The sequence below is a fragment of the Streptomyces sp. NPDC016562 genome (genome assembly GCF_043076955.1).
In the GTDB taxonomy this organism is placed as follows: domain Bacteria; phylum Actinomycetota; class Actinomycetes; order Streptomycetales; family Streptomycetaceae; genus Streptomyces.
On record NZ_JBIBRZ010000007.1, the window covers coordinates 307,399 to 362,255 of the forward strand.

The window sequence follows — 54,857 nt, forward strand, 5'->3', positions numbered from 1 at the left end:
GGAGCCCCGGACTCGATCAGCCGAAGCAGCGCACGCGTATCGGCGTGCTCCTCGATCAGGTCGCCGAGCAGATCCAGCTGCTCCTCCCGCAGCGCGGCGAACGAGGTGTCCGGCGCGGGGACGAAGCGGCGGCCCGCCGCCGCGGCCACCTCCCGCAGGAACGCCCGGCGGAAGCCGTCCGACTCCAGCGAGCCGTGCCAGTGCGTGCCCCACACCGACCCGACGCGGCACCCGTCCAGGAACGGCTCACCGCCCAGGACCTCGGCCACCCCGTGGTGGATCTCGTAGCCGCAGACCTCCTCGCCCAGCGCCGAACCCTCCGGCCGCGCCAGGGTCTTCTCCACGGCGAACCGCACCCGTACGGGCAGGAGCCCCAGGCCCTCCACCTCGCCCGCCCGCGATTCGACGTCGTCGCGGATCCGCTCGCCGAGCACCTGGAAGCCGCCGCAGATGCCGAGGACCGGGCGGCCCTGCGCGGCCCGGCGCAGCAGCGCGTCCGCGAGGCCGCGCTCCCGCAGCCACGCCAGGGCGTTCACCGTGCCGCGCGTGCCCGGTACGACGACCAGGTCCGCGTCGGCCAGTTCCTCGGCCCGGTCCACGAACCGCACCACGACCCCCGGCTCCGCCGCGAGCGCGTCGACGTCCGTGAAGTTCGACATCAGCGGCACCGCGCACACGGCGACCCGCAGCACGTCCTCGCCCACCGGCGGCGCCACCACGGACTCCCGTACGGCGCCCCGCAGGGAGACCCTCAGGCCGTCCTCCTCGTCGATGCCCAGGCCGTGCCGGAAGGGCAGCACGCCGTACGTGGCCCGTCCCGTCAGGCCGCGCAGCATCTCCATGCCCGGCTCCAGCAGCGACACGTCGCCGCGGAACTTGTTGACGAGGTACCCCGCGATCAGCGACTGGTCCTCGGCCGACAGCAGTGCCGTCGTACCGAAGAACGACGCGAAGACCCCGCCCCGGTCGATGTCGCCGACCACGACCACCGGGAACCGCGCGGCCCGCGCGATCCCCATGTTCACGATGTCGGTCCGGCGCAGGTTGATCTCGGCCGGACTGCCCGCCCCCTCGCAGATCACGGCGTCATACGTGCCCCGCAGCTGCTCCAGGCAGTCCGTGACGACGCCGAGCAACTGCTCCTGCCGGCCCCCGTGGTAGCCGCGCGCGCTCATCTCGCCCACCGGCTTGCCCAGCAGCACCACCTGGCTGCTGCGGTCGCTGCCGGGCTTGAGCAGCACCGGGTTCATCAGCGCGGTCGGCTCCACGCGGGCCGCCTGGGCCTGCATGGCCTGGGCGCGCCCGATCTCGGCGCCCTCGCGCGTGACGAACGAGTTCAGCGACATGTTCTGCGCCTTGAAGGGCGCCACCTTCACGCCCTGGCGGGCCAGCCAGCGGCAGATGCCCGCCGTGACCACGCTCTTGCCGGCGTCCGAGGTGGTGCCCGCGACCAGCAGTCCGCCGCCGCGCTTCGATCCGCCGCTCATGGACGTCCCTTCCTTGTCCTACGGGAGCTACGGGAGTTGAGGGAGCTACGAGAGTCACGGGAGCTGCCGGCGCCCCGGGAGAGCAGCGTCCGGGCCGCCACGCACGCGCCCAGCGCCAGCCAGGTCACCTGCCGCGACAGCCGGACGGCCCGTTCGATGTCCGCGACCTCCACGGGCCGCCCGGCCCCGCCGTTCAGCACGGCCCGGTGTTCGACCCGGCCGCCGTACGCCAGCGTCCCGCCCAGCCGGACGCCGAGCGCCCCGGCGAAGGCGGCCTCGACGGGACCGGCGTTGGGGCTCGGGTGCGCCGCGGCGTCCGCGCGCCAGGCCCGTACGGCTCCCCGCCGGTCGGGGCCGGCCAGTACGGCGGCGATCGCCGTCAGCCGGGCCCCCGGCCAGCCGGCCAGGTCGTCGAGCCGGGCGGAGGCCCAGCCGTAGCGCAGGTAGCGGGGGGACTTGTGGCCGACCATCGCGTCCAGGGTGTTGACGGCGCGGAAGGCCAGCAGCCCCGGAACCCCGGCGACCGCCCCCCACACCAGGGCCCCGACCACCGCGTCGGAGGTGTTCTCGGCGACCGACTCCACGACGGCGCGGGCCATCTGCTGGCCGTCCAGGGCCTGCGGGTCGCGCCCGCACAGGTGCGGCAGCCGCTCCCGGGCCACCTCGGTGTCCCCGACGGCGAGCGCACCGCCGATGGCGCGGGCCTCCCGGCCCAGCGAGGTGCCGCCGACGACGGCCCAGGTGGCGGCGGCGGTCAGGGCGATGCGGGCGGCGACGGGCCGCGAGCGCACGGCGCGGGCTCCCAGAACGCCGAGGGCGGCGGCGCCCCCGGCGCACACCAGGGTGTGCAGGAGGCCCCGGGCGCGGTCGTCGCGCCACAGGGCGCGCTCGACGGCGGCGGCGGTTCGTCCGAAGGCGGCCACGGGGTGCCCACGGCGGGGATCCCCGAGGATCCGGTCGCCGATCAGGCCCGCCGTGGCGCCGTACGCGAAGACGCGATCGGCACGCATGGTGGCAGGTATGTCCTCACTCAGGGTCCGCGCCCTGGTTCGACGTGTCCGGCGGCGAGAGTTCCTGGCTCCCGGGGCGCACGCGCGGCGTGCGCTCCCCGATGACAGTGGCGGGACCGCGCCGGATTCGCACCGGACTTCCTCTCCATGCCGCCGTATTGGCTCGGGCAGTCCACCACGCCCCGCGAAGGCCCGTCAACTCGCCGTTGACCTGCGACTCCGTGCGGGCGGGGACATGCGAAAAAACTCCCCCCGGGCGAACCCGGGGGGAGTCTTCACACGCGCTGGCGCCGCCTCAGGAGACGATCAGGTAGATCCCGTACGTCACGGCCGCCGCGACGAGCGCGAAGCAGACGTACGCGCCGCTGCGGGCGAGGGTGGCGGTGCCGCCCTGCTCGGTGGCGGTCTCGTGCTTGGACAGGCCCACCAGACCCAGGGTGAACAGGGCCACGAGGGCGACGGTGGCGGAGAGGCTGACCCCGAAGACGGAGCCGAGGGCTTCCCAGTCGATCTTCATACTGCCGTTTCCTCTGTCGTTCTCGAAGGTCAGACCGCGGCGGCGGGAGCGGCCGGGGTCGTCGCTGCGGGGGTCGTCGCCGCCGGGATGGTGGCCTTGAGGGCGTCGTCCGTCATCGCGGCGGTCATGGCGGCGGCCACGGTCGGCGGGACGGTGACGGCCGCCATCGCCGTGGTGACGACACCCGGCTCCTCGGCGGCGGCCGGCTCGACGTCGTTGACGTTGTGGTGGTCGACGACCTGGCGGCGGGAGATGGCCCAGATGGCGACGCAGGAGGCGACGAGGAAGACCGCGACGGCGGCGACGCCGACGTCACCGGTGCGCATGACCAGCTCGGCACCGGAGGCGACCAGGGCCGCGGCCGGCAGGGTCAGGCCCCACGCGATGAACATGCGGGTGGCGGTCGACCAGCGGACCACGCCGCCCTTGCGTCCCAGACCCGCGCCCATGACCGCGCCGGAGCAGGCGTGGGTGGTGGAGAGGGAGAAGCCGAGGGAGGAGGAGGCCAGGATGACGCTGGCGGCCGAGGTCTGGGCGGCGAAGCCCTGCTGCGGCTGCAGGTCGGTCAGGCCCTTGCCCATGGTGCGGATGATGCGCCAGCCGCCCAGGTAGGTGCCCATCGCGATGGCCATACCGGCGGAGACGATGACCCAGACCGGCGGGTTGGCGCCGGCCGGCAGGGCGTTCCCGGCGATGAGCGCCAGGGTGATGATGCCCATCGTCTTCTGCGCGTCGTTGGTGCCGTGCGCCAGGGAGACGAGACCGGCCGAGGCGATCTGCCCGGCGCGGTAGCCCTTGGTGGAGGTCTTCTCGCCGACCTTGCCGCCCAGCTTGTACGTGACCTTGGCGGCCAGCATCGCGGCCACACCGGCCACGAGCGGCGCGGCGATCGCGGGGATGAGCACCTTGGTGACGACGACGCTGCCGTTGACCGCGTCGAGGCCGGCGGAGGCGACCGCGGCACCGATCAGGCCGCCCATCAGGGCGTGGGAGGAGCTGGAGGGCAGTCCGACGAGCCAGGTGACGAGGTTCCACAGGATCGCGCCGACGAGCGCGGCGAAGATCACTTCTGGCTGGATGCCCTCTTCGTTGACGAGGCCCTTGGAGATCGTCTTGGCGACCTCCACGGACATGAACGCGCCGACGAGGTTGAGCACGGCGGACATGGCCACCGCCGTCTTGGGCTTGAGGGCGCCGGTCGAGATGGTGGTGGCCATCGCGTTGGCTGTGTCGTGGAAACCGTTCGTGAAGTCGAACACGAGAGCGGTAATGATCACGATCCCGAGGAGAAGCGTTATGTGCTCCATTTACCCAGGCTTCTGTTTGACGTCAGTGGCTCGGCGACCGTAAGCAACCTGGGTGAACGGAAGATGAACTGGCGCGGGCGGAGCGGTGTACTGACCCGGGGCGCGATCGAGCCGTTCGTCCCGATTCTGGCGCAGATATATCGATTAATGCACGTCAAAGCCGGGTGAATGAACCCGTCCGGGCCGCCTCCGCCCTGCATACGATCCTCACTCCGGGGCCCTGAATGAGATCCAGATCACCCCGCCGAGTGGGCCGCGGAGCGATGGCCTCCGGTGGCCCGCCGGAGCCCGCAGCTCGACACTGGAGCGGTGCGTACCGCCACAGCGACGGCAGCGGCCGTCACCACGACCCTCCTGGGCGCCGGTGCGGCCGCCGTCGCGGCCGGCCGGTACGCCGCCGACGCGGCCCTGCGGCCCCACCCGGGCCGCCCCCTGCCCGGCGGACCGCGGCTCAGCGTCCACTCCGCCGCCGCCGGCCGGGTGGCGCTCACCCGCTCCCTGGCCTCCCTGATGCCGGGCACCTACGGCCTGACCGCGCCCGGTGTGCACGCCGTCGTCGGGCCCGTCCTCCCCGACGCCGCCCACGGCCCGGACACCGTCGTACGCCGGCTCCTCGCCGTCACGCACGGCACCCTCGACCCCGGCACGCGCGTCACCCTCACCCCGCAGGTCCACGCCGGCAACCCGCGCACCGCCCTCGGCCTGGACCACGCCGACGTCGACGTACCGGGGGAGCTCGGCGCCCTGCCCGCCTGGTTCCTGCCCGGAGCCCGGGACACCTGGGTCATCACCGTGCACGGGCTCGGCGCCGGCCGTGAGCACCCGATGGTGGTCATGCCCTTCCTGCACCGGCAGCGGTTGCCCGTCCTCGACCTGGCCTACCGCGGCGACCTCGGCGCCCCCTCCTCACCCGACGGCCTCGGCCACCTCGGGGAATCGGAGTGGCGCGACCTGGACGCCGCCATCCGCTACGCCCTGCGCTACGGCGCCCGGCGCGTGGTCCTGCACGGCTGGTCCACCGGCGCCACCATGGCCCTGCACGCCGCCGAGCGCTCGGCGCTCGCCGACCGGATCTCCGGACTGGTGCTGGACTCGCCGGTGCTCGACTGGCACACCACCCTGCGCCGGCTCGCCGCGGCGCGCCGCACCCCGGCCGCCGTGCTGCCGCTGGCGGTAAGGGCCGCCGAGGGCCGCGCGGGGCTGCGCGCCGACCGCCGGCCGCCGGGCGCGGACCCCGGCGCGCTGCGCGTGCCCGTCCTCGTCTTCCACGGCCCGGACGACACCCTCGCCCCCTGGGAGCCCTCCCGCAGGCTCGCCGCCGCCCGCCCCGACCTCGTCACCCTGCACACCGTGCGCGGGGCCGGACACGGGGCGATGTGGAACGCCGACCCGGGCCGCTACGAGGAGGCTTTGCGCCGTTTCCTCGTGCCCCTCATGTGAAGGCCGTGTGACGGAGGGGGCCCTGCGGGCGTCTTGCCCCGGTCTGCACCGCCGGCCCGTGTGGTAACGGCTGGTTCCGTTTGGGCTTTCGGCCAGTGACGGGCGAGACTGCTTCCGTGACGTCCCGAAAGCCTGATGAGCAGTTGGCTCGCGACTCCAGACTCCGACTCGTCTCCCCGCGGTCGGTCGCCGCGGCCCGCAAGGCGGTGACCGACCGACGCCCCCGGCCCGCCCAGCGGCCCCCGGCGGGCACGCCCGCCACGGCGGACCTCGCCAACCGGGCCCGGGCCTCGCTCGCCGACGCCGTACGCCTGACCCGCTGGGCCGAGCGCAACCTCGGCGCCGCGGACGGCGGCCGGCCCGCCCCCACGGGCGCCCTGGCGGCCTCCGACGTCGAACGCGCCGCCGAGGAACTGAGCCTGACGCACGGCCAGATCCAGGTGGGCTGGGACCGCGCCCGCCTCGCCGGCCTCGTCGAGGTGCACGGCGGCCACGCCCGGCCCGGCTGGCGCCTGCGCGCCTGGGACCGGGACGACAGCGCCGTACTGCGCGGCTGGGTCGCGCTCTTCGACGCCTGGTCACTGGTCCACCCCGCCCCCGCCGACATCGCCCCCGCGGCGGTCGCCGAGGTCGTCGAGGCCATGCCCCAACTCCTCTCCCTGCTCCAGCTGTCCGCCGGGCCCGTGAGCGTCCCCGACCTGCTCGACCTGCTGGGACAGCGCGTCACCGAACTGCGCGACGAGCGGTGCGAGATCCCGTACGACGCCGAGCCCGTGACGGCCCTGACGGCGGCCCGCGCCACCGCGGAGAGCCGCCCCGTCCCGCTCGCACGGCTGCTGCGCTGGGCGCTCGGCGGACTGGCCGCCGTGGACGCCGTCACCCTCGGCCCCGCCCGGGCCGCCCTCACCCCGCTCGGCAGCTGGGCCGTCTGGGTCAAGCTGGAGCAGATCTGCGTCGCCGCGCAGAGCCCCGCCGGGAACATCGAGCAGTCGGCCGCCGCCATGCTGCACGGCTGCGCCCGGCTCACCCCGGGACCGGCCCGCGCGGAGTACCAGGCCTGGCTCGCCGCCCGCCCCGTCGGCCACGCCGTGACCGAGCTCCTGCAGGCCGCCCGCGGCGAGGACGCCCTGCTGCGCGGCCTCGCCTTCGAGGCGCTGCGCGTCGTCGGCGCCCCCGCCGAGCCCGAGGTCCGCGCCGCGGTCCGCGAGCCCGCCCTGCGTCCCTACGCCCTGCTCTGGCTCGCCGAGCACGACGGGATCGACCCCGACGAGGCGCAGGACGTGCTCACCGCCGAGGAGTCGACCTGGCTCTGGGTGGACACCGCGGCCGCCATCGCCGACCACGGCGAAGCCGACCTGCTGGCCCGCCACTTGGACTCGGCCGTCCGCACCACCGTGCCCCGGCTGCTGGACGAGGTCCGCGCGGTCGGCCATCCCCGCACCGTGCAGGTCCTGGTCGCGCTGGCCGCGGCCCACCCCGACCCGGCCCTGGCCAAGGCGGTGCGCCGCGCGGCCTTCGAGGTGCACACGGGCGGCGCGTAACGCGCGTAGCGCCGGCCCGCGGCGGTGCCTCCCGTACGCGCCGCGGTGCCTCCCGTACGGGCCGCGGGGCGACGGACGCGCCGCGGGCTCAGACCTGCGGCGCGTACGTCCCGAAGCTCCAGATGTTGCCCTCGGCGTCCCGGGCCATGTAGTCGCGGGAGCCGTAGTCCTGGTCGGTGGGTTCCATCAGGATCTCCGCCCCGTACTCGGCGGCCCGCCGGTGGTGGGCGTCCACGTCGTCGACCACGACGTACACCCCGCAGGGGCCGGCGCCCTCCATGGCCTGGGCGAAGACCCCGCCGGTGCCCTTGCTGCCCAGCATGACGATGCCGTTGCCGTACGCCAGCTCCGCGTGCACCACCGAGCCCTCCTCGCCCTCGTACACCGCGACCTGGCTGAATCCGAAGGCCTCGGTGAGCAGCCTGATGGCCGCCTTGGCGTCGCGGTAGACCAGCGTGGGACAGATGGATGAAGCGCCTGCCATGACGATCACTCCCTCTCGTGACGGTGATCCGCGTCACACAGCATGGCAGGCGCCGCCGACGCTCAGCGGAAGGTGTCGCACTGGGCCATGTCGCCGCTGCGGTAGCCCTGGTAGAACCACTGCTGGCGCTGCTCGGCCGAACCGTGCGTCCAGGACTCGGGGGTCACCCGGCCCTGGAACTTCTCCTGGATCCGGTCGTCGCCGACCGCGGCCGCCGCGTCCAGCCCGTCCCGGATGTCCTGGTCGGTCAGGGTGGTGATCAGCGGCCGCCCGGTGGACGCGTCCGGAGTCCTCGTCGCGTTGTGCGCCCACACCCCGGCGTAGCAGTCGGCCTGGAGCTCCACCTTGACCGCGTTGCTGTTCGCGCCCTGCCGTCCGTCCTGGGCCCGCTGGAGCGTCCCGGTCAGGTTCTGGACGTGGTGGCCGTACTCGTGGGCGACGACGTAGGCCTGGGCGAAGGGGCCGCCGCTCGCACCGAACTTCGTGCGCAGCTCGTCGAAGAAGCCCAGGTCCAGGTAGACCTGGCGGTCCCCGGGACAGTAGAAGGGGCCGACGGCCGAGGTGGCCGTCCCGCAGGCGGTGTTCACCCGGCCGGTGAAGAAGACCGTGGACGCGGGGCTGTACTGCCCGCCTCGTTCGGTGAACTCCTGCTTCCAGAAGGCCTGGGTGCTGCGGACCACGGCCACCTGCCGGCAGTCCTCCCGCGCGTTGGCGTCCCGGCCCGTCTTGCAGGCCCGTTCCACCTCGCTGAGGCCCGACGAGGCGGGGGCGGGCGCGGTGTCCCCCGTCGACAGCCCCAGCTCATCGGGACCGACCCCGAAGAGCAGCCCCACGACCAGCGCGATGAGGCCGACGATCCCGCCGCCGACGGTGGCCCGGCCACCCGGGATGCGACTGCCCCGCACGTCCTTGACCTCGGAGGAGTCCAGCTGGGCGTCATCGTCGAACTGCATCCCGCACCGCCTTCGCTGCCTGAACCGGCCCTGCGGTGAGTATCAACCCATTCGCCGCGGTACGCGCCCCGGCCCACCGGAGCGGTCGCTGAGCCGGACGGGGGACGCGGGACACGGCCGCGCGGGCCGGTCCGCCCGGCCCGCGCGGCCGGAAAGTAGTTGCGCACCCCCGGTAGAATGTCTCCCATGGCAAATCTCCTCGCGGATTAGCGGCGTCGAAGCATCGCGTCCTGCCCCCCTTCCGCCGTCCCGACCCGCCCTGGAGTATTTCCGTGATCACCGCCACCGGCATCGAGCTGCGCGCCGGCGCCCGCATCCTCATCGAGTCCGCCTCCTTCCGCGTCGCCAAGGGCGACCGCATCGGCCTGGTGGGCCGCAACGGAGCGGGCAAGACCACCCTCACCAAGTGCCTCGCGGGCGAGGGCCAGCCCGCCGCCGGATCCATCACCCGCTCGGGCGAGGTCGGCTACCTGCCGCAGGACCCCCGCACCGGCGACCTCGACGTCCTGGCCCGCGACCGGATCCTGTCCGCGCGCGGCCTCGACGTGCTCATCAAGAAGATGCGGGCCAACGAGGAGCGCATCGCCACCGGCTCCGGGGGCACCCGCGACAAGGCGATGAAGCAGTACGAGCGCCAGGAGACCGAGTTCCTGACCAAGGGCGGGTACGCCGCCGAGGCGGAGGCCGCGACGATCTCGGCCGCCCTCGGCCTGCCCGACCGGGTCCTCGGACAGCCGCTGCACACCCTCTCCGGTGGTCAGCGCCGCCGCGTCGAGCTCGCGCGGATCCTCTTCTCGGACGCCGACACCCTGCTCCTCGACGAGCCCACCAACCACCTCGACGCCGACTCGATCGTCTGGCTGCGCGACTACCTGAAGACCTACCGCGGCGGCTTCATCGTCATCTCCCACGACGTCGACCTGGTCGAGACCGTCGTCAACAAGGTCTTCTACCTGGACGCGAACCGCTCCCAGATCGACGTCTACAACATGGGCTGGAAGCTCTACCAGCAGCAGCGCGAGGCCGACGAGAAGCGACGCAAGCGCGAGCGCCAGAACGCCGAGAAGAAGGCCGCGGCCCTGAACTCGCAGGCCGACAAGATGCGCGCCAAGGCCACCAAGACCGTCGCCGCGCAGAACATGGCCAAGCGCGCCGAGCGGCTGCTGTCCGGCCTGGAGGCGGTCCGCGTCTCCGACAAGGTCGCCAAGCTGCGCTTCCCGGACCCGGCGCCCTGCGGCAAGACCCCCCTGACCGCCGAGGGCCTTTCGAAGTCGTACGGCTCGCTGGAGATCTTCACCGACGTCGACCTGGCCATCGACAAGGGCTCCCGCGTCGTCATCCTGGGCCTCAACGGCGCCGGCAAGACCACCCTGCTCCGCCTGCTGTCGGGCACCGAGAAGCCGGACACCGGCACGGTCGTCGCCGGTCACGGCCTCAAGCTCGGCTACTACGCCCAGGAGCACGAGACCCTGGACCCCGAGCGCACGGTCCTGGAGAACATGCGCTCCTCCGCGCCCGACCTGGACCTGGTCGCGGTGCGCAAGACGCTCGGCTCCTTCCTGTTCTCCGGCGACGACGTGGACAAGCCGGCCGGGGTGCTCTCCGGCGGTGAGAAGACCCGCCTGGCCCTGGCCACGCTGGTCGTCTCCTCGGCGAACGTGCTGCTGCTCGACGAGCCCACGAACAACCTCGACCCGGCCAGCCGCGAGGAGATCCTGGGCGCGCTGCGCACCTACAAGGGCGCCGTCATCCTCGTCACGCACGACGAGGGCGCGGTGGAGGCCCTGGAGCCGGAGCGGATCATCCTGCTCCCGGACGGCGTCGAGGACCTGTGGGGACCGGACTACCGGGACCTCGTGGCCCTGGCCTGATCCCCGGCGGACCGCCCCCGGGCCCCCGCCCGGGCCGCTCTGCGGCACTGATCCAGTTCCTTATGGATCATTCGGCTCAGGGGTGATCCATCATCTGAGTGAGACGGTCTCGTACCGCTGCGGCGGCGTACTACGGCCCCGGCCGCACCTGTGAGGGTGCGCGACCGGGGCCGCTGTCATGCCGCGCCCTGCCTCTGACCTGGTGATTCCTGCCGAAGGCGGTGAAGTGTGACGGAAGTCATGCAGCGGAAGAGGAGATTCCGTTCTGCTGGAGCGTCCACCCCCTGAGAAATGCCGCCGTACCGACCTTGCGGAATGGGTGGCCAGGAAGCGTGGGAGGGGTGATCATGAGAAGTCCAGAGCGCACTTCCCATGAGGAGGCACGGGTGGCCGAGACTCTGAAGAAGGGCAGCCGGGTAACCGGCGCCGCGCGCGACAAGCTCGCGGCAGACCTGAAGAAGAAGTACGACTCCGGTGCGAGTATCCGGGCGCTGGCCGAGGAGACCGGCCGGTCCTACGGATTCGTCCATCGGATGCTCAGTGAGTCCGGGGTTTCGCTGCGTGGCCGCGGTGGCGCGACGCGCGGCAAGAAGGCGGCCACTACGGCCTGACCCCGGGCCCATCGGTTCCAACGCGTCAAAGGGCTCCAACGGCTCAACGCTCGCATGATCCGACGGTTCCTTCGGTGACCCCCGGTCGGCTCTCCGGCCGACCGGGTGGTTACTGTGCAGTCACTTAGGCCGAGCTTGCGGCCGACTGCACACCGGAGGCACAGAGATGGCTCTGCTCGACAAGGACGGCGTACGACTCACCGTCGACGACACGGTCGCCACGGTGACACTGACCAATCCGGCCAAGCGAAACGCCCAATCCCCCGCGCTCTGGCGGGCTTTGGCCGAGGCCGGGAGGTCGTTGCCGGGCACCGTCCGGGTCGTCGTGCTGCGCGGTGAGGGCCAGTCCTTCTCCGCCGGTCTCGACCGGCAGGCGTTCACCCCCGAAGGTTTCGAGGGCGAGCCGTCCTTCATCGATCTGGCACGCGGTTCCGACGAACTGCTCGACGCCACGATCGCCGAGTACCAGGAGGCGTTCACCTGGTGGAGGCGTAACGACATCATCTCCGTCGCCGCCGTACAGGGACACGCGATCGGCGCCGGCTTCCAGCTCGCGCTCGCGTGTGACCTGCGCGTCGTCGCGGACGACGTCCAGTTCGCCATGCGCGAGACCAGCCTGGGCCTGGTCCCCGACCTGGCCGGCACCCAGCCCCTGACCTCCCTGGTCGGCTACGCCCGCGCGCTGGAGATCTGCGCCACGGGCCGCTTCGTGCATGCCGAGGAGGCGGAGCGGGTCGGCCTCGCCAACCTCGTGGTCCCCGCGGACGAGCTCGACGCCGCCGTCCAGGACCTCACCACCGCCCTGCTGGCACCGCCTCGGGACGCCGTCACCGAGACCAAGGCGTTGCTGCGCGGCGCCCAGTCCCGCCCGTACGACGACCAGCGCACGGCCGAGCGCGCCGCCCAGGCCCGTCGCCTGCGCGACCTGGCGGGCCTCTCCGACTGACCCGCGGGACCCGGCCCCGGTCCGCGCGCACGGGCAACCGCGTCGCGGACCGGGGCGCGGGCCGGAGCGCCGGCACGCCGGTCCGGCCGAGCGGCGTAGTCCCGGGGCGCCGTGCGGGCCGCGCGCTTACGGTGGTGGGCAGTGAGTCCGTACGCACGGAAGGACACGCCATGACCGAATCCAGCGCAGGCGGCGGTTCCGCCAGGGAGCCCGGGGAGCGGGGACGCACGAGCATCGCCGACGGGGTGGTCGAGAAGATCGCAGGCCTGGCCGCGCGTGAAGTGGTCGGTGTACACGCCATGGGCAGCGGCAGCGGTCTGTCCCGGACCTTCGGCGCCGTGCGCGAGCGTGTCCCCGGCGGGGCCAAGGCCGCCGTCAGCCGCGGCGTCAAGGCGGAGGTGGGCGAGGTCCAGACCGCCCTCGACCTGGAGATCGTCGTCGACTACGGCGTGTCGATCCGCGACGTGGCGCGGGCGGTCCGCGAGAACGTCATCTCGGCCGTCGAGCGGATGACCGGCCTGGAGGTCGTCGAGGTCAACATCGCCGTCAGCGACGTCAAGCTGCCGGACGAGCCCGACGAGGAGCCGGAAACCCGTCTTCAGTAGCCGAGAGGAGCCTGCAATGAGCATGGCGATCGCCGGCCTCTTCGCCGGTATGGCCCTGGCGTTCGCCGGTTACTTCGGCGGTTTCGGAGCCTTCCTGCTGGTGGCCGCCCTCGGCGCCGTCGGCTTCGTCGCCGGGCGCTTCCTGGACGGGGACCTGGAGCCCGGGGACCTGTTCCGCCGCCGCGACGACCGGCGCGGGTGAGGCGCCGATGAGCACCCCGCCCCGGCCCGCCCCGTCGAAGGTCCCTCCCGGCGAGCGCGGCGCCACCCGTATCGCCGACCGGGTCGTCGCCAAGATCGCGGCCCAGGCCGCCCGGGAGGTCTCCGCCCCGGCCGTCGGCGCGCCCCCGCACGCCACCGTCACGGTGCACCACGACATCGCACGGGTACGGGTGAGCCTGGAGCTCGGCTACCCCGCCGACCTCGCCGCCCAGTGCGCGGCCGTACGCCGGCAGGTCGCCGAGCGCATCGAGGACTGCGCGCAGATGTCCGTCCCCGAGGTGGACATCGACATCGAGCACCTGCACTCCACCCACACCCGGACCGCCGCCGGGCGCGACCGGCGGCTGCGGTGAAGGGCCCCGGCGCCGGGGGCGCCGCCCGGTTCCGCTCCGCCCGGCGCGTCCCCGCCGCGCTGACCGCCCTCGCGGTGCTGGGCGTGGCGGCCCTCTTCCTGTACGACCTGGCCGCCGTACGGGCCCACCGCCCCGGCATGGCCTGGCGCCGCGAGCTCGCCCATCAGCTGGAGCGGCACACCCCCGCCGACCTCCCGGTACAGCTGACCGGCGGAGCCCTCGCCGTGGTGGGGGCGCTGCTCCTGCTGCTGGCCCTCACCCCCGGGCTCCGCGGGATCCTGTCGATGCGCACGCCCGACCCGGACGGCGGGGTGCGGGCCGGGATCGGGCGCAAGGACGCCGCTCAGGTCCTGCGGGACCGGGCCATGGAGGTGTCCGGGGTGCGGTCGGTCCGGGTCAGGGTGGGCCGCTCCCGCATCGGCGTGCGGGCCACCTCGCACTTCCGTGAACTGGACGACGTACGGGCCGACCTGGACGCGGTCCTCGCCGTCGGCATCGAGGAACTGGGCCTGGCGCACCCGCCGCAGCCGCGCGTACGGGTCAGGAGGTGAGCGGGATGCTCGGGGTGGTGAACCGGATCCTGCTGGCGCTGCTCGGACTGGTCCTGCTGGCGGCCGGGCTCTCGGCGCTGACGGGATGGTGGCCGCTGCACGGCCGGCACGAGCCGCTGCTGAGCGCCGTCACCCGGCGCCGGTACTGGCACGCCGAAGGCTGGTGGTGGTGGGCGGTGCTCGCCGGGCTCGGCCTGTGCGTGCTGCTGGCCCTGTGGTGGCTGCTGTCCCAGCTCAGGCGCGCGCGGCTGCGGGCGGTGGCCGTGGACACCGGGGACGGGGCGTTCGCCCTGCTGCGCGGGCATGCGCTGGAGGAGGCGGTGGCCGCCGAGGCCGGCGCCCTGGACGGGGTCGCCGGCTGCCGGGTCGCGCTGCACGGCCGGCGCGGGTCACCCGCGCTGCGGATCGCGCTGGAACTGCAACCCCACGCGGTCCCCGCCGACGTCCTGGCCGCCGTCGCGGGTCCGGTCCTGAGCCACGCCCGCGCCTCGGCGGGCCTCGCCGACCTCCCGACGCAGGCCCGCCTCACGGTGACGTCCCACCGCGCGCGGCGCGTGACGTAGTGCGGTGACCCCGCCCCGGGTGCGGCGGTCAGAAGCCGTGCCGGGAGCCGCCGTCGACCGGGAGCATGACGCCCGTCAGGTACGAGGCCGCCGGGGAGAGCAGGAAGGCCGCCGTGCGGCCGAACTCCTCCGGGGTGCCGTAACGCCGCAGCGGGATCCGGGACTCGTTCCCGGCCCGGGCCGCCGCCGCGTCCCCCGACAGCGCGTCCAGTTCGCGCACGCGGTCGGTGTCGATGCGGGCCGGGAGCAGGCCGACGACCCGGATCCCGCGCGGGCCGAGCTCCACCGAGAGGGACTTCGCGAAGCCCGCCAGGCCGGGCCGCAGACCGTTGGAGATGGTCAGGCCGGGGATCGGCTCGTGGACCGAACCCGACAGGACGAAGGCGATGACCCCGCCCTCGCCCAGCTCGGCGGCCGCCTCCCGCGCCAGGCGCACGGCGCCCAGGAAGACCGACTCGAAGGCCTGCGACCACTGGTCGTCGCTGTTGTCGGCCGCGGTACCCGGGGGCGGGCCGCCGACGCTGATGAGGATGCCGTCGAAGCGGCCGAAGCGCTCGCGTGCGGTGGCGATGAGCCGCCCGGCCGCCGCCGGGTCGGAGTTGTCGGCCGCCACACCGGCCGCGTTCGGGCCGAGCGCGGCCGCGGCGTCGGCCGCCCGCTTCTCGTCCCGGCCGCTCAGGAGCACCTTGGCGCCGTCGGCGGTCAGTTCGCGGGCGGAGGCGAAGCCCAGGCCGCGGGTGGCCCCGGTGACGATGTAGACACGGTCTTTCAGTCCAAGATCCATGCCGACACGCTACGCCGTCGCGGGCTCCTGTTCGAGGGCGTCGGCCGCGGCCGCCGCCTCCTCGCGGTCGTGCTTCTCCCGCCGTACGAGGATCACCCAGCCGACCGGTACCGCGGCGGCGAACAGCCACCACTGGACGGCGTACGCCATGTGCGGGCCGATCGAGTCGTGGTCGGGTTCGGCGACGGGCTCGGGGCCGCCCTCCGGCGGGGCCGGCTGGTCCAGTTCCAGGTATCCGCCGAGGACGGGCCGGCCCAGGTACTGCGCCTGCTGCTCGCTGTTGATCAGCATCACCTGGCGGTCCGGCAGGCCCTTGCGGTCCTTGATGCCGCTGCCGCCGCTCGTCTCGTCGGCCTTGAGCCGGCCGGTGACGGTGACCTCGCCCGCGGGCGGGGCCGGCACCGGCGGGTAGGCGCGGGGGTCGTCGCCGCCCGGGACCCAGCCGCGGTTCACGAGTGCCACCCGGCCGTCGCTTAGGACGAGCGGGGTCAGCACGTGGAAGCCGACCTTGTCGTCGTTGTCGGTCCGCATCCGGACGACCACCTCGTGCGCGGCGTCGTACGTGCCGGTCGCGGTGATGGTCCGCCAGAAGTCCGCGCGGGGGACCCGGTGCCCGGGGGAGGTGACCTCGGTCATGGGGACCGGCTGCGCCCGCAGGTTCGTCTCGATCAGCTGGTTCTGCGCGATCCGGTGCTCGTGGCGGTGGTACTGCCAGAACCCCAGCCTGATCATCGCGGGGATCAGGGCGAGGGTGACGAGGGTGAGGCACACCCACTGCCGGGTCAGCACAAAGCGGTACACGCCCACGACGGTACCCCCAGCGCGGCGGACCCCGGCGACCGGGTGGCCGTCCGGGGTCGTGGCGTACGGGCTCGGGCAGGGTTCGGGGGAGGGGGAGGGGCGGGGCCGCAGGGGAGGGCGGGGGAGTCAGACGCGGTCGACGATGCCCACCTTCCCCTCCGCGCGGGCGCAGTGGGCCCCGCAGTACCAGTGGCCCTCGACCTCGACGCCCTGGCCGATGATCGAGACCCGGCAGTGCTCGCAAACGGGCGCCATGCGGTGGATGGCGCAGGAGAAGCAGTCGAAGACGTGCACGGCGCCCTGCGCGTGCACTTCGAAGGACATGCCGTAATCGTTTCCGCAGACCTCACAACGTGCCATGCGCCGATGCTGCGCACGGGCCGGGACCGGAACAAGATCCAGCGGGGTGAGTCGCCGCGCCGGCACCCACCCGGCGCAACGCCCGGGCTCAGGACTCCGCGTCCGCCACGTCCCGCAGCAGCTGCGTGAAGGCCGCCTCGTCGACGACGGGCGTGCCGAAGGACTTCGCCTTGACCGTCTTCGAGGTCGCCGAGTCGGGATCGTTCGTCACCAGGAGGCTGGTGAGGCGCGACACACTCGTCGCGACGTGCAGGCCCGCCTCGACCGCGCGGTCCTCCAGCAGCTCGCGCTCCACCGAGGTGTCACCGGAGAAGGCGATCCGCATGCCCTGCTTCAGCGGCTTGCCGTCCTCGTAGCGCCCCGGGTTGGGGTGCGGGCACGGCGGCCGCTTGCGCGAGGGCCGCCAGCTGCTGTTCCCGTACGAGGACTGGTAGCCCACCCGGGGAGCGGCGGCGGAGTCCGACCACTCCGTCAGCGGCCGGCATTCCAGCAGCGGCAGCCGTACGCCGTCGCGCGCGGCCGCGTGCAGCGACGGACGGAACGCCTCCGCCAGCACCCGCGCGTCGTCGAGGGCGTGGTGGGCGCGCTGCTGGACCACGCCGAAGTGCGCGGCGAGCGACTCCAGCTTGTGGTTGGGCAGCGGCAGGTTCAGTTCCTTCGACAGGGCGATGGTGCACAGCCGCTGACGGACCGGCGCGGTCGCGGCGGCCCGGGCGTACTCACGGGCGATCATCTGCCAGTCGAAGATGGCGTTGTGCGCGACCAGCACCCGGTCCGCGAGACGGCCGGCGAACTCCTCGGCGACGTCGCCGAAGAGCGGAGCGTCGGCGAGCATCGCGCTCGTCAGACCGTGGATCCACACCGGTCCGGGATCGCGCTGCGGGTTGACGAGGGTGTACCAGTGGTCCTCCACGTTGCCCTGCGCGTCGAGCCGGTAGACGGCCGCGGAGATGATCCGGTCGTCGCGAGCGAGCCCGGTGGTCTCCACGTCGACGACCGCGTACCCCTGGGGGTACGCGGTCGGCCATGTCGTCTCTGCGGTCGTACGGTCGTCGAGCATGGTCACAGAGGATATCGGCACCGACTGACAGCCCCGGCCGCGATGCCGTTCAGCGCGGACCCGCGAGCAGGGCCGTGACGAGCGCCCGTACGGACAGCAGGAACAGCCGCTCCGGATCCGCGGGGCGGGCCAGTGCGCGGGCGAGGGCGGGGTCGTGGGGGGCGGCGGCCGGGTCCCAGAGGTCGCTCTCGGCAGGGGACTGCGCGGGGGCGCGTTCGCGGTTGCGCTCGACGAGCAGGAAGCCGACGATCTGGAACTGGATCGCGCGCACCGCGTCGGCCGCCCGGGCGCCGCGCAGCCCCGCGCGGTGCACCTCGTGCACCAGGGCCTGCTGCGCGGGCAGGAACATCCGCTCGGTGAGCCCGCGTTCGTGGACCATCGCGATCAGGTGCGGGCGCTCGCGCAGCTCGCGGCGCAGGGTCCGGGCCACCGAGAGGATCCGCTCGGCGGGGGTGCGGCCGGACGGGCGGATCGCGCCCATCTCCTCCACGGTCCGCCGCACGAGGGCGTCGAGCAGCGATTCGCGGTTGCCGACGTGCCAGTAGATGGACGTCACCGCGGTGCCCAGCTCGGCGGCCAGCCCCCGCATGGTGAGGGCCGCCGGGCCGTGCCGCTTGACCAGGGAGGCCGCGACGTCCAGCACCTCGTCGCGGGTCAGCGTGCTTCTGGCCATGGATCCGGTCCACCCGTCTGTCGTTGCTCTGAAACTGACTCTTCGTCAATTCTGCTGGGTGCAGGGGTCTTTACCCTTCATCGGTCGCGGTGTAACTGTGTTACAGACCCGAACCGAGAGGTGGTGCGAGACATGGCACGCGTACGGTACGGAGCGCGGACCGAGGCCGAGATCGCGGCGTCGCGCGAGAAGAGTTCCCGGCTCCCCGACATCTGGTCCACCGGTGTGGTGGCCGTCTGGGAGAGCGATCCCGACGTGGTGGCGGCGGTCCTGCCGCCCCCGCTCAAGCCCGCCGAGCGCCCCCTCGTACGGGCCAACATCAGCAAGGTCGACCTGCCCGGCTATCCGCTCGGCGCCGGCTCGGTGGCCGTCGCGGCCCGGCACGGCGGGATCGAGGGCTGGTACCCGCTGGTCATGCCGATGACCCACGAGCGGGCCCTGATCGGCGGCCGGGAGGTCTTCGGCGAGCCGAAGAAACTGGGCGAGGTCACCGTCGAGCGCGACGGGCTCGTGGTACGGGCCGGCCTGGCCCGGCACGGGATCGCCTTCGTGGAGGTGCGCGGGGCGGTGGACCGCGAGCTGCCGCTGCCCGCGCCCACCCTGAAGACCGACTTCTACTTCAAGTTCCTGCCCGCCGTGGACGGTTCGGGCTTCGACGCCGACCCGGTCCTCGTCCACTGCACGCGCAACGAAAAGGTCCGCAAGCTGGAGCACGTCACCGGGGACGTCGTCCTGCGCGAGTCCATGTTCGACCCGGTCGCCGACCTCCCCGTCCGCCGGATCGTGGAGATCACCATCGGCGAGAAGACCACCGACCAGAAGGGCAGGGTGGTCGAACGGGTGAGCGCCGAGGCCCTGCTCCCCTACCTCCACCAGCGCTACGACGACCCGATGCAGATCCTCGACGCACCCCCGGCGGGCGCGGCGCAGGGGAGGGACTGACGTGCGGCTCGAACCGGGACAGGTGGCCGTGGTCACCGGCGCCGCCAGCGGCATCGGCCTCGCGATGGCCCGCCGCTTCGCCGCCGAAGGGCTGAAGGTCGTCCTCGCCGACGTGGAGGAGGGCGCCCTGCGCAAGGCCGCCGACGCACTGGACGCGGAAGGGGCCCGCGTCCTCGCCAAGACGGTCGACGTCAGCGACCGCGACTCCGTGACCGCCCTGGCCGACGCCGCCTACGAGGCCTTCGGCGCCGTGCACGTCCTGTGCAACAACGCGGGCGTCGGCTCGGGCGCCGAGGGCCGGATGTGGGAGCACGAGCCCAACGACTGGAAGTGGGCCTTCTCCGTCAACGTGTGGGGCGTCTTCCACGGCATCCAGGCCTTCGTCCCCCGCATGCTCGCGGGCGGCGCCCCCGGACACGTGGTCAACACCTCCTCCGGCGACGGCGGCATCGCCCCGCTGCCCACCGCCTCCGTGTACGCGGTCACCAAGGCGGCCGTGGTCACCATGACCGAGTCGCTCTACGCCCACCTCCGGGCCGAGGGCGCGGCCGTGGGGGCCTCCGTCCTCTTCCCCGGACCCCACATGCTGCGCACCGGGCTGTGGGAGTCGCACCGCAACCGCCCCGCCCGGTACGCGAAGGAGCGGCCGCGCAGGTCCCCGTACCGCAGCCTCGACCAGTACGAGGCGGCGATGAAGCAGGCCGGCCACCCGGTGGAGTTCACCCCGGTCGAGGAGGTCGCCGGGCACGTGGTCGACGGGATCCGCGCCGACCGCTTCTGGATGCTCCCGGCCAGCGAGCACAGCGACCGGCAGATCCGGGCCCGCTCGCAGTCGATGCTCGACCGGGCCAACCCCGCCTACCTGGAACGTTTCATCCTCGACTGACCCGACTGAGGGGCGCTCCCGTGAGTGACGCACCGTACGAAGACCCGTACCTGATCATCTCCTCCGACTGCCACGCGGGCCTGCCGACCGAGCGGTACCGGCCGTACCTGGACCGCAGGTTCCACCCCCAGTTCGACGAGTTCCTCGGCGAGCGCGACGCCCGCCGCGCCGAGGCCACCCGCCTGGGCGTCCGCAACGAGGCCTTCGCCGAGAAGTGGTTCCACGACCACGAGGAAGGCCTGAAGGGCGGCTGGGACACCGGCCGGCGGCTGAAGGAACTCGACGGCGACGGCGTGGCCGCCGAGGTCGTCTTCCCCGACGCGGACGCCGTCGACAGCCAGACCGCGGCCCCCTTCGGGGTCGGCCTCGGCCTCTCCGGCGACCAGGACCCCGAGCTGGGCATGGCGGGCGCGCAGGCGCACAACCGCTGGCTGGCGGAGTTCGTCTCCGAGCACCCCGAACGGCACTGCGGGGTCGCCCTGCTGCCCATCACCGGCGATCCGGACAAGGTCGTCGCGGAGGTCCACCGGGCCAAGGAGTCCGGGCTGGGCGCGCTGATGATCCCCGCCATGTGGGTGGACAAGGCGCCCTACCACGACCGCCGCTACGACCCCGTCTGGGCGGCGGCGGCCGAGACGCGGATGCCGATCGTCACCCACTCCGGGTCCTCGCCGCGCCACGAGTACGGCGACCACCTCGGCATCTTCGTCTCCGAGGTCACCTGGTGGCCCTCGCGCCCGCTCTGGTTCCTGCTCTGGTCCGGCGTCTTCGAGCGCCACCCGGAGCTGAGGTTCGGCATCGCCGAGTCGGGCTGCTGGTGGCTCCCGAACCAGCTGTGGTTCATGGACCGGCTCTACCTCGGCGCGCACGGCGGAAAGAAGCTCTCCCCGTTCGAGGAGCTGAAGCGCCCGCCGAGCGAGTACCTCGACCGCCAGGTGTTCATCTGCGCCACGAACACCAAGCGCCGGGAGCTGGCGCAGCGCTACGAGATCGGCGTGGACAACATCCTGTGGGGCTCGGACTTCCCGCACCCCGAGGGCACCTGGCCGAACACGCGCAGCTGGCTGAAGAAGACCTTCCACGACATCCCCGTCGCCGAGACCCGCCGGATGCTGGGCCTGGCGGCGGCCGAGGTCTTCGGCTTCGACACCGCGAAGCTGGCCCCCGTCGCCCGCCGGATCGGCCCCACCCCGGCCGAGCTCGGCCAGTCCCCGGACCAGGCGGCGGTGGAGGCCTCCTGGGCCCGCTCCCGCGAGATGGGCCGCCACTGGCTGACCGGCCACGAGTTCCCGGTGCTGGGGGTGTCCTGATGGAGGACCGCTACACGGTCATCTCGGCGGACTGCCACGCGGGCGCCGACCTGCTGGACTACAAGCCGTACCTGGAGAAGCGCCACCACGACGAGTTCGACGCCTGGGCCGCCTCGTACGTGAACCCGTACGAGGACCTCCTCGCGGACACCGCCGACCGGAACTGGAACTCCCGGCGCCGGCTCGCGGAGCTCGAAGCGGACGGCATCGTCGCCGAGGTGCTCTTCCCGAACACGATCCCGCCCTTCTTCCCCTCCGCCTCCCTGATGGCTCCGGCCCCCACGGCGGCGGAGTTCGAGCTCCGCTGGGCGGGCCTGCGGGCCCACAACCGCTGGCTGGCCGACTTCTGCGCGGACGCCCCGGGCCGGCGCGCGGGAGTGGTCCAGATCTTGCTGGGCGACGTCGACGAGGCGGTGAAGGAGATCCGCCGCACCAAGGAGGCGGGCCTCACGGGCGGCATCCTGCTGCCGGGCGCGCCACCCGGATCGGGCGTTCCCGAGCTGTACTCCGCCGCCTACGACCCCCTGTGGGCGGTGTGCGACGAGCTGGACGTCCCGGTCAACCACCACGGCGGCTCGGCCTCGCCCCCGCTCGGGGAGGAACCCGCCGCCCGCGCCGTCTTCATGGTGGAGACCACGTGGTTCTCGCACCGCGCCCTGTGGCACCTGATCTTCGGCGGGGCCTTCCGCCGCCACCCGGGTCTCAAGCTGGTCCTCACCGAGCAGGGCTCGGGCTGGATCCCCGGGGTGCTGGAGATGCTGGACTACTACCACGGCCGCCTGGTCGCCGCCTCGGCCACGGCCGAGTCCAAGTTCGGGGCGGGCCTCGCCGATTCCATGGGCAAGGGCCCGAGCGAGGTCTGGCGGGACAACTGCTTCGTGGGAGCCAGCTTCATGCGCCCCCACGAGGTCCCCCTGCGGGAGCGGATCGGCCTCGAAAAGATCATGTGGGGCAGCGACTACCCGCACGACGAGGGCACCACGCCCTACTCCCGCGAGGGCCTGCGCATCGCCTACGCGGGGCTGCCGCGCGCGGAGGTCGCCGCGATGGTCGGCGGCAACGCGGCCCGGGTCTACGGCTTCGACCTGTCCCTGCTGGACGCCGTCGCCGCCGAGCACGGCCCGCTGGTCCGCGAGATCGCCGAGCCGCTCACCGAGATCCCGCCCGCGGCCACCAGCCCGGCCTTCGCCCGCGGCGGCTCGGTCCGCGTCTGGTGACACCCGGCCGGGCCGGATGGCCGGCCCGGCCGATACCCCCGGTAACCCCGTTGGATACCGATCGGTAACAACCTCTAGCGGCACCCCGGAACGCGCCTCTATGGTGCGGACATGCCGAACCTGCCCGATGTCGTGCTGTGGTCCATACCAGCCTTCGTGCTGCTCACCGTCGTGGAGATGGTGAGCTACCGGATACATCCCGACGAGGACGCCGCCGGGTACGAGACCAAGGACGCCGTCACCAGCATCGGCATGGGCCTCGGCAGCATCGGCTTCGACCTGCTCTGGAAGATCCCCGTCGTCGCGATCTACACGGCGGTCTACGAGCTGACGCCCCTGCGCGTGCCCGTGCTGTGGTGGACCCTCCTGCTGATGCTGCTCGTGCAGGACTTCCTCTACTACTTCCAGCACCGCGGGCACCACGTCATCCGCATCCTCTGGGCCTGCCACGTGGTGCACCACAGCAGCCGCAAGTTCAACCTCACCACCGCCCTGCGCCAGCCGTGGACCAGCGCCACCTCGTGGCCGTTCTACCTGCCGATGGTCGCCCTCGGCGTGCACCCGGCCGTGATCCCGTTCTGCTACTCGGTCAACCTCGTCTACCAGTTCTGGGTCCACACCGAGCGCATCGGCAAGCTGCCGCGCCCCATCGAGTACGTCTTCAACACCCCCTCCCACCACCGCGTCCACCACGCCTCCCAGGGCGGGTACCTCGACCGCAACTTCGGCGGGATCCTGATCATCTGGGACCGGATCTTCGGCTCCTGGGTGGGCGAGGGCGAGAAGCCCGTCTTCGGACTGACGAAGAACATCAACACCTACAACCCGCTGCGCGTGGCCACCCACGAGTACGTCGCCATCGCCCGGGACGTGCGGGCCGCCGGCTCCTGGCGGGAGCGCGCCGGACGGGTGTTCCGCGGTCCCGGCTGGCAGCCGGCGGCCCGCCCGGCCGAGGCCGCGGCGCCGGTTCCGGCGCAGGCTCCCGCTCCGGCGCCGGCGCAGGCTTCCGTACAAGCCCCCGTACAAGCCCCCGCGCAGGCCTCCGCTCCGGCTCCCGCCCGGGAGACCAGCGCGTGAGCGCCGCCGAGTCCACCGGCCGCCGCACGCCCTCCTGGGTCACCGCGGCCGCGCCGGCCGGGCGGGCCCGCCTCGGCAGGGCCGCCCTCGTCGCCTTCGCCCTGGCCACCGCCCTCGACCTCGGCTCGCTGCTCGCCGGCTGGCACCTCGGGCACGTCATCGCCAAACCGCTGCTGATGCCCCTGCTCGTCGTCCACGTCTGCACGGGCGGACGCGGGGGCACGCGCGGCGTACCCCGCCTGCTCGTGGCGGCCCTGCTGCTGGGCTGGGGCGGGGACCTGGCGCTGCTCTTCGACGCCGAGGCCGCCTTCCTGATCGGCATGGGCTGCTTCTCCGCCGGGCACGTCTGCTATCTCGTCCTCTTCGGCAGGAGGACCACGAACCCGCTCCTCGGGGGCGCCTACGCGCTGGCGCTCGTCGGGACCGTCGGGCTGATGTGGAGCGACCTCCCCGCCGACCTGCGGATCCCCGTGGCCGGCTACAGCCTGCTGCTCACGACCATGGCCTACCGCTCCAGCGCGATGGGCCTGCGGGCCGGGGTCGGCGGGGCGCTGTTCCTGGTCTCCGACATGATCATCGCCACCGGCGTCGCCGCATGGCCCCAGCCGCCCCGGCCGGACTTCTGGATCATGGCGACCTACCTCGCCGCCCAGTACCTGCTGGCCACGGGCAGCCTCGCCGCGCGGGAGGCGTACCGTGGGGAGGCCCCACAAGGGCACCACCCACGAGGGCAGCACCCACGGGGCTGACCCATCCCCCCACCCGGAGGACTGCACCACCATGCGCGCCACCGTCATCCACGCCCCCCACGACATCCGCGTGGAGGAGGTGCCCGACGCCGCCGTCCAGCGCCCCGAGGACGCCGTCGTCCGCGTCCTGCGCGCCTGCATCTGCGGCAGCGACCTCTGGGCCTACCGCGGCGCGGCCGCGCGCCAGCCCGGCCAGCGCATCGGCCACGAGTTCCTCGGCATCGTCGAGGAGACCGGCTCCGCCGTGTCGGGCCTGCGCGCCGGCGACCTCGTCGTCGCCCCCTTCATGTGGTCCGACGGGACCTGCGACTACTGCGCCGAGGGCCTGTTCACCTCCTGCGAGCACGGTGGCTTCTGGGGCTCGGTCGGCCACGACGGCGGCCAGGGCGAGGCCGTACGCGTCCCGCACGCCGACGGCACCCTGGTGAAGCTGCCCGCCGAGGCGGTCGGCGACGACCACCTCCTGACGGGCCTGCTCGCGCTCTCCGACGTCATGGGCACCGGCCACCACGCGGCGCTCGGCGCGGGCGTGCGCGAGGGCTCCACGGTCGCGGTCGTCGGTGACGGCGCGGTCGGCCTGTGCGGCGTCCTCGCCGCCAAGCGCCTCGGCGCCGAGCGGATCATCGCACTGGGCCGCCACGCGGCCCGTACGGACATCGCCAAGTTCTTCGGGGCCACCGATGTCGTCGCCGAGCGCGGGGAGGCCGCCGAGGCGGCCGTCCGCGAGCTCACCGGCGGCCGGGGCGCGCACGCGGTCATCGAGGCGGTCGGCACCGAGCAGTCCATGCGCACCGCCGTGAACATCACCCGCGACGGCGGGGCCGTCGGCTACGTCGGCGTCCCGCACGGCAGCGGCACCGGCCTCGACCTCGGCGTCATGTTCGACCGCAACATCACCCTGCGCGGTGGCGTGGCCCCCGTCCGGGCCTACATCCCGGAGCTGCTGGAGGACGTGCTCAGCGGCGCGATCGACCCGTCGCCCGTCTTCGACCGGACCGTGTCCCTGGCCGAGGTCCCCGAGGGCTACCGCGCGATGGACGACCGCAGTGCGCTCAAGGTCATGATCACGCTCTGAACGGGAAAGAGGGCCGGACGGGGGTCACCCCGCCCGGCCCTCCGCCGTATCAGCCGGTTACTTGACGGCCTTGAGCGCGTCGACCACGCCGTAGCCGTAGTAGCCCGTCTGGCCCCACTTGCTCTGGCAGGTGGTGGCGTCGATCAGGGTGCCTGCGCTGTTGTAGATCTGGCTCGGGCAGGTGGCCTTGGTGGCCTGGCCCTTGAGCATCGCCTGGATCTGCGAGGGCGCGGCCGAGGGGTGGGCGCTCTTGAGCAGCGCCGCGACGCCCGCCACGTGCGGCGCGGCCATCGAGGTGCCCTGCTTGTAGCCGTAACCCCCGCCCGGGATGGTCGACAGCACGCGGCCGTTGGCGTCCGGGGTGGCCGGGACCTGCCACTTGTCGCCGCCCGGGGCGGCGACGTCCACGACCCCGAGGCCGTAGCTGGAGTAGTACGAGCGCAGGCCCTTGTCACCGGTCGCCGAGACCGTGACGACACCCGGCAGCTGCGTGGGCAGGTCCAGGCAGACCTTGGGGTCGATGGTGCGCGGCCCCGGGGTCGTGTCGTTCGGGCTGGAGTCGTCCAGGATCGAGTCCCCGGCCAGGTCGTGGTTGGAGTTGCCGGCCGAGGCCACGTGGAGCGTGCCCTTGCGCTCGGCGTACTTGGTGGCCCGGCCGATGGCCTCCACCAGCGCCTTCTGGTCGTCGTCCGCCTTGCAGTTGTAGAGCCACGGGTCGACGTAGTAGCTGTTGTTGGTCACCTCGATCCCCTTCTCGGCGGCGAACATGAAGCCGCAGACGACCGCCTCGGTGTAGAAGAGGCTGGTGCCGGGCTCGCTCACCTTGATCGCGGCGATCTTCACGCCGGGCGCGACACCGCTGATGCCTATGCCGTTGCGCGGGGCCGCTATGGTGCCCGCCACGTGCGTGCCGTGGTCGCTGCCGTCGGCGTACGGGCGCCAGGCGCCCTCGGTGGTGTCCGCGACGCCGCCGACGCAGTTGGCCGACTGCTCCTTGGAGAAGTTCGGGGCGAGATCGGGGTGGGTGTCGTCGACACCCGTGTCGATGACGCCGACGGTGACGTCCTGGCTGCCATCGTTGATCTTGTGAGCCTCGTCGGCCTTGATCGTCCGCAGGTCCCACTGGTTGGACTCGAGCGGCTCCTGACCCTCCTGGGCCTGCGCCGCCGCCTTGGCGGCGTCCGCCTCGCTCAGCCGCTGAGTGGCGCCCTCCTCGGTGGTCTGCACGGCCTGCATCGGGGCCGTCCGGGTGGCACCGACCGACACGAACAGGCCGCGCTGGGCCCGCAGCTGCTTGGCGAAGTCCGGGTTCTGGGAATGTGCGACGACGACCCCGATCTCCTCATAGGCCGTCACCACCGTTCCACCGGCGCGCTCGATGGCCTTCTTGGCGGCCGTCACCGTGGCGTAGGAGTTCAGGTTCGCCACGTAGGACAGCTTGGGGCCGGTGGTGTCGGCCTTCGAAGCCGTCGCCGCGTCCGCCGTGTTGCCCAGCGGGGCGGCGGAGGCCGCGACCGAGGGCAGGAAGGCGAGCGAGGCGGTGAGCGCCAGGCCGACCGGAACGGCGAGGGCGCGCCGGCGGCCGGATCCCAGATGAGCCATGGGTTCTCCACATCATCTTCGAGAAAGCCGTCCGTACGCGGTCGCGTCGGACGGGTTCATGACACGCGAACCTAGCGTCGTCGTTCCCCTTTGCGCCATCAGTTCGAGAAATCAGTTTTCGAAGAATCCGCGGGTGTTGAACCGTCCCGACGCGCCGGCCGTGCCGTTGACAGGGGGGCTCGGCACCACCGTCCCCCCACACGGAGGTTGTTTTGTCCGTCGTCCCCACCGCACCCGCGTCACAAGGAGATCCCCCCGTGACCACCGAAGCAGCGCCGCCGCCGGGCGGCACGGGAACGCCACCGGCGGGTCCCACGGCCGATGATTTCGCGAGCGTCCAGCAGAGCGCCGAGTTCGCCGAACTGCGCAGCTCCTACCGCTCCTTCGCCTTCCCGCTCACCGTGGCCTTCATCGCCTGGTACCTGCTCTACGTCCTGCTGTCCAACTACGCGGGCGGCTTCATGGGGACCAAGCTCTTCGGCAACGTCAACGTCGCCCTCGTGCTCGGTCTCGCCCAGTTCGCGACGACCTTCCTCATCGCCTGGCTGTACTCGCGGCACGCCGCCACGAAGCTCGACCCCAAGGCGCAGGCCATCAAGGCGCGGATGGAGGCCGGCGAATGAGCGGCACGCTGACCGGTCTGACGGACCTCACGCATCCGAACGGCCTCACGACGGTCGCCGCGGGCGCCTCCGAGCACCGGCCGCTGATCATCACCCTGTTCGGGCTGTTCGTCGTCGCCACCCTGGTCATCACCGTCTGGGCCGGCCGCCAGACCAAGGACGCCGCCGACTTCTACGCGGGCGGCCGCCAGTTCACCGGCTTCCAGAACGGCCTCGCCATCTCCGGCGACTACATGTCCGCCGCGTCCTTCCTCGGCATTGCCGGGGCCATCGCCCTCTTCGGCTACGACGGCTTCCTCTACTCCATCGGCTTCCTGGTGGCCTGGCTGGTCGCCCTGCTGCTCGTCGCCGAGCCGCTGCGCAACTCCGGCCGCTACACGATGGGCGACGTCCTCGCGTACCGGATGCGCCAGCGGCCCGTGCGCACCGCCGCCGGCACCTCCACCATCGTGGTCTCGATCTTCTACCTGCTCGCCCAGATGGCCGGCGCCGGCGTGCTCGTCTCGCTGCTCCTCGGCATCACCAGCGACGGCGGCAAGGTGGCCGTGGTCGCGCTCGTCGGCGTCCTGATGATCGTCTACGTGACCATCGGCGGCATGAAGGGCACCACCTGGGTCCAGATGATCAAGGCCGTCCTGCTGATCGCGGGCGCCCTGCTGATCACCTTCCTGGTGCTGCTGAAGTTCGACTTCAACATCTCCGCCCTGCTGGGCCAGGCCGCCGAGAACAGCGGCCAGGGCACGAAGTTCCTGGAGCCCGGCCTCAAGTACGGCAAGGACTCGCTGACCAAGCTGGACTTCATCTCCCTCGGCCTCGCCCTGGTCCTCGGCACCGCGGGCCTGCCGCACATCCTGATCCGCTTCTACACCGTGCCCACGGCCCAGGCCGCCCGCAAGTCCGTGAACTGGGCCATCGGCATCATCGGCGCCTTCTATCTGATGACCATCGCCCTCGGCTTCGGCGCCGCGGCCCTCCTCAAGCGGGCCGACATCCTCGCCTCCAACAAGGCCGGCAACACCGCCGCCCCGCTGCTCGCCCAGGAGATCGGCGGCGGCCCCGACTCCACCGGCGGCGCCATCCTGCTCGCCGTGATCTCGGCGGTCGCCTTCGCCACCATCCTCGCCGTGGTCGCGGGCCTCACCCTGGCCTCCTCCTCTTCCTTCGCGCACGACCTGTACGTCAACGTCATCCGCAAGGGCAAGGCCACCGAGAAGGAGGAGATGAGCGCGGCCCGCTGGTCCACCGTCGTGATCGGCGCCGTCGCCATCGGCCTGGGGGCGCTGGCCCGCGACCTGAACGTGGCCGGGCTGGTGGCGCTCGCCTTCGCGGTGGCCGCCTCCGCCAACCTGCCGACGATCCTCTACAGCCTCTTCTGGAAGCGCTTCACCACCCAGGGGGCCCTGTGGTCCATCTACGGCGGACTGGTCTCGGCGGTCGGCCTGGTGCTGTTCTCCCCGGTCGTGTCCGGCAAGCCCACCTCGATGTTCAAGGACGCCGACTTCTACTGGTTCCCGCTGGAGAACCCGGGCATCATCTCGATCCCGCTCGGCTTCCTGCTGGGATGGCTGGGGACGGTCCTGTCCAAGGAGAAGGCCGACCCGCAGAAGTTCGCCGAGCTGGAGGTGCGCTCCCTGACCGGCACCGGGGCGCACTGAGCAGGCCCACCGAGCGGGCCCGGGAGCGGGCTCTATGAGTTCGGCCGAACACCCAACGTGGCCGCGTCGTAGGTCTCTACGACGCGGCCGTGTTACGTCTCGTTCATTCGGGCACCTCTGGCTGTCACACGGGTCGCGTAGTCTCGAAAGAGAACGCGTGAAGAAGATCCCACAGGTCGCGCGTACCTCTACATCCGGACAGGGGAGGGGGCCCACAGTGCTTCTCGACACGTACGGCCGCGTGGCCACTGACCTGCGCGTCTCGCTCACCGACCGGTGCAATCTGCGCTGTACCTACTGCATGCCCGAAGAGGGCCTGCAGTGGCTCGGCAAGTCGGACCTGCTCAGCGACGACGAGATCGTCCGGCTGATCCGCATCGCCGTCACGCAGCTCGGCATCACCGAGGTCCGCTTCACCGGCGGCGAGCCGTTGCTGCGCCCCGGCCTGGTCGGGATCGTCGAGCGGTGCGCGGCCCTCGAACCGCGCCCCAAGATGTCCCTGACCACCAACGGCATCGGTCTCAAGCGCACCGCCCAGGCCCTGAAGGCCGCCGGCCTGGACCGGGTGAACGTCTCCCTGGACACCCTGCGGCCCGAGGTCTTCAAGACCCTCACCCGCCGCGACCGGCACCGGGACGTCATCGACGGGATGGCCGCCGCCCGTGACGCGGGGCTGACCCCCGTCAAGGTCAATGCCGTGCTCATGCCGGGGCTCAACGACGACGAGGCCCCCGACCTCCTCGCCTGGGCCGTGGAGAACGAGTACGAGCTCCGCTTCATCGAGCAGATGCCGCTCGACGCCCAGCACGGCTGGAAGCGCGACGGCATGATCACCGCCGGGGACATCCTGGAGTCCCTGCGCACCCGCTTCACGCTCACCGAGGAGGGGGCCGACGAGCGCGGCTCCGCCCCGGCCGAGCGCTGGGTGGTCGACGGCGGCCCGGCCACCGTCGGCGTCATCGCCTCGGTCACCCGCCCGTTCTGCGGCGCCTGCGACCGCACCCGGCTCACGGCCGACGGCCAGATCCGTACGTGCCTGTTCGCAACCGAGGAGTCGGACCTGCGCGCCGCCCTGCGCTCGGGCGCCCCGGACGAGGAGATCGCCCGCCTGTGGAAGGTGGCGATGTGGGGCAAGAAGGCCGGCTCCGGCCTCGACGACCCGTCCTTCCTCCAGCCCGACCGCCCGATGTCGGCCATCGGCGGCTGAACTCCCCGGTCCAGCACGGGAGTTCAGCGCAGGCGTTCCGAGCCCTCCGGCTGCACCCACTCGTCGATCTTCACGACGTCCTTGAGGAAACCGCGGACCCCCAGGAACTGGGAGAGCTGTTCGCGGTGCTCCTCGCACGCCAGCCAGGTCTTGCGCCGCTCCGGCGTGTGCAGCTTGGGGTTGTTCCACGCGAGGACCCACACGGCCGCTTCGCGGCAGCCCTTGGCGGAGCACACGGGGGTCTCGTCGGGGCCGGAGATGTCAGAGGAAGTCACGGCCCAACCCTAGAACGGAAAGGCGACGCCGAGCAGCCACGGGGGGAGCTGCCCGGCGTCGGTCCGTCGCTCCGACGGGGGATGCGGAGCGCGTAGGCAGTATGTCACGCAGGACCCCGTCGAGTGCACCGGAACTTCATGATTGATCTGAGCTTTTCTTGAGCTTTCCGGCGTCCAGCTCCAGCCGTACGGGAGCCGGCAGGAAGTGCGAGGGCAGCGACGGCGTCGACTCGCGCCCCGCGTTGGCGATCACCACGGCCACGTAGGGCAGCAGGGCGCCGGCGACGAGGGTCACGATCGCCACGGGGCGCTGCACGTTCCACAACAGCACGGTCGCGATGACCGACAGGGTTCTGACGGCCATCGAGATCACATATCGGCGCTGGCGGCCCCGCACGTCCTCGGCGAGGCTCATCCGTGCCCCGGTGATCCTGAAGACCTCGGCCCCGTTCCGCTTCTGCCGCTTCGTCCGCTCCATGCTCCACCACCCGATCGCCCGCCGGGCGGTCCCGGCCCGGACCTCCCACGGTACGCCGCCCCCGTGCACGCGAGGAGAGGGGGCCACCCCTGGCGGACGCTCGGACGGAGTCGTCCGACATGCGCGGTATGTCCCACGGGTCGAGACTGGGCCCACGTGCGCCACCGGGCGCCAGGAGGAGGCTCGACATGCATTGGTTGTGGGCGATCATCGTCGGTTTCGTGCTGGGGCTGATAGCCCGGGCCATCCTGCCGGGCAAGCAGCACCAGCCCCTCTGGCTGACCACCGTGTTCGGCATCATCGGTGGCGTCCTCGGCAACGCGGTGGCCACCTGGATCGGCGTGGAGGAGACCAAGGGCATCGACTGGGTCCGGCACCTGCTCCAGCTCGCCGGAGCCGTGCTCATCGTCGGCGTCGGCGACATGATCTACGTGTCCATGCGGGGCCGCAGACGCCAGCGCGTGTGAGGCGCTCCGCGTGCGTGGCGCTCCCCGTGCGAGGCGCTCCGCGCATGACGCAGGGGCCGGCCGGACGGTGCGTCCGAACCGGCCCCTGTGCCGTGTTCCGTGCCGCGGGACGTCGGTGACGTCCCGCGATCAGGCGCCGACGACCTCGACCGCCGCCAGGTTCTTCTTGCCCCGGCGCAGCACCAGCCAGCGACCGTGCAGCAGGTCCTCCGCGGCCGGAACCGCGTCCTCGGCGGTGACCTTCACGTTGTTCACGTAGGCGCCGCCCTCCTTCACGGTCCGGCGGCCCGCCGACTTGCTCGCGACCAGACCGGTCTCCGCGAGCAGGTCGACCACCGTGCCGAGCTCCGCCACCCGGGCGTGCGGCAGCTCGGACAGGGCCGCGGCCAGCGTGGCCTCGTCCAGCTCCGCCAGCTCGCCCTGGCCGAACAGCGCCTTCGACGCGGCGATCACGGCGGCGCACTGGTCGGCGCCGTGCACCAGCGTGGTCAGCTCCTCCGCCAGCGCCCGCTGGGCGGCACGCGCCTGCGGCCGCTCGGCGGTCTGCGCCTCCAGCTCCTCCAGCTCCTCGCGGGACTTGAAGGACAGGATCCGCATGTAGGTCGAGATGTCCCGGTCGTCCACGTTCAGCCAGAACTGGTAGAACGCGTACGGCGTGGTCATCTCCGGGTCGAGCCAGACGGCCCCGCTCTCGGACTTGCCGAACTTGGTGCCGTCCGCCTTGACCATCAGCGGGGTCGCCAGCGCGTGCACGACCGCGCCCGGCTCGACCCGGTGGATCAGGTCGAGCCCGGCCGTCAGGTTGCCCCACTGGTCGGAGCCGCCCTGCTGGAGCACGCAGCCGTAGCGACGGTACAGCTCCAGGAAGTCCATGCCCTGGAGCAGCTGGTAGCTGAACTCGGTGTAGCTGATGCCCTGGTCGGACTCCAGCCGCTTGGCGACCGAGTCCTTCGTCAGCATCTTGTTGACGCGGAAGTGCTTGCCGATGTCCCGCAGGAACTCGATGGCGGACATGCCCGCCGTCCAGTCCAGGTTGTTCACCATGAGCGCCGCGTTCTCGCCCTCGAAGGACAGGAACGGCTCGATCTGGGTGCGCAGCCGGGTGACCCAGTTCGCGATGGTCTCCGGGTCGTTCAGGGTCCGCTCGGCGGTCGGCCGCGGGTCACCGATCTGCCCGGTGGCCCCGCCCACCAGCGCCAGCGGCCGGTGACCGGCCAGCTGGAGCCGGCGCACGGTGAGCACCTGGACCAGGTGCCCCACGTGCAGCGAGGCGGCCGTCGGGTCGAAACCGCAATAGAACGTGACCGGACCGTCCGCGAAGGCCTTGCGCAGCGCTTCTTCGTCAGTGGACTGGGCGAAGAGCCCACGCCACTTCAGTTCGTCGACGATGTCCGTCACGGTCTCTCGACTCCTTCGGATGATCGGAATTGCAACACTTCGTTGCAACGATCAGTCTAGGTGGGTCAGACGCCCTTGCTGACCGAACTCATGTTGAAGTCCGGGATGCGCAGCGCCGGCATCGCGGCCCGGGTGAACCAGTCGCTCCACTCGCGCGGCAGGGTCTTCTCGGTCCGCCCGGCCTCCGAGGCCCGCGACAGCAGGTCCACCGGGGACTCGTTGAACCGGAAGTTGTTGACCTCGCCGACGACCTGCCCGTTCTCCACCAGGTAGACGCCGTCCCGGGTCAGGCCCGTGAGCAGCAGCGTGGCCGGGTCCACCTCGCGGATGTACCAGAGGCAGGTCAGCAGCAGACCCCGCTCGGTCCCCGCCACCATCTCCTCCAGCGACTTGTCGCCGCCGCCGTCCAGGATCAGGTTCCCGAAGCCGGGGGAGAGGGGCAGCCCGGTCAGCCCGGCGGTGTGCCGGGTCGTGGTCAGCCTGGCCAGCTCGCCGTCGCGGATCCAGTCGGTCGCCGGGACCGGCAGACCGTTGTCGAACACCGAGGCGTCGTCGCCGGAGCTGTGCGCGATCACGAACGGCGCGGACTCCAGGCCCGGCGCGTTCGGGTCGCTGCGCAGGGTCAGCGGCAGCTCGGACAGCTTCTCGCCGAGCCGGGTGCCGCCCCCGGGCTTGGAGAAGACCGTACGGCCCTCCACCGCGTCCCGGGCCGCCGCGGACCACATCTGGTAGATCAGCAGGTCCGCCACCGCCGTCGGCGGCAGCAGCGTCTCGTACCGCCCGGCGGGCAGCTCGATCCTCCGCTCCGCCCAGCCCAGGCGCACGGCGAGCTCCGCGTCCAGCGCGGTCGGGTCCACGTCCTTGAAGTCCCTGGTCGAGCGGCCCGCCCAGGCCGAGCGCTGCCGGTCGGGGGACTTGGCGTTGAGCTCCAGGGTGCCCTTGGGCTGGTCGTGGCGCAGCCGCAGACCCGTCGAGGTGCCGACGTACGTGGAGACCAGCTCGTGGTTGGCGAAGCCGTACAGCTCCCGGCCGCCCGCGCGGGCCCGGGCGAAGGCCTCGCCGAGGGCCGGGGCGAAGTCCGCGAACACCGCCGACGTGGTCTCCGCGGGGGCGTCGGTGAAGTCCGGGGACTGGGGCGTACCGGTGACCAGCGGCTGGGCGTCCTCCGCCGGGCCCGCCCCGCGGGCGGCCGCCTCGGCGGCCCGTACCAGCGGCTCCAGGTCGGCGGCGGTGACGGCGGAGCGCGAGACGACCCCCGAGGCCGTCCCCTCCTTGCCGTCCACCGTGGCGATGACCGTGAGGGTGCGGCCGCGGGTGACGCCGTTGGTGGTGAGCGCGTTGCCCGCCCAGCGCAGGTTCGCGGTCGACTCCTCGTCGGCGATGACGACGCAGCCGTCGGCGGTGGACAGCTCCAGCGCCCGCTCGACGATCTCGTGGGGCTTGGTGGTGCGCATCGACGAGCTCATCGCCCGGCCTCCTGCGTGGTGTTCAGGATGTTCACATCGCGAAACAGCGCGGACGGGCAGCCGTGCGAGACCGCCGCGACCTGGCCCGGCTGGGCCTTGCCGCAGTTGAAGGCGCCGCCCAGGACGTAGGTCTGCGGGCCGCCGACCTTCTCCATCGAGCCCCAGAACTCGGTCGTCGTGGCCTGGTACGCGACATCGCGCAGCTGCCCGGCCAGCCTGCCGTTCTCGATCCGGAAGAACCGCTGGCCGGTGAACTGGAAGTTGTAGCGCTGCATGTCGATCGACCAGGAGCGGTCGCCGACCACGTAGATCCCGCGCTCCACACCGCCGATCAGGTCCTCGGTGGACAGCCCGCCCGGATCCGGCTGGAGCGAGACGTTCGCCATCCGCTGGACGGGCACGTGCGCCGGGGAGTCGGCGAACGCGCAGCCGTTGGAGCGGCCGAGGCCGGTCAGCTTCGCGATCCGCCGGTCCAGCTGGTAGCCGACCAGGGTGCCGTCCTTGACCAGGTCCCAGCTCTGCGCCTCGACGCCCTCGTCGTCGAAGCCGACCGTGGCCAGCCCGTGCTCGGCGGTGCGGTCACCCGTCACGTTCATGATCGGGGAGCCGTACTTGAGCTTGCCCAGCTGGTCGAAGGTGGCGAAGGAGGTCCCCGCGTACGCCGCCTCGTAGCCCAGGGCCCGGTCGAGCTCGGTGGCGTGGCCGATGGACTCGTGGATGGTGAGCCACAGGTTGGACGGGTCCACCACCAGGTCGTAGCGCCCGGCCTGCACGCTCGGCGCCCGCATCTTCTCCGCGAGCAGCCCCGGGATCTGCTCCAGTTCGGAGTCCCAGTCCCAGCCGGTGCCCGTCAGGTACTCCCAGCCGCGGCCCGCCGGCGGTGCGATGGTGCGCATCGAGTCGAACTCGCCGGTGGTGGCGTTCACGGCCACGGCGGTGAGCTGCGGGTGGATCCGGACCCGCTGCTGCGTGGTCACGGTGCCCGCGGTGTCGGCGTAGAACTTGTTCTCGTGGACGGCGAGCAGCGAGGCGTCCACGTGCGCGACCCCGTCGGCCGCCAGCAGCCGCGAGCTCCAGTCGGCCAGCAGCGCCGCCTTCTCCGCGTCCGGTACCTCGAAGGGGTTCACGTCATAGGCGGAGATCCAGGTCTTCTCCGCGTGCACCGGCTCCTCGGCGAGCTCCACGCGCTCGTCGGAACCGGCGGCCCTGATCACCTGGGCGGACAGCTTCGCCATGGCCACGGCCTGCGAGGCCACCTTCGCGGCGGCGTCCATGGTCAGGTCCACACCGGAGGCGAACCCCCAGCTGCCCCCGTGCACCACCCGGACCGCGTATCCGAGGTCGGTGGTGTCGGACCCTCCTGAGGGCTTGGCGTCCCGCAGGCGCCAGGAGGCGCTGCGGATCCGCTCCAGCCGGAAGTCGGCATGCTCGGCGCCCAGCGCGCGGGCCCGGGCGAGCGCCGCGTCGGCGAGCGCCCGCAGGGGCAGCGCGGTGAAGGCCGCGTCGATGGTATGGGGCACGGAAGTCCTCCCGGGGTCGGGGCCGGTCGCCCCGATCATGTCGCGATCGGGGCGCTTGTGCCTACATCTTTCTGTAGGGACTCGACAGACCCCGCAGCGAGGCCCTGTCGGGGACCGATTCTCCGAACGGGCGATCCGACCGATAGGTTTTTGGTATTCAGACCGCTACTCGAAAGGGTGATCCGTTGAGCCGCTCGGTTCTCGTCACCGGAGGAAACCGGGGCATCGGCCTCGCCATCGCCCGAGCTTTCGCAGAGGCCGGCGACAAGGTCGCGATCACGTACCGCTCGGGTGAGCCGCCGCAGGCGCTCACCTCGCTCGGCGTCCTGGCGGTGCGGTGCGACATCACCGACTCCGAGCAGGTGGAGCAGGCCTACAAGCAGATCGAGGACGCGCACGGCGCGGTCGAGGTGCTGGTCGCCAACGCCGGCATCACCAAGGACACGCTGCTGATGCGGATGTCCGAGGAGGACTTCACCGCGGTCGTCGACACCAACCTCACCGGCGCCTTCCGGGTGGTCAAGCGCGCGAACCGCGGCATGCTCCGCGCCAAGAAGGGCCGCGTCGTCCTGATCTCCTCGGTGGTCGGACTCCTCGGCTCGGCGGGACAGGCCAACTACGCCGCCTCCAAGGCCGCGCTGGTCGGCTTCGCCCGCTCGCTCGCCCGCGAACTGGGCTCCCGCAACATCACTTTCAACGTCGTCGCCCCCGGCTTCGTGGACACCGACATGACGAAGGTGCTCACCGACGAGCAGCGCGCCGGCATCGTCGGCCAGGTGCCGCTCGGCCGTTACGCGCAGCCCGAGGAGATCGCGGCCGCCGTCTGCTTCCTGGCGTCCGACAACGCCGCGTACATCACCGGAGCCGTCATTCCCGTTGACGGCGGATTGGGCATGGGTCACTGATCACCATGAGCGGAATCCTTGAGGGCAAGCGCATCCTCGTCACCGGAGTGCTGATGGAGTCCTCCATCGCGTTCCACACCGCCAAGCTGGCCCAGGAGCAGGGCGCCGAGGTCATCCTCACCGCCTGGCCGCGCCCGTCGCTGACCGAGCGCATCGCCAAGAAGCTGCCCAAGCCGGTCAAGGTGATCGAGCTCGACGTCACCAACCAGGAGCACCTGGACCGCCTGGAGGGCCTCGTCCGCGACGAGCTCGGCGGCCTGGACGGTGTCGTGCACTCCATCGGCTTCGCGCCGCAGGACGCGCTCGGCGGAAACTTCCTGAACACCCCGTTCGAGTCGGTCGCCACCGCCATGCACGTCTCGGCGTTCTCGCTGAAGTCGCTGACGATGGCCTGCAAGCCGCTGTTCCCGCAGGAGGGCGCGGCCGTCGTCGGCCTCACCTTCGACGCGCAGTTCGCCTGGCCGCAGTACGACTGGATGGGCCCGGCCAAGGCCGCTCTGGAGGCCACCAGCCGTTACCTCGCCCGTGACCTGGGCAAGGAGAACATCCGCTGCAACCTGATCTCGGCCGGTCCGATCGGTTCCATGGCCGCCAAGTCCATCCCGGGCTTCGGCGAGCTGGCCGAGGTCTGGAACTCCCGCTCGATGCTGGACTGGGACATGAGCGACCCGGAGCCGACCGGCAAGGGCGTCGTCGCCCTGCTGTCGGACTGGTTCCCGAAGACCACCGGCGAGATCATCCACGTCGACGGCGGTCTGCACGCGATGGGTGCCTGACCCCAGGTCAGACCGGCGGTTCCATACGGCGGCGGCCGCGCTCCCTCCAGGGGGCGCGGCCGTCGCCGTTCGCGTGTGCTCGATCGGATGTTCAGCGGCCGATCGGAACTTCCCGAGTCGAAAACCGTGACAGATGCCTGCAAACTGGCCAGGCCGGGATCTTCCCGGCTCCTGCGGGGAGGAGGTACGGGAGTGCGCGCGAGGCCGAGCGGAGCAGTATCGCTGCTGGTCACCTCGGTGATCCTGACCGGACTCCTGATGCCCGGCGCGGCCGCGCAGCCGGCCGCCGACGATCCCGCATCGGGCCCCGAGGCGGTGCCCCCGGCCGTGGTGGAGCTCGCCGAGATCCCCGCCGAGCCCCCCGCACCACCCGCGCGGCCCGCCGCCCGGGACCTCTTCGGAGCGGACTGCGACACCGAGATCCTGGGCTCACAGGTGACGGCGTCCTGCCACAACGCCTACCCCGAGACCGACCTGGTCCGGCTGCACGTCGAATGCGACCGCTGGTGGGACGTGGACGGCGACGGCGCCGCCGTGGCCGTCCGCCCGGCCGGCCGCGTCGAGCTCGTCGGCCGCTGCTGGAAGGAAGTCCGCGCGGCGTGGGTCACCCACCAGCGCCCGTGAGGGCCCCGTCCCCCGCCGTGTCCCCGTCCCCTTCCGCGTTCCCTTCCGCGTTCCCGTCCGCCTTCCGGCCGCGGCACGCGAACGGGTAGCTCGCCGCCTCCGAGGCGGCCGTGTCCCCGTCCCCGCGCCTGATCGCCTCGATCAGCCGGGCGTGGTCCAGATGGTCTGCGGGACTCAGGTCGGTGCCCACGTCCGTCCGCAGCCAGTCGGCCAGCAGGTCGCCCAGGTCCGCGTACAGCTCGATCAGCACCTCGTTGTGCGAGGCCGTCACCACGGCCATGTGCAGGCTCATGTCCGCCGCCACGAACCGGTCCGCGTCCCCACTGGCCCAGGCGTCCTCGCGCCGCGCCAGCAGCGCGTCCAGCTGGACGAGGTCCCGTTCGGTGCGCCGCTCCGCCGCCAGCCGCGCCGCCGAGGACTCCAGCGTCGAGCGCAGCTCGGCGATGTGCCGCGGGTCGGCCCCGGCGAACCGGCGGTGCATCACCCCGGCCAGCTCGCTGGTGGCGAGGACGTACGTCCCCGAGCCCTGCCGGATGTCGAGCAGTCCGTTGTGCGCCAGCGCCCGCACGGCCTCGCGCACGGTGTTGCGGGCGACGCCGAGCAGCTCGACGAGCTCCGGCTCGGTGGGGATGCGGGCGCCGACCGGCCACTCGCCGGAGGTGATCTGGTTGCGCAACTGGGCGATCACCTGGTCGACGAGCGCGGAGCGCCGTGGCGAGGTCAGCGGCATGGGTTCCCCTCTGGAGCGATTGGACAACCAATCATCCCATGATTCTATGATGGTGGGATGCGTGACGACGACATACAGACGCTCGACCGGCCCGCCGGGGGCCACCGGCCCTCCCGGCAGGCCACCGCCGCACCCACCCCGCAGCCCCCCGTGCACCCCGCCTGGCTCGGGCCGGTGCTCCTCGTCGGAATCGTGCTCGCCGCCCTCAACCTGCGGCCCGCCATCACCAGCCTCGGCGCCCTCTTCGAGGAGACCCGCACCGGTCTGGGCATGAGCGGCACCGTCGCCGGACTGATCACCTCCGTCCCCGCCCTGTGCTTCGCCGTCTTCGGCGTCACCGCGCCCCGGCTCTCCCGCCGCTTCGGCCCCGCCGCCGTGGTCTGCGCCGGCATGGCCGCCATCGCCACCGGACTGCTGGTCCGGCCCTTCGCGACGGGCGCCGCCGGCTTCCTCGCCGCCAGCGCCCTGTCCCTGGCCGGCATCGCCCTCACCAACGTCCTGCTCCCGGTGATCGTCAAGCGCTACTTCCCGGACCGGGTCGGCACGATGACCGGCCTGTACTCCATGGCCCTGGCCGCCGGCACCTCGCTCGCCGCCGCCACGACCGTCCCGCTCACCGCCGCCCTCGGCGGCAGCTGGCGCACCGGCCTGCTCCTGTGGGCCGCGCTCGCGGTCATCGCCGTCATCCCCTGGCTGCCCATCGCCCGCGCCTCCCGCAGGCAGGAACGGGCGGCGGCGTCCGCCTCCGGCCCGGCCGGGTCGGTGGGCGCCGACGCGGGCCCGCGGGTCGTCCGCAGCCGCACCGCCTGGGCCCTGGCCTGCTACTTCGGCCTCCAGGCCACGGGTGCGTACATCACCATGGGCTGGCTCCCGCAGATCTTCCGGGACGCCGGGGTCTCCGCCTCCACCGCCGGAGTGCTCCTCGCCGTCACCATGGTCATGGGAGTCCCGCTCGCCTTCGTCATCCCCGGCCTCGCCGGCCGGATGAAGAACCAGGGCGCCATCGCCGTCACCCTCGGCGCCTTCGGCCTCACCGGCTACCTCGGGCTCTACCTCGCCCCCGCCGCCGGCGCCTGGGCCTGGGCGCTCCTGCTCGGCGTCTCCAACTGCGCCTTCCCGCTCGTCATCACCCTCATCGGACTGCGCGCCAAGTCCCCCGCCGGCGTGGTCAAGCTCTCCGCCTTCGCCCAGAGCACCGGCTACCTCATCTCCATCCCCGGCCCCCTGGTGATCGGCACCCTCTACCAGCACAGCGGCGGCTGGGACCTGCCGCTCGCCCTCATGGCCGGACTGCTCGTACCGCAGATCGCGCTCGGCGTCCTGGCCGGGCGGGACCGCACGATCGAGGACGAATGCGGCATGCGAGACTGACCGGTATGTCGCCCGTACTTGAACCGAACCCGCAGAACGGCCGCAGGAAGCTCGGCCTCGTCCTCGGCGCGATGCTCGCCGTGAGCCTGATCATCGGCGTCATCGCGACGATCGCCTCCCCCTGACCCCGGGAACCCGGGGGCGGTGGTGGGGATAACCCCCCTTCCCCTAGGGGGTCAGGCTCAGGGACGAGTGGGGTGTGCCCCGGATGGGAACCGCCCCTTCGGATCCATAGATTCGAAGGCAGCGAGTCAGTCCCGTCCACACCCTCGGAGGCGGCCATGTCGGCCCCCACGCACACCCGGTCCCTCCCGCCCGGCCCCCGGGCACACGCCGCAGCCGGCGCGGGCGCCCGGCTGCACTGGTGGGCGCTGGCCCTGCCGCTGCTCGCCTTCACCTGCCTGCTGCTGCTCCTCCCGGGCTCCGGCGAGGCCCACGCCGCCACCGGCGAGGTCTCCTCGCTGACGCAGGTCGTGACGCAGATCCTGCGCGCCGTCGGCTGATCTCGCGCGCGTCCCAGCCGCCGGGTGCGCCCTCCAACACCCTGCGCCCCGTGGCTCGTTTCATGCGAAGCTGGGAGCCATGAGCGCCGACACATCCCGCAGGATCGCCCTCCTCCGGCACGCCAAGGCCGACTGGCCCGAGGTGGCCGACCACGACCGTCCGCTGGCGGAACGAGGCCGCAAGGACGCGCCGGCCGTCGGTCTGAAGCTCGCCGACACCGGCATCGCCTTCGACCTGGCCCTCTGCTCCACGTCCGCCCGCACCCGCGAGACCTGGAAGCTCGCCGTCCAGGAGATGCCGCACCGGCCGAAGACCCACTACGAGGAACGGCTCTACGACGCCTCGCTGGGCGAGCTCATCGCCCTGCTGAACGAGACCTCCGACGAGGTCCGCGACCTCCTCGTCATCGGCCACAACCCCGGCATGCACGCCCTCGCCGACGCCCTCTCGGGCCGCGCGGAGGGCGACACCCTGGCGCGCATGGCCCGTACGGGATTCCCGACCGCCGCGCTCGCCGTGGTCTCGTTCACCGGCTCGTGGAAGTCCCTGGAGCACGGGGTGGGCACCCTGGTCGACTACTGGACCCCCAAGGGGCACTGACCACCGGGCATCCACCGGACACCCACCGGGGATCTCCTCCGCGTGAGCGGGCCCCGGCCGCCACACCGGCGGCCGGGGCCCGTACGCGTCCTGCGGATCAGGCCAGGTCGGCGGCCTCGACCTCCTCGCGGGTGATCCCGAGCAGGTAGAGCACCGCGTCCAGGAAGGGCACGTTCACCGCCGTGTGGGCGGCCTCGCGGACCACGGGCTTGGCGTTGAAGGCCACGCCCAGCCCGGCCGCGTTGAGCATGTCCAGGTCATTGGCCCCGTCACCGACGGCCACCGTCTGGGCCAGCGGTACGCCGGCCTCCGCGGCGAAACGGCGCAGCAGCCGGGCCTTGCCCGCCCGGTCCACGATCTCGCCGGTGACCCGGCCCGTCAGCTTCCCGTCGACGATCTCCAGCGTGTTGGCGGCGGCGAAGTCCAGGCCCAGCCGCTCCCGCAGGTCGTCCGTCACCTGGGTGAAGCCGCCGGAGACCACGCCCACCTGGTAGCCGAGCCGCTTGAGCGTCCGGATCAGCGTCCGGGCACCCGGGGTCAGCTGCACCTCGGCGCGCACCTTGTCCACGACGGAGGCGTCCAGCCCGGCGAGCAGCGCGACACGGGCGTGCAGCGACTGCTCGAAGTCCAGCTCGCCGCGCATGGCCCGCTCGGTGACCTCGGCGACCTCGGCCTCGCAGCCCGCGTGCGCGGCGAAGAGCTCGATGACCTCGTCCTGGATCAGGGTCGAGTCCACGTCCATGACGACCAGGCGCTGGGCCCGGCGGTGCAGCCCGGCCGAGACCACGGCCACGTCCACGCCGATGTGCGAGGCGGCGGTCGCCAGCTCGGTGCGCAGCGGCTCGGTCTCCACGCCGGAGACGGCGAATTCGACGGCCGTGACCGGATACTTCGCGAGCCGGAAAATACGGTCGATGTTGCCGCCGGTCGCGGTGATCCGGGAGGCGATGGCGGCGGTGGACTCGGCGGTGAGCGGGTGTCCGAGGACGGTGACGTGGGAGCGGCCGCTGCCGCGGGGCCGGTTGTCACCGGTACCGGAGAGGATCTCGGCCTGCATCTTGAGGGACTCGGCCCAGCTGTGGACGGTGGCCCGCAGGTCACCCTCCAGCCCGCCGGCGGGCTCGGTGACGAGGGCGCACAGGACGATGCGGCCACGGGTGACGACCTGCTCGATGTCGACGACGTCGACGGAGTAGGCGGCGAGGGTGTCGAACAGCCCGGCGGTGATCCCGGGACGGTCCTTGCCGAAGATCTTGACGAGGAGGGTGGGGACGTCGGAGGTCTGCGATGCGCTCATGGTGCTCTCACCGTATCTTCCCGGGTCCCCTGACAGGACCCCCGTCCCATTTCGTGAACGCGGTGTGCCGCCGGCCGGCCGCCGCCCGCCGCGCCGGGCGCGGCCCGGGGCAGGTCCGCCCCCGCCGCCAGGACCACCGCGGCGAGAAGTCCCGTATCTGACTCTCCGGGTGACTTTCGACCCCGTCAACGGACAGGCCCGGCCGCCCCGGCAAGGCCCGGATTCCACATACGGCTGTGGGCCTGAAATAGTTCCCCCGGATGTTCGCCATCCCTAGACTCCCTGACGTCATGGGGGATTCTCGGGGGACTTAAGTGGGGCTGGAGTGCCGGAACTCGTACTGGAATTGAATGGAAGGACCTGGACGCTCGATCCGTCCAGGTCGTACTCGCTGGGGCGTGATCCCCAGGGAGACGTGGTGATCGACGATGCGCGGGTGTCGTGGAGGCACGCCACCATCGCCTGGAACGGCCAGGGTTGGGGGATCGAGGACCACGGCAGCACCAACGGCACCTACGTGCACGGGGCCCGGGTCCAGCAGACCGCACTCGTGCCCGGCACGCCGGTGCACCTGGGCAACGCCACCGACGGACCGCGGCTGAATCTGAGCGCGGCCGCCGCGGCGGCGCCGCAGCCGCAGCACGCGCAGCAGCCGGCCGCGGCCCAGGCGTACGCCCAGCCGCAGGCCCCGGCCTACCAGGCCCCGCAGCAGCAGGCCTGGGAACAGCAGCAGCACGCACAGCCGCAGCAGCACGCGCAGCAGCCGCAGGTGCACCTCCCGCACCAGCAGGCCGCCGCCGCACCCCGTCCCGCGCAGGGCGGGGCACCCGCCTACGGCGACCGCAGCCCGACGACGTTCCACCAGCTCTCGCTGGGCCACGTCATGCGGATCGGCCGTGCGCTGGAGAACGAGCTGGTGGTCTCCGACCTCCAGGTCTCCCGCCACCACGCCGAGTTCCGCTCGATGCCGGGCGGCCGCTTCGAGATCCACGACCTCGGCAGCCACAACGGCACCTACGTCAACGGTCAGCCGCTGCCCAAGTCCGGCACCGTGCTGCTCGGCCCGAACGACATCGTCGGCGTCGGCCACTCGACCTTCCGGATCGTCGGCGACCGCCTCGAGGAGTTCGTCGACACCGGCGAGGTCTCCTTCTCGGCCCGCCACCTCACGGTCACGGTCGAGGGCGGCAAGCAGATCCTCAAGGACGTCACCTTCGGCGTCCCGGAGAAGTCGCTGATCGGCGTCATCGGCCCCTCCGGCTCCGGCAAGTCGACGCTGCTCAAGGCGCTGACCGGCTACCGGCCCGCCGACCAGGGCGACGTCCTGTACGACAACCGCAACCTGTACAAGCAGTTCGCGGAGCTCCGCCAGCGCATCGGCCTGGTCCCGCAGGACGACATCCTGCACAAGGAGCTGACCGTACGGACGGCGCTGAAGTACGCGGCCAAGCTCCGCTTCCCCGGCGACACCGCCGAGTCCGAGCGCGCCGCACGCATCGACGAGGTGCTGCGCGAGCTCAAGCTCGACATCCACAAGGACAAGAAGATCACCGCGCTCTCGGGTGGTCAGCGCAAGCGCGTGTCCGTGGCCCTGGAGCTGCTCACCAAGCCGTCGCTGATCTTCCTGGACGAGCCGACCTCCGGCCTCGACCCGGGCATGGACCGCGACGTCATGCAGCTGCTGCGCGGCCTGGCCGACGACGGCCGCACGGTCCTCGTCGTGACCCACTCGGTGGCCGAGCTGGCCATCTGCGACAAGCTGCTGGTCATGGCCCCGGGCGGTTCGGTCGCGTACTTCGGCCCGCCGGACGAGGCGCTGAACTTCTTCGGCTACACCACGTGGGCGGACGTGTTCTCGGCCTTCGAGAACTACCGCGACTACGACTGGGCCGGCCGCTGGAAGGGCTCCCAGCACTACCAGCTGTACGCCGCCGACATCGACGCGGTCGCGCCCCAGTCGGTCGCCATGCCGCCGGTCCAGCAGATGCGCCCGACCAAGCCGCAGGGCTGGGGATCGCAGCTGTGGACGCTGATCCGCCGCTACGTCTCGGTGATCGCCTCGGACAAGGGCTTCCTGGCCCTGATGGTGCTGCTGCCCGCGGTCCTGGGCGTGGTCTCCACGGTGATCCCCGCGAAGTTCGGCCTCGCGCCGCCGGTCGCGCCGTCCCGCTTCAACGGGGACGCCGGCACGATCATGCTGATCCTCGCGGTCGGCATGTGCTTCTCGGGCGCCGCCAACTCGGTCCGCGAGCTGATCAAGGAACGCGTGATCTACGAGCGTGAGCGGGCGACCGGCCTCTACCGGTCCGCGTACCTCATGTCGAAGGTGATCGTCCTCGGCATCATCACGGCCATCCAGGGCGTGATCATCTGCGCGATCGGCTTCTTCCCGCGCGACCTGCCCACCGAGGGCCTGATCATGCCGCCGGCCGTCGAGATCTGCCTGTCGGTCATCGCGCTCGGCTTCACCTCGATGATGTTCGGCCTGGTGATCTCCTCGCTGGTGAAGACCGCCGAGAAGACCATGCCGCTGCTGGTCATGTTCGCGATCGTCCAGGTCGTGTTCACCGGTATCCTCTTCCAGGTCTACGACTCGCCGGGCCTGGAGCAGTTCGCCTGGCTGATGCCGTCCCGCTGGGCCATCGCCGCCGCCGGCACCACGCTGAACCTCGGCCAGCTCATGCCGCCGTGGGACGCCGACAACCCGACCAACACGGACCCGCTGTGGGACGCGACGGTCGGCCAGTGGAGCCTGAACATCACCATCCTGCTGCTCATCGGCATCGCCTGCGGTTTCGCGGTCCAGCGCCTGCTGCGCCGCCACGAGCCGGAGGTCATGCGGGCCGGCAAGTAACCCGGCCGGCAGCACCCGCGCGAAACGCCTCAGGGCGGCACCCGGAACTCCGGGGGCCGCCCTGAGGCGCATGGGGGGCTTGGGTGCCGGGGTGGTCCGCGGCGCGACCCCGTGGGCAGCGTGGCCTAGTAGGCGCTGTTGACGTTGTCCATGGAGCCGTAGCGGTCGGCCGCGTAGTTGCAGGCGGCGACGATGTTCGCGACCGGGTCGTACTGGTCGAACTTGGTGCCCTTGACGTGGTACGCCTTGAAGGTCGGAAGGATGACCTGGAGCAGACCCTTGCTGGGGATGCCGTTCTGGGCGTTGATGTCCCAGTTGTTGATGGCCATCGGGTTACCGCTGGACTCACGCATGATGTTGCGGTGAATACCGGCGTAGGTGCCCGGGATGCCTTCCTTCTTCATGATGAAGAGGGCTTCCTTGATCCAGCCGTCGAGGTTGTTCGCGAAGACCGGGGTGCGGGCGGCGGAACGGCTCGCGGCCGCCTTCTGCTCGCGGTCCTTCTTCGCGGCGGCCTCGGCCTTGGCCTTCGCCGCGTCCTTCGCCTTCTTGTCCGCGACGACCTGCTGCACGGAGAGGTGCTGCGCCACCGTCTTGGCCTGCGTGCCGTCGACGACGCGGGCCCAGGCGACGGGGGCGGCGACCGTCTGGGGCTCAGCGGCATCGGCCGGGACGAGGGAGAAGGCGAGCGCGGCGGCGCTGAACGTGGCGACGCCGGCAATGGACAGCTTGTGTGCCTTCGTCAGACGACTGTGACCGGGAGTGCTGGAAGCAGACATGGCGGGGCAACCTCTTCGAATAGCGGGGGCCGCAGGAAAGCGCCGCGAGGATCTGGGATCCGCGGCGCTGTGCGGCGAGAGCAATTCTTAGCGGTGGCAAAAACTTGTGGCAAAGGTGTGACGTACGATCCTGCTTAGTGGATCAGGCGCGGGCGCCGGGGCCCGATGTTCGGCCCCGGCGCTACGCAGGCCCGTGCTGACAGGGCCTTTACTCGTCCACTAGGCAGCTTCGTAAGTGATGTGCGTCCTATGCCCGGGCTCACATCGGCCACGTAACAGTCTCACCATGAGTTGCTGTAGCAATGCAGTCAGTGACCGGTCTCGTCTCTGAAGAGCAGGTGGACGTCCCCGAACTCGTGCCACAGGCACTGCCGGGCCCTCGCCTCCGCGTACCCCCGCCGCACGGCGGCACGCCCCGCGACCGCCTCCAGCATCAGCAGATGGGACGCCGCGGGCTCGTGCAGCCCGGTCAGCAGCCCGTCCACCACCCGCACCCCCCGCTGCGGCGTCACCACCAGACCGGTCCAGCCCCCGGCCGCACGGACCAGCCCGTCCGGCCCGGCCGCCGACTCCAGGGCCCGCACCGCCGTCGTCCCCACGGCGATCACCCTGCCTCGGGCGGCCCGCGCGGCGTTCACCAGCCCCGCCGTCGTCCCGGGCACCTCGTACCGCTCCGGGTACGGCGGCTCGTGCGCCTCCTGCGAGGACACCCCCGTGTGCAGGGTCAGCGGCGCGAACTGCACCCCCCGGCTCACCAGAGCCGCCACCAGCTCCGCGGTGAAGGGCCGCCCGGCGCTCGGCATCTCCGCCGAACCCGATCCGTCGGCCGTCGGCACCGCGAACACCGTCTGGTAAGCCGACAGCGGCTGGTCCCGCTCCGTGTACGCGTACCGGATGGGCCGCCCGTACACCCGCAGCAGCGCCGGGACGGCTCCGGGGGCGGGGTCGGGCCGCGCCCACCACAGCCGGTCCGCTCCCGGGTCCAGGCGCTCCTCCAGGACGAGGCGGTGTCCGTCCGGCAGCTCCACCGCCGCCCCCGCCGGACCCCCGGGCCGCGGCCGGGTCGTCCCGCCACCGGCCGGATCCCGCAGTTCCACCGCCCAGCGGCCCCCGTCGCCCCGGGTGGAGAAGTGGACCACCACCGGCGCGCCGCCCAGCCGCGCGTCCACCGCGGCCGCCAGCGTGGCCGAGGTGTTCACGACCAGCACGTCCCCGGCCCGCAGCAGGTCCGGCAGCTCGCGGAAGGCGTGCAGGGACACCTCCGCGCCGCCCCGCGACACCAGGAGCCGCACGGAGTCCCGCCCCCGGCCCGGCCCGCGCTGCTCGGCGGGCACCCGCGCCACCAGCTCCGGCGGGACGTCCGCCAGGTGCAGCCCCTCTCCCCGTACATCTCCCCGTATATGCAGCCCCTCTTCCCGAAGGGCCTGCCGCCCGCTCACCGCCCGGCCCCCGCGCCGAGCCCCGTCCCCGCGCCGAGCCCCGCCTCCGCCGCCAGCGCCTCCGCCGTGTACCGCCCGCTCGCCCGCGCCTCCCGCACCAGCCGCAGCAGTACGGGCGCCACCTCCCGCGGCGTCGCCAGCCCCGACAGGTCCTCGCCGGGCTCGGCCGCCGCCATCATCCGCGTCCGCATCGAACCGGGGTCCGCCCACCACACCCGCAACCCCGGCTCCTCCACCGCCAGGACGCCCCACATCAGGTCCCCGGCCGCCTTGGTGGCCCCGTACGCACCCCACGTGGCGTACGGAACCACCGCGGCGTCCGAGCTGATGTTCAGCACCGCCCCCGCCGCCGAGGCCCGCAGCAGCTCCAGCCCCTCCTGCACCAGCCCCAGCGGCCCCACCACATTGACCTCGAAGGCCTCCCGGAGCCCGTCCAGCGGATGCACCGCCAGCGGCACCAGGGGCTCCGCCCCCAGCACCCCCGCGTTGTTCACCAGCAGGTCCAGCCCGCCCAGCCCCCGCGCCGCCGCCACCAGCGCCGCCCGGTGCGCCGCCGAGGACACGTCCCCGGCCACCGCCACGACCCGTACGCCCCGCCCCTCCAGCTCGGCCGCGGCCTCCTCCAGCGCCGCCGCACCCCGCGCACCGAGCACCAGGTCCCAGCCGTCCGCCGCCAGCTCCCCGGCCAGCGCCCGGCCCAGCCCCCGCGAAGCCCCCGTCACCATCGCCACCGACATGACCGCACCCCTGCCTTCCGTCTCCGATCACCCGACGCCCCCAACCTAGGAAGGCGCCGCCCGCCGCCGCCTCGGCCGCGAGCCCCACCCGTACGGGTCCGATGGACCTACGCCCACAGGCCGATCCCGCTGGTCAGCGCCCCGGGTACGGTGACCCCATGCGTGACCCCGTGCACAAGGGACCGGAACGCACCGGCCTGGCCGCCGTGAGCACCGCGCTGCTCGCCATGAGCCGCCGCCTGGAGGTCCGCGACGTCCTGCGCACGATCGTCGTGTCGGCCCGCGAGCTCCTGGACGCCGAGTACGCGGCCCTGGGCGTCCCGGACGACCACGGCGGCTTCGCCCAGTTCGTCGTGGACGGCATCAGCGCCGAGCAGTGGCGCAGCATCGGACCGCTGCCCCGCCAGCACGGCATCCTCGCCGCGATGCTCCACCACGGCGGCCCCGAGCGGCTGGCCGACGTGCGCGAGGATCCGCGCTTCGAGGGCTGGCCGGCCGCCCACCCCGAGATGTCCGACTTCCTCGGCATGCCGATCCGGGACGGCGAGGAGACCCTCGGCGCCCTCTTCCTCGCGAACAAGCACCGGGGCCCCGGCGGCGGGCCCGGCTTCACCGACGAGGACCAGGAACTCCTCTCCCTCCTCGCCCAGCACGCGGCGATCGCCCTCACCAACGCCCGGCTCTACGAGCGCAGCCGCGAGCTCACCATCGCCGAGGAGCGCTCGCGCCTGGCCCACGAGCTGCACGACGCCGTCAGCCAGAAGCTCTTCTCGCTGCGCCTCACCGCCCAGGCCGCCGCCGCCCTCGTCGACCGCGACCCCGCCCGGGCCAAGGACGAGCTCCAGCAGGTGGCCGCCCTGGCCGCGGAAGCCGCCGACGAACTGCGCGCGGCCGTGACCGAGCTCCGCCCGGCCGCCCTGGACGACGACGGCCTGGTCGCGACCCTGCGGACGCACGTCCACGTACTGGACCGCGCCCACGCCGCGCACGTCACCTTCACCTGTGACGGCGTACGGGCCCTGCCCGCGTCCCAGGAGGAGGCGGTCCTGCGCGTGGCCCAGGAGGCCCTCCACAACGCCCTGCGCCACTCGGGCGCCGACCGGGTGGAGGTCGCCTTGGCCCGGACGCCCGCCGGGGGAGCCGTCCTCACGGTCGTCGACTCCGGCAAGGGCTTCGACCCCAAGGCGGTCCGCCGGGCGGGCCGCCACCTCGGCCTGGTCTCCATGCGCGACCGCGCGGGCGGGGTCGGCGGCCGGCTCACCGTGCACTCGGAGCCCGGTCGGGGCACCACGATCGAGATGGAGGTCCCCGGTGGCTGACGGCACCGTACGCGGCGGCAGGATCGGCGTCCTGCTGGTCGACGACCACCAGGTGGTCCGGCGCGGCCTGCGCACCTTCCTGGAGGTCCAGGAGGACATCGAGGTGGTCGGCGAGGCCTCCGACGGCGAGGAGGGCATCGCCCGCGCCGAGGAACTGCGCCCCGACGTGATCCTCATGGACGTCAAGATGCCGGGCACCGACGGCATCGAAGCCCTGCGCAGGCTGCGCGAGCTGGCGAACCCGGCGCGGGTGCTGATCGTCACCAGCTTCACGGAGCAGCGGACCGTGGTCCCGGCCCTGCGGGCGGGAGCGGCGGGATACGTCTACAAGGACATCGACCCCGAGGCCCTGGCCGGAGCCATCCGGTCCGTCCACGCCGGCCACGTCCTCCTCCAGCCGGAGGTGGCGCAGGCCCTGCTGTCCCAGGACGACCAGAGCCCCTCCGCGGGCCGGCCGGGCTCGCTGACCGACCGCGAACGCGAGGTCCTCGGCCTGATCGCGGACGGCCGCTCCAACCGCGAGATCGCCCGGGCCCTGGTCCTGTCCGAGAAGACGGTCAAGACGCACGTGTCGAACATCCTGATGAAACTGGACCTCTCCGATCGGACTCAGGCCGCATTGTGGGCGGTCAGGCACGGATTGGCGGAGTAATCGGACCGAGTCCGTCCGGTCTGAGATTCATACGGTCGGGTGTATGTAGCCCACATGGCGTATCCCGAGCGCGGGGCGGGCGTTCTCCATGGCGTGCCGCGGCGGCTGGTCGCGGCAGACGTACTGGAGGACGAGAACGTGAAGAACTTCAAGAAGGCCGCAGCCGTCACCATGATCGCGGGCGGCCTCCTCGCCGCCGGCGCGGGTGTCTCCTCGGCGCACGGCGGTGCGTCGGCGGAGGGCGAGGCCCTGAACTCGCCCGGCGTGGCCTCCGGGAACCAGCTCCAGGTCCCCGTCCACATCCCCGTCAACGTGGTGGGCAACACGGTCAACGTGATCGGCCTGCTCAACCCCGCCTTCGGCAACACGGGCCTCAACGCCTAGCAGCCCTCACCCTGCCGCGCCCCGGCCCCGCGCCGCGACCGCCCGGCAGCACCCCGGCCCCGCTTCCCCACCTCTCCCCGGGAAGCGGGGCCACCCTCGTCTCCCCCTCTTCCAGTTCCGCCGGCCTCTTCGAGCCGCGCCGACCTCTTCCAGCCCCGCCGGCGTTTGAGGCGCGGGGTCTGGGGCGGAGCCCCAGGAGCCCCGGCGCAGCCGAAGCCCCGCCCGGCGCAGCCCCGCCCCGGCGCAGCCGGGAGGCTAACGCCCGACCCCGCCCGCCTCAACGGCCGAGTTGTACGCCGCGACGAGCGCCCGCCGAGCCACCCGCTCCACCGGCCGCAACGCCTCCGCCCGCGCCGCCATCTCGGACGAGGACACCGCACCCCCGTGCCCGTTCTCGTACGCCAGCGACACCATCAGGTCCACCCGCTGCGCCAGCGCCAGCACCCGCACCGCCCGCGCCGGATACCCCGGAGCCAAGACATCCCGCCCCGCCGTCGCCCGCGCCCGGTACGCCGACAGCGCCGCCTCCGCCACCGGCCCCGACCCGGCCACGTCCAGCCGCGTCAGCGCGACCGTCGCCTCGCGCAGCGCCTCCGCCAGCTCCCGCTCCGCCTCGCCCAGCGACGGCACGTCCGCCGGCGGGGCCTCCCGTACCGGCAGGCAGTGCCAGGTCACCGACACGTGCACGTCCCCCTCGGGCCCCACCTCGGTCACCTCCGGTACGAGCCCCAGCGCGGCCCCCGCGCACACCACGGCCTCCTCGGCCTCCAGCGCCCGCGCGTTGAACTCCGCCGGACCGCTCAGCCCCAGCGGATGCCCCGGCGCCGGCAGAGCCACCCGCAGCCCGGACACCCCCAGCGCCCGCAGCCGCCCCAGCGCCAGCGTGAGCCCCACCGGCCCCGCCTCACCCGGCAGCCCCTCCACCCGGTGCAGGGCGTCCTCGCCCACGATCGACGACACGGCCTCGTCGGGCGAGACCAGACCGGCCAGCAGCGCGTTCCCCCAGGCGGCCAGGCGCCCTGAACGTGGTTCGAAAAGCATCCCCCTACTTTACGGATCGGCCCCCGCACCGGGCCCCGGCCCCGGACCCCTTGCCGAGTGGCGTAGGTTTTCTCCCTGGGGCTGGGTCTACCGGCGCACAGAGAACCGTGACTGCAAGGGGTGACAACACGCTCATGAGCGATGTTCTGGAGCTGGTGGACGTATCCGTGGTCCGCGAGGGCCGGGCTCTGGTGGACCAGGTCTCCTGGTCGGTGAAGGAGGGGGAGCGCTGGGTGATCCTCGGCCCCAACGGCGCCGGCAAGACCACACTGCTGAACCTCGCCTCCAGCTACCTCTTCCCCACCAAGGGCAGCGCCACCATCCTCGGCGGCACCCTCGGCAAGCCCGGCACCGACGTGTTCGAGCTGCGCCCCCGCATCGGCGTCGCCGGCATCGCGATGGCCGACAAGCTACCCAAGCGGCAGACCGTCCTGCAGACCGTCCTCACCGCCGCCTACGGCATGACGGCGACCTGGCAGGAGGAGTACGAGGAGATCGACGAGCAGCGCGCCCGCGCCTTCCTCGACCGCCTCGGCATGACCGAGTACCTCGACCGGAAGTTCGGCACGCTCTCCGAGGGCGAGCGCAAGCGCACGCTGATCGCCCGCGCCCTCATGACCGACCCCGAGCTCCTGCTCCTCGACGAGCCGGCCGCCGGTCTGGACCTCGGAGGCCGCGAGGACCTCGTACGCCGCCTCGGCCGCCTGGCCCGCGACCCGCTGGCCCCCTCCATGGTCATGGTCACGCACCACGTCGAGGAGATCGCCCCCGGCTTCACCCACGTCCTGATGATCCGTCAGGGCAAGGTCGTCACCGCCGGCCCGATCGACCTCGAACTGACCTCCCGCAACCTCTCGCTCTGCTTCGGCCTCCCGCTGGTCGTCGAGCGCAACGGGAACGACCGCTGGAGCGCCCAGGGCCTCCCGCTCGGTTAGGGAGCTCCGGGTACGGCCGCCCCGCACCCTGTCCCGACCGCGCCACCCGACCTACCATGACCATGTGGACATCGACGCATGGGTGTGGTGGCTCATCGGCGCGGTCGGACTGGGCATCCCCCTGGTCCTCACCGCCATGCCGGAGTTCGGCATGTTCGCCGTGGGTGCGGTGGCCGCCGCGGTCACGGCGGCCGTCGGCGGGGGAGTGGTGGCCCAAGTCCTGGTCTTCGTGGTGGTGTCGGTCGCGCTGATCGCCGTCGTACGGCCGATCGCCAACCGGCACCGCGACCAACGCCCCCAACACCGCAGCGGCGTCGACGCGTTGAAGGGCAGAAGCGCCGTCGTCCTCGAACGCGTCGACGGCCGCGGCGGCCGCATCAAGCTCGCCGGCGAGGTCTGGTCCGCGCGCACCCTCGACGCGGACACCAGCTTCGAACCCGGACAGTCCGTCGACGTCGTGGAGATCGACGGGGCGACCGCCGTCGTCATGTGACAAGCAGCCTGCTCGCGGCCCCCGGGTCTGCGAGACTCCCTTCAACGGGGCAGCACAGACAGCCGGAAGGGCACGGGGAACCGCATGCAACCGATCATCATCGTCCTGATCATTCTGGTGGTTCTGGTCTTCATCGCACTGGTCAAGACGATCCAGGTGATCCCGCAGGCCAGCGCCGCCATCGTCGAGCGGTTCGGCCGCTACACCCGCACCCTCAACGCGGGCCTCAACATCGTCGTCCCGTTCATCGACTCGATCCGCAACCGGATCGACCTGCGCGAACAGGTCGTTCCCTTCCCGCCGCAGCCCGTCATCACCCAGGACAACCTGGTCGTCAACATCGACACCGTCATCTACTACCAGGTGACCGACGCGCGCGCGGCGACCTACGAAGTGGCCAGCTACATCCAGGCCATCGAGCAGCTCACCGTCACCACCCTGCGCAACATCATCGGCGGCATGGACCTGGAGCGGACCCTGACCTCCCGCGAGGAGATCAACGCGGCGCTCCGCGGAGTCCTCGACGAGGCCACCGGCAAGTGGGGCATCCGCGTCAACCGCGTCGAGCTCAAGGCCATCGAGCCGCCGACCTCCATCCAGGACTCGATGGAGAAGCAGATGCGCGCCGACCGCGACAAGCGCGCCGCCATCCTCCAGGCCGAGGGCGTCCGGCAGTCCGAGATCCTGCGCGCCGAGGGTGAGAAGCAGTCCTCCATTCTGCGCGCCGAAGGTGACGCCAAGGCCGCCGCCCTGCGCGCCGAGGGCGAAGCCCAGGCCATCCGTACGGTGTTCGAGTCCATCCACGCCGGTGACGCCGACCAGAAGCTCCTCGCCTACCAGTACCTCCAGATGCTCCCGAAGATCGCCGAGGGCGACGCCAACAAGCTCTGGATCGTGCCCAGCGAGATCGGCGACGCGCTCAAGGGACTCTCCGGCGCCATGGGCAACTTCGGCCCGATGGGCGGCGGTTCGGGCTTCAACCCGCAGAACTCCGGCAAGGACACCGCGAACCACGGCAACGCGGCCGCCGACAAGGCCGCCGCCGAGCGCCGCGAGCAGCCCCCCATCGACTAACCGCCGCCCCCTCCTGCATGATCGGTACGGCCCCTCGACCTTCATGGCGGGGAGGCGACCCACTCATGCAAAGGGGATGGCACGGTCCATGTCCATCTGGGAATCACTCGCGGTCCTCGTCGCAGGCATAGGCGCGGGCACGATCAACACCATCGTCGGCTCCGGCACCCTCATCACCTTCCCGGTGCTGCTGGCCACCGGCCTGCCGCCGGTCACCGCCAACGTGTCCAACACCCTCGGCCTGGTGCCCGGTTCCA

Annotated in this window: 59 protein-coding genes and 1 riboswitch (2 of these 60 only partly in view); of the genes, 36 read left to right on the forward strand and 23 right to left on the reverse strand. The window is 72.3% G+C overall.

What is annotated here, in order from left to right; translation table 11 throughout:
* The 4 genes from ACF059_RS26885 to ACF059_RS26900 all read right to left on the reverse strand — a co-directional run.
* Positions 1-1,487, reverse strand: partial view of a cobyric acid synthase gene (locus tag ACF059_RS26885; protein ID WP_392061772.1) — the 5' portion only. It extends 37 nt beyond the left edge of the window; 1,487 of the gene's 1,524 nt are visible here — the first part of the coding sequence; it begins with the start codon at positions 1,485-1,487; the stop codon falls past the left edge of the window.
* On the reverse strand, positions 1,484-2,497 hold the full coding sequence (locus tag ACF059_RS26890) for a cobalamin biosynthesis protein (RefSeq protein ID WP_392061775.1): 1,014 nt from the start codon (positions 2,495-2,497) through the stop codon (positions 1,484-1,486). Before ACF059_RS26890 ends, ACF059_RS26885 begins: the two co-directional genes overlap by 4 nt.
* 58 nt (positions 2,498-2,555) lie before the next feature.
* Positions 2,556-2,642, reverse strand: a riboswitch (cobalamin riboswitch).
* Positions 2,643-2,792: 150 nt separating this feature from the next.
* Positions 2,793-3,014, reverse strand: a complete 222-nt coding sequence (locus ACF059_RS26895; protein WP_360899632.1) for a hypothetical protein — start codon at positions 3,012-3,014, stop codon at positions 2,793-2,795.
* A 29-nt stretch (positions 3,015-3,043) separates the two neighbouring features.
* A complete protein-coding gene (locus ACF059_RS26900) occupies positions 3,044-4,321 on the reverse strand; it encodes an anion permease (protein WP_392061778.1) in 1,278 nt (425 codons plus the stop codon).
* Positions 4,322-4,630: 309 nt separating this feature from the next.
* Here ACF059_RS26900 and ACF059_RS26905 point away from each other — a divergent pair, with 309 nt between their 5' ends.
* Positions 4,631-5,761: an alpha/beta hydrolase family protein gene (locus ACF059_RS26905; protein WP_392061781.1), complete on the forward strand. Its 1,131-nt coding sequence runs from the start codon at positions 4,631-4,633 to the stop codon at positions 5,759-5,761.
* 116 nt (positions 5,762-5,877) lie between these two features.
* Entirely contained in the window at positions 5,878-7,302 is a 1,425-nt protein-coding gene (locus ACF059_RS26910) for a hypothetical protein (protein WP_392061783.1), read from the forward strand.
* Positions 7,303-7,390: 88 nt separating this feature from the next.
* Here the strand turns inward: ACF059_RS26910 and ACF059_RS26915 are convergent, their stop codons facing one another.
* Positions 7,391-7,786, reverse strand: a complete 396-nt coding sequence (locus ACF059_RS26915) for a VOC family protein (RefSeq protein WP_392061786.1) — start codon at positions 7,784-7,786, stop codon at positions 7,391-7,393.
* A gap of 62 nt (positions 7,787-7,848) precedes the next feature.
* The gene (locus tag ACF059_RS26920) at positions 7,849-8,739 is read right to left on the reverse strand and encodes a neutral zinc metallopeptidase (protein ID WP_392061788.1); all 891 of its coding nucleotides are present in this window, start codon (positions 8,737-8,739) and stop codon (positions 7,849-7,851) included.
* 272 nt (positions 8,740-9,011) lie between these two features.
* On the opposite strand from ACF059_RS26920, the gene ACF059_RS26925 reads away from it, so the two are divergent.
* The 8 genes from ACF059_RS26925 (at position 9,012) to amaP (ending at position 14,461) form a co-directional block, all read left to right on the forward strand.
* Entirely contained in the window at positions 9,012-10,610 is a 1,599-nt protein-coding gene (locus tag ACF059_RS26925) for an ABC-F family ATP-binding cassette domain-containing protein (protein ID WP_360899617.1), read from the forward strand.
* Positions 10,611-10,996: 386 nt separating this feature from the next.
* The gene (locus tag ACF059_RS26930; protein WP_360899614.1) at positions 10,997-11,221 is read left to right on the forward strand and encodes a helix-turn-helix domain-containing protein; all 225 of its coding nucleotides are present in this window, start codon (positions 10,997-10,999) and stop codon (positions 11,219-11,221) included.
* Positions 11,222-11,387: 166 nt separating this feature from the next.
* Entirely contained in the window at positions 11,388-12,167 is a 780-nt protein-coding gene (locus tag ACF059_RS26935; protein WP_392061792.1) for an enoyl-CoA hydratase/isomerase family protein, read from the forward strand.
* 170 nt (positions 12,168-12,337) lie between these two features.
* Positions 12,338-12,772, forward strand: coding sequence for an Asp23/Gls24 family envelope stress response protein (locus tag ACF059_RS26940; protein WP_366868979.1), 435 nt, complete (start codon positions 12,338-12,340; stop codon positions 12,770-12,772).
* Between the two features lie 16 nt (positions 12,773-12,788).
* The gene (locus tag ACF059_RS26945) at positions 12,789-12,974 is read left to right on the forward strand and encodes a hypothetical protein (RefSeq protein ID WP_392061795.1); all 186 of its coding nucleotides are present in this window, start codon (positions 12,789-12,791) and stop codon (positions 12,972-12,974) included.
* A 7-nt stretch (positions 12,975-12,981) separates the two neighbouring features.
* A complete protein-coding gene (locus tag ACF059_RS26950; protein WP_392061798.1) occupies positions 12,982-13,347 on the forward strand; it encodes an Asp23/Gls24 family envelope stress response protein in 366 nt (121 codons plus the stop codon).
* Complete coding sequence (locus tag ACF059_RS26955; RefSeq protein ID WP_392061941.1) at positions 13,248-13,898, forward strand: DUF6286 domain-containing protein; 651 nt, start codon at positions 13,248-13,250, stop codon at positions 13,896-13,898. The genes ACF059_RS26950 and ACF059_RS26955 overlap by 100 nt, the downstream gene beginning before the upstream one ends.
* 5 nt (positions 13,899-13,903) lie before the next feature.
* Positions 13,904-14,461, forward strand: a complete 558-nt coding sequence (amaP, locus tag ACF059_RS26960) for an alkaline shock response membrane anchor protein AmaP (protein ID WP_392061801.1) — start codon at positions 13,904-13,906, stop codon at positions 14,459-14,461.
* Between the two features lie 28 nt (positions 14,462-14,489).
* Here the strand turns inward: amaP and ACF059_RS26965 are convergent, their stop codons facing one another.
* The 5 genes from ACF059_RS26965 to ACF059_RS26985 form a co-directional block, all read right to left on the reverse strand.
* Positions 14,490-15,245, reverse strand: a complete 756-nt coding sequence (locus ACF059_RS26965) for an SDR family oxidoreductase (protein WP_392061804.1) — start codon at positions 15,243-15,245, stop codon at positions 14,490-14,492.
* Between the two features lie 9 nt (positions 15,246-15,254).
* Positions 15,255-16,046 (reverse strand): SURF1 family protein, encoded by a 792-nt coding sequence (locus ACF059_RS26970; protein WP_392061807.1) that lies wholly within the window; start codon positions 16,044-16,046, stop codon positions 15,255-15,257.
* 126 nt (positions 16,047-16,172) lie between these two features.
* Positions 16,173-16,406 (reverse strand): hypothetical protein, encoded by a 234-nt coding sequence (locus ACF059_RS26975; protein WP_360899587.1) that lies wholly within the window; start codon positions 16,404-16,406, stop codon positions 16,173-16,175.
* 88 nt (positions 16,407-16,494) lie between these two features.
* Positions 16,495-17,472, reverse strand: coding sequence for a DEDDh family exonuclease (locus ACF059_RS26980; protein WP_361944299.1), 978 nt, complete (start codon positions 17,470-17,472; stop codon positions 16,495-16,497).
* Between the two features lie 43 nt (positions 17,473-17,515).
* Positions 17,516-18,139 (reverse strand): TetR family transcriptional regulator, encoded by a 624-nt coding sequence (locus tag ACF059_RS26985; protein ID WP_361944220.1) that lies wholly within the window; start codon positions 18,137-18,139, stop codon positions 17,516-17,518.
* 132 nt (positions 18,140-18,271) lie between these two features.
* Between ACF059_RS26985 and ACF059_RS26990 the strand changes: the two genes are divergently transcribed.
* The 7 genes from ACF059_RS26990 (at position 18,272) to ACF059_RS27020 (ending at position 25,395) form a co-directional block, all read left to right on the forward strand.
* Positions 18,272-19,081 (forward strand): acetoacetate decarboxylase family protein, encoded by an 810-nt coding sequence (locus ACF059_RS26990; RefSeq protein ID WP_392061810.1) that lies wholly within the window; start codon positions 18,272-18,274, stop codon positions 19,079-19,081.
* Position 19,082: 1 nt separating this feature from the next.
* Positions 19,083-19,967 carry an SDR family NAD(P)-dependent oxidoreductase gene (locus ACF059_RS26995; protein ID WP_392061813.1) on the forward strand — a complete coding sequence of 295 codons (885 nt, stop codon included), beginning with the start codon at positions 19,083-19,085 and terminating at the stop codon, positions 19,965-19,967.
* A 20-nt stretch (positions 19,968-19,987) separates the two neighbouring features.
* Positions 19,988-21,277 (forward strand): amidohydrolase family protein, encoded by a 1,290-nt coding sequence (locus ACF059_RS27000; protein WP_392061816.1) that lies wholly within the window; start codon positions 19,988-19,990, stop codon positions 21,275-21,277.
* A complete protein-coding gene (locus tag ACF059_RS27005; protein ID WP_392061819.1) occupies positions 21,277-22,494 on the forward strand; it encodes an amidohydrolase family protein in 1,218 nt (405 codons plus the stop codon). Before ACF059_RS27000 ends, ACF059_RS27005 begins: the two co-directional genes overlap by 1 nt.
* A 111-nt stretch (positions 22,495-22,605) precedes the next feature.
* Positions 22,606-23,571: a sterol desaturase family protein gene (locus ACF059_RS27010; RefSeq protein WP_392061822.1), complete on the forward strand. Its 966-nt coding sequence runs from the start codon at positions 22,606-22,608 to the stop codon at positions 23,569-23,571.
* Positions 23,568-24,320, forward strand: a complete 753-nt coding sequence (locus tag ACF059_RS27015; protein ID WP_392061825.1) for a lysoplasmalogenase — start codon at positions 23,568-23,570, stop codon at positions 24,318-24,320. The genes ACF059_RS27010 and ACF059_RS27015 overlap by 4 nt, the downstream gene beginning before the upstream one ends.
* Before the next feature lie 31 nt (positions 24,321-24,351).
* Positions 24,352-25,395 (forward strand): zinc-dependent alcohol dehydrogenase family protein, encoded by a 1,044-nt coding sequence (locus tag ACF059_RS27020; RefSeq protein ID WP_366868993.1) that lies wholly within the window; start codon positions 24,352-24,354, stop codon positions 25,393-25,395.
* 57 nt (positions 25,396-25,452) lie between these two features.
* Here the strand turns inward: ACF059_RS27020 and ACF059_RS27025 are convergent, their stop codons facing one another.
* Positions 25,453-26,997 carry a S8 family serine peptidase gene (locus tag ACF059_RS27025; RefSeq protein WP_361946985.1) on the reverse strand — a complete coding sequence of 515 codons (1,545 nt, stop codon included), beginning with the start codon at positions 26,995-26,997 and terminating at the stop codon, positions 25,453-25,455.
* Between the two features lie 257 nt (positions 26,998-27,254).
* On the opposite strand from ACF059_RS27025, the gene ACF059_RS27030 reads away from it, so the two are divergent.
* From ACF059_RS27030 to moaA, 3 genes are all read left to right on the forward strand, one after another.
* Positions 27,255-27,620 (forward strand): DUF485 domain-containing protein, encoded by a 366-nt coding sequence (locus tag ACF059_RS27030; protein ID WP_361946988.1) that lies wholly within the window; start codon positions 27,255-27,257, stop codon positions 27,618-27,620.
* Positions 27,617-29,275 (forward strand): cation acetate symporter, encoded by a 1,659-nt coding sequence (locus ACF059_RS27035; RefSeq protein ID WP_392061829.1) that lies wholly within the window; start codon positions 27,617-27,619, stop codon positions 29,273-29,275. Before ACF059_RS27030 ends, ACF059_RS27035 begins: the two co-directional genes overlap by 4 nt.
* A 217-nt stretch (positions 29,276-29,492) precedes the next feature.
* Positions 29,493-30,482 carry a GTP 3',8-cyclase MoaA gene (moaA, locus tag ACF059_RS27040; protein ID WP_366868996.1) on the forward strand — a complete coding sequence of 330 codons (990 nt, stop codon included), beginning with the start codon at positions 29,493-29,495 and terminating at the stop codon, positions 30,480-30,482.
* Positions 30,483-30,505: 23 nt separating this feature from the next.
* Here moaA and ACF059_RS27045 read toward each other — a convergent pair whose 3' ends face one another.
* Both ACF059_RS27045 and ACF059_RS27050 read right to left on the reverse strand, forming a co-directional pair.
* A complete protein-coding gene (locus ACF059_RS27045) occupies positions 30,506-30,742 on the reverse strand; it encodes a hypothetical protein (protein WP_392061943.1) in 237 nt (78 codons plus the stop codon).
* Between the two features lie 151 nt (positions 30,743-30,893).
* Positions 30,894-31,235, reverse strand: a complete 342-nt coding sequence (locus ACF059_RS27050) for a DUF3099 domain-containing protein (RefSeq protein ID WP_392061832.1) — start codon at positions 31,233-31,235, stop codon at positions 30,894-30,896.
* A gap of 188 nt (positions 31,236-31,423) precedes the next feature.
* Between ACF059_RS27050 and ACF059_RS27055 the strand changes: the two genes are divergently transcribed.
* Entirely contained in the window at positions 31,424-31,702 is a 279-nt protein-coding gene (locus tag ACF059_RS27055) for a GlsB/YeaQ/YmgE family stress response membrane protein (RefSeq protein ID WP_392061835.1), read from the forward strand.
* Between the two features lie 129 nt (positions 31,703-31,831).
* On the opposite strand, the gene tyrS is transcribed toward ACF059_RS27055, so the two are convergent.
* The 3 genes from tyrS to ACF059_RS27070 all read right to left on the reverse strand — a co-directional run bounded on the left by tyrS (position 31,832) and on the right by ACF059_RS27070 (position 36,086).
* Positions 31,832-33,100 (reverse strand): tyrosine--tRNA ligase, encoded by a 1,269-nt coding sequence (tyrS, locus tag ACF059_RS27060; protein ID WP_392061838.1) that lies wholly within the window; start codon positions 33,098-33,100, stop codon positions 31,832-31,834.
* A gap of 65 nt (positions 33,101-33,165) precedes the next feature.
* On the reverse strand, positions 33,166-34,566 hold the full coding sequence (locus ACF059_RS27065) for a metallopeptidase TldD-related protein (protein WP_392061841.1): 1,401 nt from the start codon (positions 34,564-34,566) through the stop codon (positions 33,166-33,168).
* The gene (locus ACF059_RS27070) at positions 34,563-36,086 is read right to left on the reverse strand and encodes a TldD/PmbA family protein (protein WP_366869002.1); all 1,524 of its coding nucleotides are present in this window, start codon (positions 36,084-36,086) and stop codon (positions 34,563-34,565) included. The genes ACF059_RS27065 and ACF059_RS27070 overlap by 4 nt, the downstream gene beginning before the upstream one ends.
* A 185-nt stretch (positions 36,087-36,271) precedes the next feature.
* Here ACF059_RS27070 and fabG point away from each other — a divergent pair, with 185 nt between their 5' ends.
* The 3 genes from fabG (at position 36,272) to ACF059_RS27085 (ending at position 38,391) form a co-directional block, all read left to right on the forward strand.
* Positions 36,272-36,991, forward strand: a complete 720-nt coding sequence (gene fabG / locus ACF059_RS27075) for a 3-oxoacyl-[acyl-carrier-protein] reductase (RefSeq protein WP_392061844.1) — start codon at positions 36,272-36,274, stop codon at positions 36,989-36,991.
* Positions 36,992-36,996: 5 nt separating this feature from the next.
* A complete protein-coding gene (fabI, locus tag ACF059_RS27080) occupies positions 36,997-37,767 on the forward strand; it encodes an enoyl-ACP reductase FabI (protein ID WP_360899520.1) in 771 nt (256 codons plus the stop codon).
* Positions 37,768-37,959: 192 nt separating this feature from the next.
* Complete coding sequence (locus tag ACF059_RS27085) at positions 37,960-38,391, forward strand: hypothetical protein (RefSeq protein ID WP_392061846.1); 432 nt, start codon at positions 37,960-37,962, stop codon at positions 38,389-38,391.
* On the opposite strand, the gene ACF059_RS27090 is transcribed toward ACF059_RS27085, so the two are convergent.
* Complete coding sequence (locus tag ACF059_RS27090) at positions 38,372-39,121, reverse strand: FadR/GntR family transcriptional regulator (RefSeq protein WP_392061849.1); 750 nt, start codon at positions 39,119-39,121, stop codon at positions 38,372-38,374. The two genes, ACF059_RS27085 and ACF059_RS27090, sit on opposite strands and share 20 nt — an antisense overlap.
* A 57-nt stretch (positions 39,122-39,178) precedes the next feature.
* Here ACF059_RS27090 and ACF059_RS27095 point away from each other — a divergent pair, with 57 nt between their 5' ends.
* The 4 genes from ACF059_RS27095 to ACF059_RS27110 all read left to right on the forward strand — a co-directional run bounded on the left by ACF059_RS27095 (position 39,179) and on the right by ACF059_RS27110 (position 41,596).
* Positions 39,179-40,492, forward strand: coding sequence for a CynX/NimT family MFS transporter (locus ACF059_RS27095; protein ID WP_392061851.1), 1,314 nt, complete (start codon positions 39,179-39,181; stop codon positions 40,490-40,492).
* A 5-nt stretch (positions 40,493-40,497) separates the two neighbouring features.
* On the forward strand, positions 40,498-40,617 hold the full coding sequence (locus tag ACF059_RS27100; protein ID WP_361947026.1) for an SGM_5486 family transporter-associated protein: 120 nt from the start codon (positions 40,498-40,500) through the stop codon (positions 40,615-40,617).
* Between the two features lie 156 nt (positions 40,618-40,773).
* Entirely contained in the window at positions 40,774-40,995 is a 222-nt protein-coding gene (locus ACF059_RS27105; protein WP_366869007.1) for a hypothetical protein, read from the forward strand.
* A gap of 79 nt (positions 40,996-41,074) precedes the next feature.
* Complete coding sequence (locus ACF059_RS27110) at positions 41,075-41,596, forward strand: SixA phosphatase family protein (RefSeq protein ID WP_392061854.1); 522 nt, start codon at positions 41,075-41,077, stop codon at positions 41,594-41,596.
* Between the two features lie 97 nt (positions 41,597-41,693).
* On the opposite strand, the gene serB is transcribed toward ACF059_RS27110, so the two are convergent.
* Positions 41,694-42,893, reverse strand: a complete 1,200-nt coding sequence (serB, locus tag ACF059_RS27115) for a phosphoserine phosphatase SerB (protein ID WP_392061857.1) — start codon at positions 42,891-42,893, stop codon at positions 41,694-41,696.
* 325 nt (positions 42,894-43,218) lie between these two features.
* Between serB and ACF059_RS27120 the strand changes: the two genes are divergently transcribed.
* Positions 43,219-45,747, forward strand: a complete 2,529-nt coding sequence (locus tag ACF059_RS27120; protein ID WP_392061860.1) for an FHA domain-containing protein — start codon at positions 43,219-43,221, stop codon at positions 45,745-45,747.
* A 125-nt stretch (positions 45,748-45,872) separates the two neighbouring features.
* On the opposite strand, the gene ACF059_RS27125 is transcribed toward ACF059_RS27120, so the two are convergent.
* The 3 genes from ACF059_RS27125 to ACF059_RS27135 form a co-directional block, all read right to left on the reverse strand.
* On the reverse strand, positions 45,873-46,526 hold the full coding sequence (locus ACF059_RS27125; protein ID WP_366869010.1) for a transglycosylase SLT domain-containing protein: 654 nt from the start codon (positions 46,524-46,526) through the stop codon (positions 45,873-45,875).
* Positions 46,527-46,834: 308 nt separating this feature from the next.
* Positions 46,835-47,932, reverse strand: a complete 1,098-nt coding sequence (locus ACF059_RS27130) for an S-adenosylmethionine:tRNA ribosyltransferase-isomerase (protein ID WP_392061946.1) — start codon at positions 47,930-47,932, stop codon at positions 46,835-46,837.
* 29 nt (positions 47,933-47,961) lie between these two features.
* Positions 47,962-48,702: an SDR family NAD(P)-dependent oxidoreductase gene (locus tag ACF059_RS27135; RefSeq protein WP_392061863.1), complete on the reverse strand. Its 741-nt coding sequence runs from the start codon at positions 48,700-48,702 to the stop codon at positions 47,962-47,964.
* A gap of 158 nt (positions 48,703-48,860) precedes the next feature.
* Between ACF059_RS27135 and ACF059_RS27140 the strand changes: the two genes are divergently transcribed.
* From ACF059_RS27140 to ACF059_RS27150, 3 genes are all read left to right on the forward strand, one after another.
* On the forward strand, positions 48,861-50,021 hold the full coding sequence (locus tag ACF059_RS27140; RefSeq protein ID WP_392061866.1) for a GAF domain-containing sensor histidine kinase: 1,161 nt from the start codon (positions 48,861-48,863) through the stop codon (positions 50,019-50,021).
* On the forward strand, positions 50,014-50,673 hold the full coding sequence (locus tag ACF059_RS27145; protein WP_392061869.1) for a response regulator: 660 nt from the start codon (positions 50,014-50,016) through the stop codon (positions 50,671-50,673). Before ACF059_RS27140 ends, ACF059_RS27145 begins: the two co-directional genes overlap by 8 nt.
* A gap of 138 nt (positions 50,674-50,811) precedes the next feature.
* Entirely contained in the window at positions 50,812-51,057 is a 246-nt protein-coding gene (locus tag ACF059_RS27150) for a chaplin (RefSeq protein WP_392061949.1), read from the forward strand.
* A gap of 255 nt (positions 51,058-51,312) precedes the next feature.
* Here the strand turns inward: ACF059_RS27150 and ACF059_RS27155 are convergent, their stop codons facing one another.
* Positions 51,313-52,098 (reverse strand): hypothetical protein, encoded by a 786-nt coding sequence (locus tag ACF059_RS27155; protein ID WP_366869015.1) that lies wholly within the window; start codon positions 52,096-52,098, stop codon positions 51,313-51,315.
* 134 nt (positions 52,099-52,232) lie between these two features.
* On the opposite strand from ACF059_RS27155, the gene ACF059_RS27160 reads away from it, so the two are divergent.
* The 4 genes from ACF059_RS27160 to ACF059_RS27175 form a co-directional block, all read left to right on the forward strand.
* Positions 52,233-53,033, forward strand: a complete 801-nt coding sequence (locus ACF059_RS27160; protein WP_360899478.1) for an ABC transporter ATP-binding protein — start codon at positions 52,233-52,235, stop codon at positions 53,031-53,033.
* A 64-nt stretch (positions 53,034-53,097) separates the two neighbouring features.
* Positions 53,098-53,526 (forward strand): NfeD family protein, encoded by a 429-nt coding sequence (locus tag ACF059_RS27165; protein ID WP_392061873.1) that lies wholly within the window; start codon positions 53,098-53,100, stop codon positions 53,524-53,526.
* Between the two features lie 84 nt (positions 53,527-53,610).
* Complete coding sequence (locus ACF059_RS27170; protein WP_392061876.1) at positions 53,611-54,600, forward strand: SPFH domain-containing protein; 990 nt, start codon at positions 53,611-53,613, stop codon at positions 54,598-54,600.
* 88 nt (positions 54,601-54,688) lie between these two features.
* Positions 54,689-54,857, forward strand: partial view of a sulfite exporter TauE/SafE family protein gene (locus ACF059_RS27175; protein WP_361947059.1) — the start only. It continues 602 nt past the right edge of the window; 169 of the gene's 771 nt are visible here — the first part of the coding sequence; it begins with the start codon at positions 54,689-54,691; the stop codon falls past the right edge of the window.

What these genes read in the sequence shown, in the direction of transcription:
- ACF059_RS26890 (WP_392061775.1), bottom strand. Translation starts at nt 2,497, where the DNA reads ATGCGTGCCGATCGCGTCTTCGCGTACGGCGCCACGGCGGGCCTGATC.
- ACF059_RS26895 (WP_360899632.1), bottom strand. Translation starts at nt 3,014, where the DNA reads ATGAAGATCGACTGGGAAGCCCTCGGCTCCGTCTTCGGGGTCAGCCTC.
- ACF059_RS26900 (WP_392061778.1), bottom strand. Translation starts at nt 4,321, where the DNA reads ATGGAGCACATAACGCTTCTCCTCGGGATCGTGATCATTACCGCTCTC.
- ACF059_RS26915 (WP_392061786.1), bottom strand. Translation starts at nt 7,786, where the DNA reads ATGGCAGGCGCTTCATCCATCTGTCCCACGCTGGTCTACCGCGACGCC.
- ACF059_RS26920 (WP_392061788.1), bottom strand. Translation starts at nt 8,739, where the DNA reads ATGCAGTTCGACGATGACGCCCAGCTGGACTCCTCCGAGGTCAAGGAC.
- ACF059_RS26935 (WP_392061792.1), top strand. Translation starts at nt 11,388, where the DNA reads ATGGCTCTGCTCGACAAGGACGGCGTACGACTCACCGTCGACGACACG.
- ACF059_RS26940 (WP_366868979.1), top strand. Translation starts at nt 12,338, where the DNA reads ATGACCGAATCCAGCGCAGGCGGCGGTTCCGCCAGGGAGCCCGGGGAG.
- ACF059_RS26945 (WP_392061795.1), top strand. Translation starts at nt 12,789, where the DNA reads ATGAGCATGGCGATCGCCGGCCTCTTCGCCGGTATGGCCCTGGCGTTC.
- ACF059_RS26950 (WP_392061798.1), top strand. Translation starts at nt 12,982, where the DNA reads ATGAGCACCCCGCCCCGGCCCGCCCCGTCGAAGGTCCCTCCCGGCGAG.
- amaP (WP_392061801.1), top strand. Translation starts at nt 13,904, where the DNA reads ATGCTCGGGGTGGTGAACCGGATCCTGCTGGCGCTGCTCGGACTGGTC.
- ACF059_RS26965 (WP_392061804.1), bottom strand. Translation starts at nt 15,245, where the DNA reads ATGGATCTTGGACTGAAAGACCGTGTCTACATCGTCACCGGGGCCACC.
- ACF059_RS26975 (WP_360899587.1), bottom strand. Translation starts at nt 16,406, where the DNA reads ATGGCACGTTGTGAGGTCTGCGGAAACGATTACGGCATGTCCTTCGAA.
- ACF059_RS26985 (WP_361944220.1), bottom strand. Translation starts at nt 18,139, where the DNA reads ATGGCCAGAAGCACGCTGACCCGCGACGAGGTGCTGGACGTCGCGGCC.
- ACF059_RS26990 (WP_392061810.1), top strand. Translation starts at nt 18,272, where the DNA reads ATGGCACGCGTACGGTACGGAGCGCGGACCGAGGCCGAGATCGCGGCG.
- ACF059_RS27005 (WP_392061819.1), top strand. Translation starts at nt 21,277, where the DNA reads ATGGAGGACCGCTACACGGTCATCTCGGCGGACTGCCACGCGGGCGCC.
- ACF059_RS27010 (WP_392061822.1), top strand. Translation starts at nt 22,606, where the DNA reads ATGCCGAACCTGCCCGATGTCGTGCTGTGGTCCATACCAGCCTTCGTG.
- ACF059_RS27020 (WP_366868993.1), top strand. Translation starts at nt 24,352, where the DNA reads ATGCGCGCCACCGTCATCCACGCCCCCCACGACATCCGCGTGGAGGAG.
- ACF059_RS27025 (WP_361946985.1), bottom strand. Translation starts at nt 26,997, where the DNA reads ATGGCTCATCTGGGATCCGGCCGCCGGCGCGCCCTCGCCGTTCCGGTC.
- ACF059_RS27035 (WP_392061829.1), top strand. Translation starts at nt 27,617, where the DNA reads ATGAGCGGCACGCTGACCGGTCTGACGGACCTCACGCATCCGAACGGC.
- ACF059_RS27050 (WP_392061832.1), bottom strand. Translation starts at nt 31,235, where the DNA reads ATGGAGCGGACGAAGCGGCAGAAGCGGAACGGGGCCGAGGTCTTCAGG.
- ACF059_RS27055 (WP_392061835.1), top strand. Translation starts at nt 31,424, where the DNA reads ATGCATTGGTTGTGGGCGATCATCGTCGGTTTCGTGCTGGGGCTGATA.
- ACF059_RS27065 (WP_392061841.1), bottom strand. Translation starts at nt 34,566, where the DNA reads ATGAGCTCGTCGATGCGCACCACCAAGCCCCACGAGATCGTCGAGCGG.
- fabI (WP_360899520.1), top strand. Translation starts at nt 36,997, where the DNA reads ATGAGCGGAATCCTTGAGGGCAAGCGCATCCTCGTCACCGGAGTGCTG.
- ACF059_RS27090 (WP_392061849.1), bottom strand. Translation starts at nt 39,121, where the DNA reads ATGCCGCTGACCTCGCCACGGCGCTCCGCGCTCGTCGACCAGGTGATC.
- ACF059_RS27095 (WP_392061851.1), top strand. Translation starts at nt 39,179, where the DNA reads ATGCGTGACGACGACATACAGACGCTCGACCGGCCCGCCGGGGGCCAC.
- ACF059_RS27100 (WP_361947026.1), top strand. Translation starts at nt 40,498, where the DNA reads ATGTCGCCCGTACTTGAACCGAACCCGCAGAACGGCCGCAGGAAGCTC.
- ACF059_RS27105 (WP_366869007.1), top strand. Translation starts at nt 40,774, where the DNA reads ATGTCGGCCCCCACGCACACCCGGTCCCTCCCGCCCGGCCCCCGGGCA.
- ACF059_RS27110 (WP_392061854.1), top strand. Translation starts at nt 41,075, where the DNA reads ATGAGCGCCGACACATCCCGCAGGATCGCCCTCCTCCGGCACGCCAAG.
- serB (WP_392061857.1), bottom strand. Translation starts at nt 42,893, where the DNA reads ATGAGCGCATCGCAGACCTCCGACGTCCCCACCCTCCTCGTCAAGATC.
- ACF059_RS27125 (WP_366869010.1), bottom strand. Translation starts at nt 46,526, where the DNA reads ATGTCTGCTTCCAGCACTCCCGGTCACAGTCGTCTGACGAAGGCACAC.
- ACF059_RS27135 (WP_392061863.1), bottom strand. Translation starts at nt 48,702, where the DNA reads ATGTCGGTGGCGATGGTGACGGGGGCTTCGCGGGGGCTGGGCCGGGCG.
- ACF059_RS27140 (WP_392061866.1), top strand. Translation starts at nt 48,861, where the DNA reads ATGCGTGACCCCGTGCACAAGGGACCGGAACGCACCGGCCTGGCCGCC.
- ACF059_RS27155 (WP_366869015.1), bottom strand. Translation starts at nt 52,098, where the DNA reads ATGCTTTTCGAACCACGTTCAGGGCGCCTGGCCGCCTGGGGGAACGCG.
- ACF059_RS27160 (WP_360899478.1), top strand. Translation starts at nt 52,233, where the DNA reads ATGAGCGATGTTCTGGAGCTGGTGGACGTATCCGTGGTCCGCGAGGGC.
- ACF059_RS27170 (WP_392061876.1), top strand. Translation starts at nt 53,611, where the DNA reads ATGCAACCGATCATCATCGTCCTGATCATTCTGGTGGTTCTGGTCTTC.